The sequence below is a fragment of the Caproicibacter fermentans genome, from assembly GCF_009746625.1.
GTDB lineage: Bacteria > Bacillota > Clostridia > Oscillospirales > Acutalibacteraceae > Caproicibacter > Caproicibacter fermentans.
Map to the genome: position 1 here is coordinate 1 of NZ_VWXL01000084.1, position 55,420 is coordinate 55,420.

Here is a 55,420-nt window from a genome sequence, read left to right on the forward strand (position 1 = left end):
ATCCCACAGCATAAGCTGGTAAGGCCCCTTGAAGACTACAAGGTTGATAGGCTGCGTGTGTAAGCACGGTAACGTGTTCAGCTTGGCAGTACTAATAGGCCGAGGGCTTGACCATATTTTTGGTTCGACCCTTCATTTCCCTTTTTCTGCTTCCAGTTTTGTTCAGTTTTGAGGGTACCCTTTGTGCCCAGTGTCCGGAAATGGAAGACCTGCCGTTAAGGCAGGTCTTTTTCATTGTCATACGAAAATTTCAGGCATTGACGGGAATCAAAAAACTTTGGCAGGGAGCAAAAAACGCAAGCTGATTATTCTGATAATTCGGTTTCAGAGCAGCATAGGCGGCTTCCATGAAACGCGATGGGGACCGATTTTAGACGCGTAAGAAAGCCCCGGGCCTTGAGGCGCAGCCCCCTCCCGCCTCGGGTTAACTTATGCGTTGAACTGTATTCAATCGCCTCTTTTTATGTGCGGTAGGCAGGGGCTTAGGTCAGGATCAAGGATTCCGGAACGGGAGGGATGCGGCATGGAATTGCTTTACGGGACGGGAAATCAGGCCAAACTTGCTCTCATGAGACGCGCATTGGCTGATTTGGACCTGAAAATTGTCGGACTCAAAGAGCTCGGTGTATTGGTTCCGGAAATTGTAGAAACGGGTGACTCGCCGCTGGAGAACGCCCGCATAAAAGCGACGGCGTATTATAAGCTTTTTCACAGGCCGGTCTTTTCCTGCGACTCCGGACTCTATTTTGAAGGCCTGCCCGATGATCTGCAGCCGGGGGTTCATGTCAGAAGGGTGAACGGCATGCAGCTCAGCGACGACGAAATGATTGCGTATTACAGTGGCTTGGCGCTTCGCTACGGCAGAATCAGGGCAACGTACCGGAACGCGGTTTGCTTTGTATTCAATGAGTCGCATCTCTATGAAAGCATGGCGAAGCAGTTATCCGGAAAATCTTTTCTGATGACCTCACAGCCGCATCCAAAGCGGGTCAAGGGATTTCCGCTCGACAGCCTTTCAATAGACCCGGAGACCGGAAAGTATTTTTATGACCTTCCGGCGGAGCGGACCGACGATTCTATGTTGCGGAAAGGCTTCCATCAGTTCTTTGAATCCACGGCTTGCCGCTTTTGCAAAACGGGGAAACAGACGGGAAGAGACCTTGAATCTATCGTCAGCACGAGAGCAGGGAAAAGCCCTGAGAAGCATATAAACAAATAGTAATAAATAATAATATAAATACGAATCGTAATGCTATCCGGCGGCCGCCCCACTGAGACTTACTTTTTGGGTGCAGGAGCAGACAAAAAGAAAGCGGAGGCATCACGTCCCCGCTTTTTCATCTATTGAAAGGGATCCTGATTCAGGCGGAACCGGGAGATGCCTTTCTGCAAAATTGCCGCCCGACCGGACAACTCTGCGCTCGCTGAGGCCGAACTTTAATCAGGCGGGCGGCGTCATGCCGGTTCCCTCCTTACTAGGAATTTATGATCGATTCTAAGCTGATCTGAATTATTGCTCTTGTGGAATCGGAAATCATTGGGAGAAAACAGGAAAAAGTTATTCGGAAAAAATGCTAGATTTTGCATGTCTCATATTGGGTTTGAAAAAGATAAGAAAATACAGTATGATTAGGATAAGCAAACGGGAACGTTCTTGACAGCAGTCAAAAACCATTGTATTATTGTATTAATATAATATTTAGGAGGACTCTTTATGGTCGTTAGCTCCGGAATTAGTCTGATCGCAATGACAATGATGCTGTTTGTCAGCCTGCTCTTTGTGGCGGAGCACGTTTTATTCGGCCTTGCCGCTTATCACGACGCGCAGTCACAGGGGAATCCGGACGCGGTGATCTGGGGCCTTGCGGTCGGATTCCTCGGCATCATTCCGGGGATTATCTATCTCTGCGTGCGCGGCTCAGGCCGCAGGCTGGTCCGGTGCGCCAACTGCGGGTATCCGCACGACGCTTCCGATTTCTGCTGCCCGAAATGCGGAGAAAAAAATCCCGCGGCGGCTGAGGCGAACCCGTACGCTCAGGTGCTTGCGTCCCGGGCCAGAAAGGAAATGATCGGCGGAATCGCGGTGATTGCCGCGGGGATCCTGCTGATGATTCTGGTGATGCTGTTTTTCGGCGTCTTTATGATGCGGTACCGCGTGATTTTTTAAATAGAAGGAACAAGGGAAAACGAAGGAAATACAGGAGAAGCTATGCTTGAAATACAACATCTGACAAAAAAATACCGCAAGCTGCTTGCGAATGACGACTTGAGCTTTCGCGTGCAGGACGGAGAGGTCGCGGTTCTTGCCGGGCCGAACGGGGCGGGCAAATCGACCGCGATCAAGTGCATCGCCGGACTGCTGCGGTTTCAGGGCAGCGTAACGGTCTGCGGGCATCCCAATAAAAGCGTGGAGGCGAAACGGCTTTTCGGCTATATCCCGGAAATCCCGGCGCCGATGGAGTCCCTGACGGTGCGGGAGCATTTGGAGTTTATCGCGCGGGCCTACCGTGTGGAGGACTGGCAGAAAAAAGCCGACGTCCTCTTGGAGCGGTTGGAGCTGGAGGACAAGCAGAAAAAGCTGGGCGGCGAGCTTTCGAAAGGGATGCAGCAGAAGCTGAGTATCTGCTGCGCGCTGCTGCCGGAGCCGAAAGCCGTCCTGCTGGACGAGCCGCTGGTCGGGCTTGACCCGCACGCCATCAAGGAACTGCGGGAAATGATGGAAGAGCTGCGCGCACGCGGCTGTTCCGTGCTGGTCAGCACCCACATGCTCGACACCGTTCGGCAGGTTTGGGACCGGGCGCTGATTATGATGAACGGAAAAATCGCCGCGGAACGGACGCGCCGCGAAATGGAGACCGGCGGCGAAAGCCTGGAGCAGCTGTTCTTCTCGATTACGGAAGGGAAGGGGGAGGAACTTGGAAGCGATTCTGTACATAGCGCGTAAGCAGCTGAAAAATTCGGCTGTCAAGCTGGTGCGGCGGCCGGCGCGTCTGATCGCGGTTCTGGCCTCCGCGGCGCTGATTGTCTGGATGCTTCTGGACATGCCGTCGAATTCACAGGGGCGGCTTGACCCGGCAATTTTGCAAAGCGGCTTTCTCGTCTGGCTTCTCGCGCTGGGGACGATCACCGCGCTGGCCTCGCTGGAATCCGGCTCCTCGCTGTTCCGCCTGCCGGATGTGAACCTTCTTTTCGTGTCTCCGGTTTCGCCGAAAACGATTCTCGCTTACGGTCTTGTGCGGCAGACGGGCAAGACGTTCGCCGGTTTCGCCTTCCTGCTGTTTTACAGCGGGATGCTGATTGACAGCTTCGGGATCACCGCCGCGGACGTTGTCACGCTGATTCTGGGAACTGCGCTGTTTCTGGTCGTTGTGCAGGCGCTGTCGCTGCTGCTGTACTGCGTCGCGAACCGGGGGCCGTCCCAACGCGCGGCAATCAAGGCGGGAATTCTGGCGGTTCCGCTTCTGGCTGCGATGTATGTGCTGTTTCAGGCAAGGACGGGCCTGAGCCTGACGGCGGTTATCAAGGCGGCGGCGTCTCCGGTTCTGGACAATCTCCCCGTTGTCGGCTGGGCGAGGGGCGCCGTGTTTGCCGTGATGGCCGGAAATTTGAGCGCTGCGGCGCTATATGCCGCGCTGACCGCGATTTTCCTCGCGCTGGTGATTTTTTTCCTTTTGAAAATCGACGCGGATTATTACGAGGACGTTTTGAGCAACGCCGAAAAAACCTTTGAGCTGCGCCGCGCCGCGAAAGAAAAGCGCGGAATCAACGTCGGCAGGGGCAAAAAGGTCGGAAGTACCGGAATCGGCAATGGCTGGGGCGCAAGCGCGTTTTTCTACAAGCATCTCTGCGAGGCGAGAAGAAGCAGCCGGTTTGCGCTGGTCGGCGGTTCCACTCTGCTTCTCCTGCTGGTCAATCTCGGTGTGGCGGGAATCATGGCGCTGATCGGCAGCGGCAAGGCGGACCCCGCGACGGCGGACGCGATGCTTCTTTCCGGCTGCGGCCTGAGCGTTTATATCCTGTTTTTCCAGAACGCATCGGGAGACTGGTCCCGCGAACTGGAAAAACCGTATCTGTATCTGGTGCCGGAAGACCCGTTCCGCAAGCTGTTCTGGGCCGGCCTTTCCACGGTGATGAAGCCCGCCGTGGACGGATTCATCGTTTTTGCGGTTCTCTGCGCCGTTCTCCGCGCGAATCCTTTCTCGGCGCTGGCCTGCGCCCTGAGTTACGCGGCGTTCGGATTCCTGTTTACCGCGGGGGGCGTTCTGGGCAGGCGGGCCCTGGGCAGCGTGCCGAACCGCGGCGTCACCATGGTTCTGTATATGATGCTTTTACTCCTGGTCATGTCGCCCGGCATTGCCGGAACGCTGATTGCGGTCTTTGCCATGAAGGCGGCCTCATTCGCGGGCGCCGCGCCGCTTTTGGCGGCCCTGCCGCTCGTCGCATGGAATATCGCCGCGTCCCTTTGTATTTTTTACGGATGCCGGAATCTTCTGTCATCCTGGGAAAATTGATTTTCCGCGAGTCAGAGCATTTGATCGGTCCATTTGACCGGCTGATCCCCGTTTTTGTGCCGGCGGCTTAAAAAAAACGGAGTAATCTTCAATTTATGCTTGCATTTTGTCGCAGACCGTGGTATTATATCTAAGTCGCCAAAACACGAAAACAAGTTGGTACCGATTGCGATGAGGGTACACCCGTTCCCATTCCGAACACGGAAGTTAAGCTCATCTGCGCCGAAGATACTTGGCTGGTAACGGCCCGGGACAATAGGTGGCGCCAACATAAGAAGCAGTCACCCAATAGGGTGGCTGTTTTTTTTATCATGTTTGAATCAGGATCTTGTCTGACAAAAGCAGGGAAAGACAGGAAAACGGGGCACCGGCATGGTATGATAAAAACACGGACGGAGGAATCAGGATGGACTGGATTCAGGGAATGCGCGGCGCGATCGACTATATGGAAGAGCATCTGACAGAACCGGCGGACTTCACGCGAATCGCCCGGGAGGCGGGCTCCTCTCCCTTCCACTTCATGAGGATGTTCGAAATCCTGACCGGAATAACGGTGGGCGAATACCTGCGCCGGCGCAGGCTGACGCTTGCGGGTCAGGAATTGTCATTGTCCGGCGCGAAGGTGATCGATGTCGCGCTGCGGTACGGGTACTCCACGCCGGAGGCGTTTACCCGGGCGTTCCGGCGCTTTCACGGCATCTCCCCCTCGGCTGCGCGCGCGCCGGGGGCAAATCTCAGGTCCATCGGGAAGCTTTCGATCCAGATTACCTTGAAAGGGGACTGCGTTTTGAATTATAAGCTGATTGAGAAAGAAGCTTTCACCGTTGTCGGGAAAAAATTGAGGGTGTCCTGCAAGGACGGTGAAAATTACCGGGTGATCCCGCAGTTTTGCGCCAAATGCTCTCAGGACGGCACCTTTGACTATCTGCAGCCTTTGGCGGACAAAAGCATCGGCGCGCTCGGCATTTGCACAAATTTCAGCGAACAGACCGACGATTTCGACTATTACTGCGCCGCGGAGCACGACGGAAGCCAAATCCCCGACGGGATGGAAACGCTTGCGGTTCCGAAACGGACGTGGGCGGTGTTCGAATCCGTCGGCCCGATGCCGGGCGCGATTCAGGATGTGTGGAAGCGCATCTTTTCGGAATGGTTTCCCTCCAGCGGCTACGAGCACGCGGACGGGCCGGAGCTGGAGGTCTATGAAAAGGGCGACATGAATGCGCCGGATTATCACAGTGCGGTTTGGATTCCCGTCGTAAAAAAGGCATAGCTTTCATACGGTATTTCACAGAAGAGGGCGCCCGGGTTTTCCGGGCGCTTTTTTGGGATCAGGAGTGTTTCAACGGGTAAAAATGCGCTGTCTATATATATAGTATAGAAAGCGCGCGTTTCCATACGAAATGGAGGCTGTTTTGCCACTTGTATTTTGGCGCTTTAAAGTGTAAAATAGCATCAGAAGATACGGCAGGAAGGGGCACCAGAATTGATTATCGTAATGAAGAAAAACTGCACGCGGGATCATGTGGAAAACATTATTCAGCTGCTGAAGGAATACGGGCTGGGCGCGAATCTTTCCACAGGCAGCCAGACGACCATTATCGGCGTGCTGGGTGACAAGACGAAGCTGAGCGACGCAAATCTGGAATTGATGGACGGGGTCGAAAAATGCGTCCCGATCATGCATTCTTATAAACTCGCCAGCCGGGACATGGTCCCGGAGGGAAGAACCGTGCGGGTCGGCAATGTGACCTTCGGCGCAAAGAAAGTGGTGATGATCGCGGGCCCCTGCGCGGTGGAGAACCAGGAACAGATACTGAAAGCCGCCGAAGGCGTCAAGGCGGTCGGCGCAGCGCTCCTGCGCGGAGGCGCGTACAAGCCGAGAACATCCCCCTATTCGTTTCAGGGAACGGAGGAAGAGGGCCTGAAAATGCTTCGCCGGGCGGGGGATGAGACCGGCCTGCCGGTTGTCAGCGAAGTGACCGACCACGAGCAGCTGGCTTTCGCGGAACAGTACTGCGACATGTTCCAGATCGGCGCGCGCAATATGCAGAATTTCCGGCTTCTGCGGGAGGTGGGGCGCACCGGCGTCCCGGTGCTGCTCAAGCGCGGCATTGCCTCCACCGTCGAGGAATGGCTGGACGCCGCCGAGTACATTATGAGCGAGGGCAACTGCGGCGTCGTCCTGTGCGAGCGAGGCATCCGCACGTTCGAAACGGCGACCCGCAATACGCTTGATGTTTCCGCCGTTCCGGTCGTCAGGGAGCGCAGCAGCCTTCCTATTATAGTAGACCCGTCCCACGCGGCGGGGAAAGCCGCTTATGTGGAGCCGCTCGCGCTCGCGGGAGTCGCGGCGGGCGCCGACGGGTTAATTGTTGAGGTTCACCCGAACCCGAAGCAGGCGTTGAGCGACGCCGCCCAGCAGCTTACGGTGGACGCTTACGCGTCGCTGTTTCACAAAGCGGCGGAGGTGGCCCGCGCCGTGGGGCGCGAAATTTAATTGATTCGGGGATGCACGAAACCGCCGCGGAAATTTCCGCGGCGGATTTTTTATGGAATCATCCCACGGCGGCGACGGTGAGGTTCAGGCAAAATAAGCGGCAGTACGTTGATTCTTGCAATTATTGTTAACTAAAATAATTAATATGGTTGACAATTAAGGCGGAAATCCTTATACTATTAGAAAAGGAGAGATCTGAATGAAAAAGAAGACAACTTTCGAGCTGACTGCCTGCGCGATGTTCGCGGCGCTGACGGCCGTGCTCTCACAGTTTGCCGTGCCGGTCGGCCCCGTGCCGATCAATCTTGCGACGCTGTCCGTTTTTCTGGCGGGCGGCATCCTCGGCGCCGCCGGGGGACTGGTCAGCCAGACGGTTTACATTCTTCTTGGGGCTGCCGGGCTGCCGGTCTTTGCCGAATTCAGCGGGGGAATCGGAGTGATCGCCGGACCGACGGGCGGCTATATCATCGGGTACGCAGCGGCCGCGTGGGTGATCGGGACGATGGTGGGCAGGTTCGGGCGCGGGCCGGTTTCGCTCGCGGTTTCCATGGCGGCCGGGTCTGCGGTCTGCTACTTTCTTGGCACCGCGTGGTTCATGATCGTGACAAAACGCGCTCTCTGGGAATCCCTGACGCTTTGCGTGTTTCCGTTCCTGATTGGCGACGCGCTGAAAATCGCGGTTGCAGCCGCGGTTTCGGCCCAGCTCGGCAGGGTGTACGACCGGCTGAACCGCAGCGCCGGCGCGGCATGAGCGGGCCGCTTCCCCTCAGGCCTCACCATGCGCTCTGCCTGCGGTTTTTTGTCGGCAAAGGGTACGGCGACGATTTTGTTTCCGGGATGGCCGCGGTACAAAACAGGCTGCGGGAACATCCGGACGGCAGGGTTGTGCTGACCGGAGGAGCGGACCGCGTCTGCGCCCGCTGCCCGAACAACGCGGGCGGCGTCTGCGCATCCGCCGAAAAATCCTCGCGGTACGATGAAAAATGCCTTTCGGCTTTTGGATTGTCGCTTGGCCAGATCCTTACCTGGAGCGAGCTTGAGAAAATCGCGCAGCGCGTCGTCCTCTCCCCGGCGGCCCGCGCCGCAGTTTGCTCCGACTGCCGATGGGACTCCGTCTGCCGGGAACAACAGGAAAAAATCCGCGCTTCGCGCTGAGAAAAACAGCAATGCAGACGCCGCCGGTTCTTTCGGCGGCGTTTCTCTGTCTGGTTTGTCCGGAACGTCCCGAATTGTAAACTTAACACAGTGAATTAGTTAACAATTGTATGCCGGCGGAAAACAGCGGACAGGAAGAACAATTTGAAATGAAACCTGAGAAAACGAAAGATTTGGGGCATTATAAAGAGATAGAAAGAGTTTGGGCTTCCTATATTAAAATTTTGGACTTTTTATCTTGACACGGAACCGGGCGTGTGGTAAGATCAAATATGCAAATTCCCGCGCGGATTCAGCGCGCGGTTTTGATTCCCGCAACAATTGGGAATAAGAGGATGCCGATCAAATTTCAGGAGGTAACAACCATGTCCACCTATATGCCGAAAGCCGGCAGTGTTGAGCACAAGTGGTATGTCATCGACGCCGCCGGAAAGCCGCTTGGGCGCGTTGCCGCACAGGCTGCCGCTCTGCTTCGCGGCAAGCATAAAACAATTTTCGCACCGCATGTCGACTGCGGCGACCATGTCATTATCATCAACTGCCGCGAGTCGGTTCTGACCGGCGGCAAGCTGCACAAGAAGATCTACTATCAGCCAACGCTGTATGTCGGCCACATGAAGAAGGTAAAAGCATCTACCCTGATGGAAGAGAAGCCCTGCAAGGCAATGGAACTTGCCGTCAAGGGTATGATCCCGGACAATGCACTTGGCCGCGCCGCAATGGCAAGGCTTCGCCTGTTTGAGGGCGACCAGCACAGCCACGCCGCCCAGAAGCCGCAGACCTGGGAACTGTAAGGGGAGGATCAAACTATGTACGAAAAAGCACCTTATTTTTACGGAACCGGAAGAAGAAAAAGCAGTGTCGCGCGCGTCAGGGTTTACCAGGGCAGCGGTAAAATCACGATCAACGACCGTGACATTGACGAATATTTCGGCCTGGAGACGCTCAAGCTGATCGTTCGCCAGCCGCTTGTTCTGACCAAGACCGACGAAAAGTTCGACGTTGTCTGCCGCGTTGCCGGCGGCGGCGTAACCGGCCAGGCCGGCGCAATCCGTCACGGCATTGCCAGGGCTCTGCTGCAGTATGACACCGAAAACCTCCGCTCCATTCTGAAAAAGGCCGGGTTCCTGACCCGCGACCCGAGAATGAAGGAACGTAAGAAGTACGGTCTGAAAGCAGCCCGCCGCGCACCCCAGTTCTCAAAGAGATAATTTTATTGGAAAAGCATTCAGGGCTCGGCGCATCGGCGCCGGGCCTTTTTTGCAAAGGGTCGCTTTGTCCATGTCCGCGGCTTTGGCGCGGGAGGCTTTGCGAACGGTTGGAGGAAGGAGACAAACACGATGGAACTCTTGATTAGAACGGCGGGAAAAAGCGACTATGGCGCGGTTCATGAGCTGCTTTGCTGCCTTCATCGGCTTCACGTGTCCGCGCGGCCGGATGTTTTCGCGGAGGCGGACCCGATGACGGAAGAGGAGTATGCCTCGTTGCTGGAGAATGCGGGGAAATTCACCATCGTCGCTCAGGAAAAGGAAGGCGGGGTCGCGGGCTTCTGCTCCGTCACGCTGCGGAGCCCGTCGGAAAGGCCGGAGTTGAAAAAACGCACGGTGGCGTTTGTCAACGATCTGTGCGTCATGGAAAGGCTCAGGAACCGCGGAATCGGGAAGCGCCTGCTGGAAGAGGCAAGGAATATCTCCCGGCGGAAAGGAGCGGAAAGCATGGAGCTGACGGTTTGGTCCTTCAACCGGGCAGCGTACCGGCTTTATCGGGAAATGGGAATGTCTGAACGAAGCATCATACTGGAACAGCGGCTTTAAACAGGCCGTGTTTTCAGAAAGCGCGGCACCCGGGTTAATCCCCTGCAAAAGAAATATTGCAGGGGATTTTTTTATTTCAATCAAGAAGAAACAGATACAAACGCATGACAAAAAGTTACAAAATATAATAAAAACTGCAGTAAATCGAAAATCCAGGTGCCGCGCGCTTTTCGGAGTATTTGTGTACAAAGTGTGAACGAGAAAAAGCAATTTTGGTGCCGATCCCGCATAAAAAACAGGGCTGTAACAGTTGTAACAGGTTTGTAACCGGTCATTTTCTTACATGTTGCACAGAAATCGAGGTCGCTTTCAACCATCCACCACCGGTAATAATGTCAGATCAGGAACTAAAAACGGTTAACGTATGTGAAACTTGCACAAATTAAAACGCCGTGATGATTTGACATATGGGCAATCGGTGAATATAATATCTCGCATCGATAGAAATCCTCAGCACTGACAGCCGGCAAGTGGGGAAACATACCTGAAAAACATTCGCCGACTGAAGGGAAAGGGTGAATTTATGCGTAAGAAACTCGAGCCTGTTTTCCGTTTTTTTCAAAGGCTTGCAAAGACGATGAAAAACGCCTGTCATTCCGGGCTGCTTCGGCGGGCCGGCGCTTCTGTGTCGGGAGCGAAGGCGCGGATCTGCCGCTTTTTTATGGGCCTGTGGAAAAATCTGAATTCGGCGCGGAGGGCCGGGCTGTTTCGTCAGCTGGCCGCGACAGTGTGCGGACGGAAAGAAGTCGCGCTTCTGTTCCTTCGCGAAAGGATTTTGGACAGGGACTCGGCGCTGCGTTCCGCGCTGTTAAAACAGGGCGCGGCGCTTTTCCTGATGGTTCTTGTAACGGTCGGTTCGGTTGAAACGGTAATGGCTTCCACCCATCTTGCGACCGTCACATGCGACGGGGCCGCAAGCCGTGTGGAAATGACCTCCCCGGAAACGGACCAGATTCTTTTGAAGGCAGGGGTTCAGACCGGCCCCGACGACCTGATTTCGCGCAGCGACGACCCGGATCATGCCGGCGACGTCCTCATCACGGTGAAAACCGCGCGGAAAGTTAACGTTGAAGCGGACGGAACGGACAAAACGGTCACCGCGCATTACGGCGACACGGTGGGCGACGTGCTGGATCAGGCCGGCGTCAGCCTTGACTCCGACGACCTGGTGACTCCCGCCGAAAGCAAGCCGGTCGAAGACGGAACCGGCATTCAGGTAACGCGGATGGTGCGGGTCACGGTTGCCGTGGACGGCGCGAAGGTTTCCGCCACCGTCAAAGAGGGCAGCGTTTCCGACGCGGTCCGGCAGGCGGGCGTTTCGCTCGGTTCGGAAGACACGCTGAATGTTTCGCCGGACGAAACGGTCAATCAGGGAATGGAAATCGACGTTTCCCGCGTCACTTACAAAGAAGAGACCGAAACGCGTGAAGTTCCGTTCCAAAAGATCACGCAGAAGGATTCCTCTCTTGCCGCCGGGAAAACGAAGATTAAGACGGCGGGCAAAAACGGGAGCGCACAGGTGGTCCTGCGCCGGAAGCTGGTCGACGGCAAGGTCGCCGAAACGCAGACCGTGAGCACGTCCGTCGTGACAAAGCCGGTTGATCAGGTCACGCTGGTCGGCACAAAGAAGACCGCGGTGAGGGCGGTCGGGTCCAACGGGACTCTGACGGATAAAAGCGGAAAAACGATAAAATATAAAAAAGTTCTGACCGGAAAATGCTCCTGCTACACCGGGGGCGGCTGGACCTCCACGGGAGCCAAGGCCGCGTTCGGGCGCGTGGCGGTCAATCCGAACCTGATTCCCTACGGAACGAAGCTGTATATCGCCTCGCCGGACGGAAAGCTGGTTTACGGGTATGCCGTCGCCTCGGATACGGGCGGCGCCGCGATGCGCGGCATCATCATCGCCGATCTGTATTACGACAGCTACTCGCAGTGCATGAAGATCGGCACCAGAACCATGAATGTTTATGTCCTGTAAGCAAGGGATGGCGGAGCGGAGGCCGTTAAGGTCTCCGCTTTTTTGCGCCGCAGCGGGCCGGAATCCTGTTGACACCGGGGACGGGCCGGGTTATAGTGAGAGCGGAACAAAAATGAGGGAGGGAACCTTCTCATGGCTTATTTTTACGCCGCGCTGTGGGTGCTGGTCGGCGTGATCCTGATTTTCCGCATGGGAGGGGAAAACCGTGTGTTTTACCCCATCGGCGGATTTTTTCTGATCCTCGGCGCGTGGTGGGCGGCGGGCGCCTGCACCGGGCTGAATCTTTTTGCCGGCGCGTGGGGCTGGGCGCTGCGGGCAATCACCGCGGCGGCGCTCTGCCTTGCCTGTGTGGAATTCGCGCGCGAAATGAAAAAGACCCGCGAAAAGAACAAAAGGGAATAGAGCCGCGCAATTCCCGGTTTTTTACTGCCAAATTCACAGCCGCAGCATACAATAGAGTGCGGGGCCAATATATTGAAACCGCTTTATCATAGATTGTCTGCCGGAGCCCGGCTCCGGCAGACACCTGTGATAGCGCATCGGATTCAGTTGAAAAAAGCGGCGAAGTAAGGTACAATAGGAGCAAACAGGGGGCTGAGTTTATGCTGATTTCCTCTTCCATGCTGGCGTCGGACTTTTCAAAGCTGAGCGATGAAATTATCCGGATGGATATTTCCGGCGCCGACTGGATTCATCTTGACGTGATGGACGGGCATTTTGTCCCGAACCTGACCTTCGGGCCGCCGGTCATTGCCGCGATGCGGCCGTTTACGGACAAGCCGTTCGACGTGCATCTGATGATCGACGAGCCGCTGCGCTACGCGCCTGAATTTTTAAAGGCGGGCGCCGACCTCGTTACCTTTCACGCGGAGTCGTCCTCCGACCCGGACAAAACGATTGAATTGATCCTCTCCGGCGGGGCCAAACCCGCGATGGCGGTCAAGCCGGGCACGCCCGCGCGCGCGGTTTTTCCGTACCTCGACAGGCTTTTCATGGTGCTCGTCATGACGGTGGAGCCGGGGTTCGGCGGGCAGAAATTCATGCCCGACATGATGGAAAAGGTCAAAGAGCTGAAGCGGGCGAAGCCGGACCTGCTGGTGCAGGTGGACGGCGGAATCAATTCGGAAACGGTTGCCGAGGCCGCGCGGGCGGGCGTTGACGTCTGCGTCGCGGGGACCGGCATTTTCAAAGCGCCGGATGCCGCGCAGGCGATCCGGGAACTCAAGGCGGCGGCCGGAGCGGGCCGGGAATAACGGAGGTACGGTGCGATGCCGTGCGGTGTAAAACTGGAGCTTGAAAAGGAACCCTCGCTGAAGAACCGGATCATTACCATCCCGGCGCCGAAAAAGCTGTCGGCGCCGAAGATGTTCGCGCCTCTGCGCAAAAAGGCGGGTCCCGCGAAGATTCTGGGCGCGGCGCGTATGGCGGGAATTGTGGACGAGCTGGACGGCGAGCCGCTCGCGGAGAAGCTGGAGCGTTTTGCCGCGGCACAGACGGCGGAGCTGATTGCCGTCTGTTTTGACGAGGACCCGAAGACTTCCGCCGCCCAGGCGGTGCTGAGGGAAAATGCCGACCAGGTGCTGGCCGGGCTGGAGCTCGCGGCCCAGGCCTGCGGCGTCCGGAATCGGAAAATCGCGGCCGCGTCCCGCGAAGAGGTGAACCGCGTCCGCAAAGACTGCCCCGGCGCGGCGTTTCTGGTTGCGGGAGCCCGCTACCCCGCGGTCGCGCTGCTGCAAAGAAAACTGGCCGATCAGGGCGGGAAGGCGGGGCTGATCGGCGCGCAGGCCTGCGCCGCCCTCACGGCGGCGGCAGACCGCGGCCTGGCGCAAAGTGAAACGGTCGTCACGGTGGCGGGCGACGGCGCGTCGAACTGGGTCAACTGCCGCGTTCGCATCGGCACGCCGCTGCGGGATGTGCTTGCGGCGGGGAAGCCGGTTCCCGGTACGGCGGCGGTCGCGGTGGGGTCCTCGGTCAACGGCAGATGCGTCACCGACCTTTCGGAGCCGGTGACGGCGGTCACCCGCTGCGTCATCGCGATAAAACGCCTTCCGCGGCGTCCCGCGCTGCCCTGCGTGGGATGCGGGCGGTGCGAGCGCGCCTGCCCGCGCGGCATTATCCCGTGGCTGATTCTGCAGCAGCTGGAGACCGGGTCGCCGAACCCGTTCCGGCTGTTTAACGTCGAGCGCTGCATCCGGTGTCAGGCCTGCAGCATTGTCTGCCCGTCGCAGATTCCCCTTGCGGCGGCAGTGGAACGCGCGGAAAAAATCAAGGAAGGCAGGAGTGATCCATGACCCTGACAAACGCAGCCTCGCCCTATGTGAAAAGCGAATTTACCGTTTTTTCCATGATGAGCAGGATGCTGCTGGCCTTGCTGGCGCTGCTGATCATTCCCGTCGTCAATTACGGGCTCCGCCCGCTCGTGGTCGCCGGGGCGTCCATGCTGACCGCGCTGATCTGCCGGATCCTGTTTTGCCTGGTCCGCAGAAAGAGCATCTCCATTTCCGAGATTTCGGTTTTGGTAACGGGCCTGATGGTCCCGATGCTTTTGCCGCTGAATACGCCTCTCTGGCTGCCCTGCGCCGCCTCCGCTTTCGCCGTCCTGGTGGTCCGGGAACCGTTCGGCGGGTTTGGGCGCAACCCGTTCAACCCCGCCGCCGCCGGCGTCGCGTTTGCATCGCTTTGCTGGCCGAAGCAGGTGTTTTCTTACTTTGACCCCGCAGAGCAGGCGGCCTTTCCGCTGTTCGGCGCAGGATCGTTCAGCACGGCGCAGTCCCCCGCGGCGGTGCTGAAGCAGGGGTTCAAACCGGACATCCTGCCGCTGAACATGCTGTGGGGCAATTTTCCCGGCCCGCTCGGTTCCACGGCGGTTCTGGTCATTGGGGCCTGCGGCGTTCTTCTGTTCCTGTCAAGGTCGGCAAAACCGGAAACGACCGTCTGCTTTCTCGGCACGGCGGCGCTGATCGCGGCGATGTTTCCGCGCATTCTGTGCAGTCCGCTGACCTCCGTCAAATATGAGCTTTTGTCGGGGTCGCTGTTTTTTGTTTCCGTATTTATGGTGACCGATCCGGTCACCGCGCCGCGCACGTTTTCGGGGCGGTGCCTTTACGGGGCGTTTGCCGGCGCGGCGGCAATGGCGTTCCGCTGGTTCGGCGCGTATGAACAGGGCGCGTGCTTCGCGCTGCTGATTGCGAACGCGGCCGCGCCGCTGATGGATTCCGCCGTGTTCTGGTTCCGCGGGTGGGAGGGGAAGCCGTCATGAAGAATAACAGGCTGGTTCTGCGCGGAGCGGGCTCGATTTTTCTAAACGGCCTGCTGTTCCGCAACCCCGTGCTGATCGGGGCGCTCGGCATGTACCCGGTGGCCGCCGCGGCGTGGAGCCTGAAAAACGCGGCGGCGCTTTCCGTTCTGTTTTTCGCGGTGTCGCTTCCGACTTCGCTGGTGCTCTGCGCGCTGGGCATGCTGGTTCCGCGCTGGTTCCGCCCCGGGCTGGTCCTCCTGATATCCGCGGGGTTTTACATTCCGGCGGGGTACCTCGCCAACCTGCTGATGCCCGGCTCCGTTACGAGCCTCGGCATGGCCGCGGGCCTGATGATCTGCAACTCGGTTGTTTATTCCCGCGCGGAGGAATACGCGCCGGAGCATGTGGCCGTGGCGGCCGCTGCCGATTCGCTCGGCTGTTCCGCCGGGTTTTCCGCCGTCGCATTTCTTGTTTCGATGCTGCGTTCGGCCCTGCTCGGCACGTTCCGTCTGCCGGCGGGAATCGGGTTTGTCATAGGCCGCGCGGCGGACCTTCCGTTCGCGGGTTTTCTGGCAATCGGGTTTCTGGCGGCTTTGATCCAGTGGGTCAACCGGCTCAGGGCCGGCGGCGCCCGGCGGATCGGAAGGGGGAATCCGTGATGTTTTTCAGACTGGTGATGACCGCCCTTTTGGCGGTCGGCACGGAAAATCTCCTGTTTGCGGGCGGCAGCGGTTTCAGCCGCGCGCTGCGCTGTGCGCAAAGGCCGGATACCGTCGGGATTTACGCGCTGGCGGTTACCTGGTTTTCGCTTGCTTCCATGTTTGCCGGAGTCTGGCTCGCCCCCTTCCTTCCGGCCGCTTACGGGATAAGGGCGCCTCTGCGCTCCGCATGCCTTGCGGCGGCAGCGGCCGTCGCGTATCTTGCGACCTTTCTCCTGCTGCGGGCCCTGCTTCCGGCGCGGATTCTGAGCAGGATCGCGCCGGTCCTCGCGCCGGCGGCGGTCAACACGGTCGTCCTTGCCATGCCCTATGTGCAGTATCAGTTCGCGTTCGACCCGGCTCAGGCGGCGGGGTACGCGCTCGGGACCGGCGCGGCGTTTTATCTGGCTTCGGAGGTTTTGATGCACGCGGAGGCGAAATGCCGCAACCCGGATATTCCGGAGGCGTTCAGCGGCCTTCCCGCGTCGATTTTATACATCGGCATCCTGTCGATGGCGTTCGCCGGGTTTGCCGGGGGAAAGGTGTTTTGAAGATGAAAACCGATACCGTGGTACGGTTTTATGAAACCGTCGATCCCTCCCTGCTGAAATACGCCGTGATCGTTGCCCGCAGCGGAGGCAAATGGGTCTTGTGCCGCCACCGCGACCGGCATACCTGGGAAGTGCCCGGCGGTCACAGGGAGCCGGGGGAGGAAATTACGCAGGCCGCGCGCAGGGAGCTTTACGAGGAAACCGGCGCGGCCCGCTTTTCGCTTTCGCCGGTATGCGTGTACGGCGTTTCCGGCAGCATCAATCACGGAACGGAAAATTTCGGGATGCTTTTCTTCGCGGAGATCGAGGATTTCGGCCCGCTGCCGCCGTTTGAGATTGCGGAAACCGCCCTGAGGGACGAATTCCCCGCTCCGGACTGCCTGACCTACCCCGACATCCAGCCGCAGCTGTTCCGCCGCGTGCTGCGGCAGATCAAAGAAGGATAAAAAAGCACCCCGTTTTTTGATCAGGCTCGTCCTGTGCCCGTGCATCGCGGGGAGCTGGGTCTATTACTTCAATACGCTTGACGAGATCGACAAGATCCGGCTGGACGGAACCGGAAAAACGAAGGTCTGCGGCACGGAGAGCTTTGGGGATTTGTGCGGCGGCACGGAGATCACCGCGTCGTACAAGGACGGGGCCATCCTGTACCGGACGCAGCAGATGCGCTGCGTCGGGGACACCGGCTCGTATCCGGCGTATTATTTCAGCCTGGACACGGAAACCGGAACCGTAACGGAAGTCAAAAATTAAAAAACGCGGAATCTTCCGCCGCCTTGAGGCGAAAGATTCCGCGTTTCATTTTCAGGCAAATTTTGCCGGTTTGCCCTTGACATCAAAGGCGAAAGTGGTATCATGATCTTGTAAGGCACAAAAAGTGCAATGCGGAGACAGGTGTTGGCGCACCGGCCTCCTGCATACGGAGAAACAGCCTCCATACACAACTGAATCATCAGCGCATTGCGGTTTCTATTATACCGCCTGTTCGTCCGTTTGTACAGGGGGTGTTTTCCGGATTCGCTTGTGTTTTTGTCAGCGTTGTATATGGATGAGAATCCGTGTACGGCGTTTTTTTGTGCCTTGCGGCAGCCGGAACCCGGCGGGGCGGGAGCTCGGGCGTGCCACCGCCCTCCATCCGCCCGGGGGCCCGGATGTTTTCGGTGTTTGTGAAAAGGAGACAGACAGCGCGCCGTTTCAGCGCGCTGTCTGTCTCTTTCATCCCTTTAATATTTGACCGTTTTGACGAAGCTGTCGACTTCGTCTTTCTTTGCGATCGTGCCCTTGCAGTCGAGCAGGGTATTGTCCATGCGGATGATGGTATAATAAATTTCTCCGTTCTCCGCGGTGTATTTATTGTACGCGTCCGCGTCGACCGTGCTTTCCCCGCCGGTCACCGTCAGGCTTTTTTTCAGCGAAGCGTATTTCTGCTGCGCCGAGGAAGAATCCGTAAACACGGTAAACGCAAACTGCGTGTCGGAACCGCTTTTGGACGCGAGGAGCGATTTCGCGTCGGAACCGTAGGAAGTGTCCTGCGTTACCTGATAACCGGCGGCTTCGGCTTTCTTTTGAAAATCGTCGGCCGAAACCGGGGTGCGGGCGGAACAGGCCGAAAGAATCAGGGCGGCCGATAAAATCACGGCGGCAAGAAGTCCGGCAGTTTTTTTCACGGTGATACCTCCATCAAAGCCGTTCAGGCTGATTTTTAAATGAAAAAGATAAAGTTATTATAGACCGGTTTTCGGCGGTTTACAAGTCTGTTTTCCAAAACGGAGCCCCGCCGTTTCCTGCTATCAATTTCCAGAAACAACCTTGTTAAATCCTGCATAGTCAGCCCTTTCCTGCGGATAATAGGGATGTAAATCACCGCATAGGAGGTAAATAAAAATTGAAAGCCACAGGAATAGTCAGGAGAATCGACGACTTGGGTCGCGTTGTCATACCGAAGGAGATCCGCAGGACGCTGCGCATCCGCGAGGGAGACGCCCTTGAGATTTATACGGATTCGCAGGGAGGAGTCATTTTTAAAAAATATTCACCCGTCGGGGAGCTTTCCACGTTTGCCTTTCAGTATGCGGAAGTTCTGAACCGTACGGCGGGCCTGCCTATGTTGATTTGCGACCGGGACCATGTTGTGGCCGCCGCCGGGGTTTCCCGCAAGGAATACCTGGAGCGCAGGGTTACGCCGGAGCTGGAGGAGTGCATGCAGTCCCGCCGGACCTTTATCAACACCAGCGGCGAAAAGCTGCAGCCCATCGAGGGAATTGACCGCATGGCGAGCGTTGTCTGCCCGATTCTGGCTTCCAGCGACGTGACGGGCGCCGTGATTTTGCTGGAGGATGAAACGCAGGCCGCGCCGGATGAGACAAAGATGAAGCTGGTGCAGGTCGCGGCGGCTTTTCTCGGCAAGCAAATGGAGGAGTAGCGCAATCATTTTCGGAATTCTCTTGCAATTTTTTTCTTTGTGTGTTAAAATATCCAAGGAATATGAAAGATGGGATGAAAGAGTGGGGCGACCCGCTCTTTTGTTTGTATAGCGGGGTGAAGCACGATGGCCGGAAAAGGGAAAGAGGGCGGCGTTTCCGCCGCGGTCCGAAAGCTGGCGCTGCCCTACGCGCAGCAGCTGGGGCTTTCGGTCTGGGATGTGCGGTATGAAAAGGAAGGCGGCGCCTGGTACCTGAGGATTTTCATCGACAAGCCGGGCGGAGTCGGCATCGACGACTGCGAGGCAATGAGCCGCGCGGTGAACGGCCCTCTGGATGAACTGGACCCGATCCGGGAATCCTACTGCCTGGAGGTTTCGTCCCCCGGCATGAACCGGGAACTGCGGCGCGACGAGCATTTCGCGGCGTACCTCGGGTCCCGCGTGGCGGTCAGGCTGATCCGCCCCCTGCAGGACGGAACGAGGAATTTAACGGGGCTGCTTGCCGGTTATGAAGGCGGCGAGCTGAAAATAACGGCCGATTCCGGGGAAACGGTCGGTCTGCCCCTTCGGGACGCCGCGTGGGTGCGGCTTCTGGAGGAGGACGAATTGGAGGAGTATGAGGAAACATGAACAGCGAGATTTTTGACGCCCTGAACCTGCTGGAAAAAGAGCGCGGTATTTCGGTCGACTTTATGGTGGACCGCATCAAGAAGGCGATCGTCACCGCCTGCAAGAACAGCTACGGCAATGAGGACTGCGTGGTAAACGTCGACCAGGCCAAAGGCAATTTTGAGGTTTACCTGCGCAAGACCGTCGTTGAGGACATAACGGATAAGGGAAAAGAAATTACGCTGGAAAAGGCGAGGGGAATCGACCCGACGGCGGGACTGGGCGACAAGGTCGCCGTTCCGCTCGACACAAAGGATTTCGGGCGCATCGCCGCGCAGACGGCGCGGAATATCATCCGCCAGGGCATCCGGGACGGGGAGCGCGACCGCATGTTCCAGGAGTTTGAAAGCAAGCACCAGGAGCTGGTCAGCGCCGTGGTGGAGCAGGTCGACCCGCGCACCGGCGCCGCCACCCTGACCATCGGCAAGGCGGAGGCCGTGCTGCCGAAGTCGGAGCAGGTCGCGGGCGAGGTTCTGCGGGAAGGCGACCGCATCAAGGTGTACGTTGCCGACGTTAAGGAAACCGAGAAGGGCCCGCGTGCGATGATCAGCCGGATTCACCCGGACCTTGTCAAACGCCTGTTTGAAGCGGAGGTGCCGGAAATCTACGACGGCACGGTCGAGATCAAGGCCGTTTCGCGCGAGGCCGGGTCCCGCACGAAGATTGCCGTTTACAGCCACAACCCGGATGTCGACGCGGTCGGCTCCTGCATCGGCTCAAAGGGAATGCGCGTCAACCACATTGTGGCGGAGCTCGGCGGGGAAAAAATCGACATCGTCCAGTACAGCGACGACCCGAAGCAGTTCATCGCTTCCGCGCTGTCCCCGGCGAGCGTCGTGGACGTGGTCCCGGCGGCGGACGGCTCCCGCGCGTGCCGCGTCGCGGTTCCGGACGACCAGCTTTCGCTCGCCATCGGGAACAAGGGCCAGAACGCCCGCCTGGCGGCAAGGCTGACGGGCTGGAAAATCGACATTAAGCCGCAAAGCGGGTTCTATGAAGAACCGGCGGAAGAGCCCGCGGAAGAAGAACCCGCGGAAGAATAAAAGAACGATGCCGAAGGGGCGGATGGGCAATGCAGAAACGAAAAGTCCCGCTGCGCATGTGCGCGGGATGCGGGCAGATGAAACCGAAAAAGGAACTGATCCGGGTGGTGAAATCCCCCGAGGGGGAGATTTCGATGGACCTGACCGGCCGCAAGCCCGGGCGCGGCGCCTATGTCTGCAAAAGCATTGACTGTCTGAAGGCGGCGCGAAAGGCAAGACGGCTGGAAAAAGCCTTTTCGTGCCGGATCCCCGACGAGGTTTACGACCGTCTGGAGGAGGAACTGAGAGGGGATGGATAACAGGCTGCTTTCTTTGCTGGGAATTGCAAGACGGGCCGGGAAGCTCTGCCTGGGCAGCGACGCCGTACAGGAGACGGCGCTCAAGGGCGGATGCCCGCTGATCCTGTTTGCGTCGGATCTGTCCCCACGCACGGCGCGAACGGTTTTAGCGGCCGCGGCAAAGGGAAATGTGGAAACGGCGACGCTGCGTGAGAACATGGACGAAATCGGCTGCGCCATTGGAAAACGAACGGGGGTCATCGCGGTAAATGATAAGGGATTTGCAAAAAAGCTGCTCGCGCTGAACGCGGAAGATTGAGGAGGAATTCATACTATGATGATTAAATACAGGGTACACGAGGTGGCAAAGGACCTGGACGTCCCGAATAAGGACGTGATAGACGCTTTGCAGGAATACACCGGTGAAACAAAAAAACATATGACGGCTTTGACCGAGGACGAACTGGATCTCGTGTTTGAGTCCTTTACCCAGAAAAACAACACGAAAAGCCTGGACTCCTATTTCGCACAGGCCGGCCGCCACGAGCCGGTTGTGGAACCGGAACGGCCCGATGTGGCGGTTCGCACGCAGCCGGCGCAGAGCGCGCCGAAGCCGGCGTCCCCGTCGCCGTCGCCGTCGCCGGCGTCCGCGCCCCGTCCCGCCTCCTCCTCATCCGCTCCCCGCAGAAACGACGGAAAAAGGCCCGAAAACCGGGGGCCGTCTTCCGATCACCGCCAGCGCCAGGGTCAAAGGCCCGCGCAGCAGCAACAGCAGCGCCCCGGTCAGCAGCGTCCCGGCCAGCAGCAGCGTCCCGACCGGCAGCAGAACGCCGGGCAGAACCGCGGCGCCGCGCATCCGCAGCAGGGCCAGAGGCCGCAGCAGCAGCGCCGCCCCCAGCAAAACAGCATCCGGCTGGAAACCGGCGGAAATACCATTCAGCGCCCCACGGGCAGAATCGTGGATACGCATTCCACCCATGTGGAGCTGGATAAATACAACGAAAAGTACGACCGGCTCGCCTCCGAAAAGGTGAAGCCGAACGACAACGTGGTGAAAAAGCAGAAACTGACGCAGCGCAGCTCACAGTACCGCGGCAGGCCGCGCAACTCCCGCAAGGAGACCGAGTCGGAACGTCTGCGCCGCATCGCGATGGAGCGCAAGGCAAAGCCGATCACCGTGCAGATTCCGGAGCAGATCACGGTCGGCGAGCTTGCCACCCGCCTGAAAGCGACAGCGGCGGAAGTCATCAAGAAGCTGATGGGCATGGGCGTGTTCGCGGCGGTCAACGATGTGATCGACTTCGACACGGCGTCGCTTGCGGCGATCGAATTCCACGCCAAGGTGCAGAAGGAAGTCGTTGTCACCATTGAGGAGCGGATCATCGACGACAGCGAGGACAAAGACGACAATCTGGTGACGCGCGCCCCGGTGGTCGTGGTCATGGGCCACGTCGACCACGGCAAAACCTCCCTGCTTGACGCGATCCGTCACACCAGCGTGACGGAAACGGAGGCCGGCGGCATCACGCAGCACATCGGCGCCTATCAGGTCAAGGTCGGCGGGCGCGACGTCACGTTCCTCGACACCCCGGGCCACGAGGCGTTCACCACCATGCGCGCAAGGGGCGCCCAGGTGACGGACATCGCGGTTCTGGTCGTCGCGGCGGACGACGGCATCATGCCGCAGACGGTGGAGGCCATCAACCATGCGAAGGCCGCGAACGTTTCCATCATCGTCGCGATCAACAAAATGGATAAACCGGGCGCGAATCCTCAGGCGGTCATGGAAGGCCTGACGAAATACGAGCTGGTTCCGGAGGAATGGGGCGGCGATATTCCGTGCGTGCCGGTCTCCGCGGTGCAGAAAACCGGGATTAAAGAGCTTTTGGAAATGATCCTGCTGGTCGCGGATATGAAGGAACTGAAAGCCAACCCCGACCGCGCCGCAAGGGGAACCGTGGTGGAAGCCAGGCTCGACAAGGGCCGCGGCCCGGTGGCGACCATGCTGGTCCAGAACGGCACCCTGCGTCAGGGCGACATCCTTGTCGCGGGGACCACGGTGGGCCGCGTGCGCGCCATGACGGATGAAAACGGCCGGACGATCGAGTCCGCCGGACCAAGCGTCCCGGTGGAGATCACGGGCCTTGACGACGTGCCGACGGGCGGGGACATCTTCAACGCGGTTTCCGACGAACGGCTCGCAAGGGAGCTGGTCGAGCAGCGCCGCAGCGAACAGAAGGAAGAAAAATTCAACTCGCGCACCAAGGTGACGCTCGACAACCTGTTCGACCAGATGCAGCAGGGCGATATGAAGGAGCTTCACCTGATCGTCAAGGCGGACGTACAGGGTTCCGTCGAAGCGGTGTGCCAGTCGCTGGAAAAGCTGACCAACGAGGAAGTCCGCGTCAATGTGATCCACAGCGGCGTCGGCGCCATCAACGAGTCGGACGTCATGCTGGCGTCGGCCTCCAACGCGATCATCGTGGGCTTCAACGTCCGCCCCGATCCGGTGGCGGAAGAAAACGCGAAGCGCGACGGCGTGGATTTGAGGCTCTACCGCGTCATCTACGACTGCATCAACGAGATCGGCGACGCCATGAAGGGCATGCTCGCGCCGAAATTCCGCGAGGCCTCGCTCGGCAAGGCGGAGGTCCGCCAGGTCTACCGCATCAGCAGCGTCGGCACCATCGCCGGCTGCCACGTCACGACCGGCAAGATCCTCCGTACCGCGCAGATCCGGGTGGTTCGCGACGGGATTGTCCTGACCGAAGACAAGATCGCTTCTCTCAAGCGCTTCAAGGATGATGTGAAGGAAGTCGCCGAGGGCTACGACTGCGGCATCGGGCTGGAAAAATACAACGATATCAAGGAAGGCGACATTCTGGAAGCCTTCCAGATGGAAGAATACAAAGAATAGGCGAAACAGAGGCCCGCCGTGCAAGCGGCGGGTTTTTTACCAGGGAGGGACGTATTTATGGCCGGACACAAAATGGGACGTGTAACGGAGGATATCAAACGCGAGCTGACCGCGATTTTACGCGAGCTGAAGGATCCGCGGGTTCAGGGGCTGATCAGCATCGTCCGCGTCGATGTGACGAACGATCTGTCCTACTGCACGGTCTATATCAGCGCGATGGAGGGGATGGACCAGGCCAAAAAAGCGGTTGCGGGCCTGAAGTCCGCAGCCGGGTTCATCCGGCATGAGCTTGGCGGCCGCCTTTCCCTGCGCAAGATTCCGGAAATACTCTTTAAGCCCACGGATTCCATCGAGTACAGCGCGAATATTTCAAGGATCCTGAACGACCTGAAGGAGGACGAGCATGATCGGGGTTGAGGAAGCGGCCGCCCGCCTGCGAAAGGCGGAGCGGGTGCTGATTTTAAGCCATCAGTTCCCGGACGGCGACACCCTCGGCTGCGCCAGCGCGCTGTGCCGCGGGCTGCGGCGGATGGGCAAGCGCGCTGCGATTCGCTGCTCCGACCAAATCGGCCCGAAATACGACTTTTTGTTCCGGGGTTTGCCCGACGACGAGTTTGAGCCGGACCTTGTCGCGGCGGTGGATATCGCCGACGAAAAGCTGCTGGGCGAACCGCTCGAATCCGAATGGGGCGGAAAAATCGACCTGTGCATCGACCATCACCCCTCCAACACGCTTTACGCCGCCGAGACCTGCCTGAATCCGAAGGCGGCGGCGACCTGCGAGATCATTTTCGACCTTCTCCGGGAATTGAAGGCGGAGATTACCCCGGACATCGCCGCGCCGCTTTACACCGGCATCACGACGGACACCGGCTGCTTCAAGTATATCAACGTGACGCCGCGCACCTACCGTATCGCGGCCGATCTGGTGGAAACGGGCATCGACGCGCCGACGATCAACCGCGAGATGTTCGACACCAAAAGCCGCGCGAGGCTCGACATGGAGCGCAGGGTGCTCGATTCCATCGGGTACGACTGCGGCGGCAGGGTCGCGGTCATTGTCATCTCGCGGCAGATGGTGCGAGAATCCGGCGCGAGGGAGGACGACCTCGACGGCCTTGCGACCATCCCGCGCGGGATTGAGGGCGTGATTGTCGGCGTCACCCTCCGCGAGAAAGAGGACGGAGCCTGGAAGGTTTCGCTGCGCGCGCACGACCCCGCCAACGCCTCTGAAATCTGTGAAAAGTTCGGCGGCGGCGGGCATAAGGGAGCCGCCGGCTGCACGCTGAATCTGCCGCTTGCAGAAGCGAAGGAACAGATGCTCCGCGCGGTGCGGGAGTATCTGAAACCGCGGTTATGAACGGAATCCTGATTCTGGACAAGCCCGCCGGCTTTACCTCTTTCGACGCGGTCGCGGTGATGCGCGGGCTGACGCATGAAAAAAAGATCGGGCACACGGGCACGCTGGACCCGATGGCGACCGGCGTGCTGCCCCTGCTGCTCGGCTGCGCGACGCGCGCGAACGCTCTGCTGCCCGACACCGACAAGGAGTACGAGGCGGGTTTCCGGCTGGGAATTGCGACGGATACGCAGGACACGACCGGAAAAACGACCGCCGAAAGCGACCGGGGCGCGTCCCGCGAAGCGGTGGAGGCGGCGCTCGGGGCGTTCCGCGGCGAGATTCTGCAGGTGCCGCCGATGGTTTCGGCCATCAGTGTCGGCGGAAAACGCCTTTACGACCTTGCGGGGCAGGGAATCGAAGTGGAGCGCGAGCCGCGTCCGGTCACGATCCGTGAACTGGAGCTGCTGTCCTACGACGAGCCGTCGCGCAGCGGCACGCTGCGAATCGCCTGTTCCAAGGGAACCTATATCCGCACGCTCTGCGCGGATCTTGGGGAAGCGCTGCATACATACGGCGTGATGTCATCCCTCCGCCGGACGCGCGCGTCCGGTTTTACGCTGGCGGACAGCGTCACGCTGGACCGGGCAAAGGAACTGGCGGCCGGCGGACGGCTCGCCGAAAGGCTCTTGCCGGTGGAGTCGCTGTTTTCAGGGATGCCGGCGGTCTCCGTTTCACCGGCGCAGGCGGCCCGCTTTCAAAACGGCGGGGCGCTGGACCTCGAAAGAACGGCGCTGCGGCGCGCACTGCCGGCGGAGGACGCCGTTTTCCGCGTGCAGGGGCCGGACGGGGCCTTTCTCGGCCTGGGCCGGGCGTCGGCCGGCCAGCTGCGCGTGCTGCGCCTGTTTCGGCGCTGAATAAAGAGTTTCATTTTGGAGAAATATAAGCATGGATGTTTTTAGAACACTGATACCCTCCCGGGGGGAAAGCGCCGTGGCGCTGGGGAATTTCGACGGGCTGCACATCGGGCACCGGAAGGTGGTTTCCCTGGCCTGCGGCGGCGCGGCGGAAGGACTGCTGCCGACCGTGCTTACCTTCGCGGAAAATCCGCGGATGGATTTGGGCGGCGGCGCCGGGGGCCGGCTGCTTTCGCAGGAGGATAAAATCGCCCTGCTGAAGGAAATGGGCGTAAAGCAGCTGTATATTCTGGAATTCCACACGGTCAAGGATCTGACGGCGGAGGAATTCGTGGAGCAGGTTCTGGTCGGCTGCCTGAAGGCAAAAAAAGCCTGCTGCGGGTTTAACTTTACGTTTGGGCGCGGCGGCAGGGCCGACAGCGCGGCGCTTTCCTCCCTGTGCGGGGAGCGCGGCGTCGGCGTGTCGGTCGCGCAGGCCGTGCTGGTGGACGGAACGCCCGTCAGCTCCACGCGGATCCGCGGGCTGATCGAAAGCGGGCGCGTCGACGACGCGGCCCGGCTGCTGGGCCGCCCGTTCGGTTACCGGATGCCCGTCCGGCACGGAAGAAGGCTGGGGCATTCGCTCGGAACCCCGACCTTGAACCAGGAGCTGCCGGAGGGGTTTGTACGGCCGAAGTTCGGCGTTTACGCTTCTAGGGTTTCGGTCGGGGAGGAAAGCCATCTGGGCGTAACCAACGTGGGGGTCAGGCCGACGGTCGGCTCCGACCGGCCTCTTTCGGAAACCTGGATGCCGGAGTACCGGGGCGGCGAACTGTACGGAAGCTCCGTTCGCGTGGAGCTGCTCCGCTTTCTGCGCCCGGAACAGCGGTTTTCCACGCTGGAGGAGCTGCGGCGCGCCATAAAGCGCGACGGCGCACGGGCGGGGGAGTATTACCGCAGACCGCTGCATACGGCGGAGTGATTTTTTGATTTACAAATAAGTGACGCTGTGTTATAATAAAAAACCATGGAACCCCTTTCCCGGATCAGGGGAAACGCCCCGTGTGCGGGGATTTCACCGGCCCTGTTCTGAGAATGCGGGAAATTTATAAAAAGGTGGAACAGGAAATGCTGAAAGAAGAAAAGACCGAAATTATCAAGCAGTATGCGCTGCACGAGGGAGACACCGGCTCGCCGGAGGTTCAGATTGCGATTCTCACCAACAGAATCAACGCGCTGACCGAGCATCTGAAGGCCCACAAAAAGGATCACCATTCCCGCCGCGGACTTTTGAAAATGGTCGGCCAGAGAAGAAATATGCTCAATTACCTGATGAAGAGCGATATTACCCGGTATCGTGTCATCATTGAAAAATTGGGAATCCGCAAATAATTTAGAAATCCAGGGCAGGCGGTTCTTGTTACCGCCTGCCTTTAGGCTATTTATGAGATTTCTCCGGAAAGTGGCAAACACGGGAATTTAGCAGTGAAACGGACGCCCGGCGCGGTCGGCGGGGCGCCGGTTTTATTGCTAAATCAGCCGTACCCGCCCTCCGGAGCAGAAACGGAGGAGAATTCATTCATGTTTGAAAAATTCAAAGTGTACAAAACGGATTTTGCCGGCAGGCCGCTTGTGGTGGAAACCGGCAAGATGGCACAGCTTGCGAACGGCGAGTGCCTGGTGCGCTACGGCGAAACGGTGGTTCATGTGGCGGCCACGGCTTCCGCAAAGCCCCGCGACGGCGTGGACTTTTTCCCGCTTTCCGTCGATTTTGAGGAAAAGCTCTATTCCGTCGGCAGGATTCCGGGCTCTTACATCAAGCGCGAAGGCCGCCCGACCGACAAGGCGATTCTGACTTCCCGCGTGATCGACCGCCCGATCCGCCCGCTGTTCCCGAAGGACATGCGCAACGACGTTTCGGTCGTCTGCACCGTGATGAGCGTCGACCATGACTGCCAGCCGGAAATCGCCGCGATGGTCGGCACATCCATCGCCCTCAGCATTTCGGACATCCCGTGGAACGGCCCGATTTCCGGCGTTTCCGTCGGGTATGTGGACGGGGAGTTCGTCATCAACCCGAACAGCGAGCAGAGAAAGAGTTCCAAGATGGCCGTGACGGTCGCTTCGACCGCCGACCGCATTGCCATGATCGAGGCGGGCGCCGAGGAGATTCCGGACGACGTGATGTACAACGGGATTATGGCCGGGCACAAGGCGAACCAGGCGATCATCGAGTTTATCAATTCCATCAAGGCGGAAATCGGCAAGCCGAAATTCTCCTACCCCAGCAACGAACCGGACGAGGACATGCTCGAGGCGGTCAAGGACTTTGCGATCGACGACGTCCGCGCCGCGCTCGACACCGACGACAAGAACGTCCGCGACCAGCGGCTGCAGCCTGTCTATGAAAAGGTTCATGAAAGATTCGACCCGATCTACCCCGACCAGCAGGCGAAGATCGACGAGTGCATGTATAAGACGCAGAAATATGTGGTGCGACGCTGGCTTTTGGACGAGCAAAAGCGCGTCGACGGCCGTAAAATGGACGACATCCGCCCGCTTTCCGCGGAAGTCGGCCTTCTGCCCCGCGTTCACGGCTCCGGCATGTTTACCCGCGGCCAGACGCAGGTGCTCACCGTCGCTACGCTCGGCCCCATGAGCGACGAGCAGACGTTCGACAGCATCGACGAACAGGAAACGAAGCGTTATATCCACCAGTATAACATGCCGTCCTATTCCGTCGGCGAAACCAAGCCCAGCCGCGGTCCGGGCCGGCGCGAGATCGGCCACGGCGCCCTTGCCGAGCGCGCGCTGCTGCCGGTGATTCCGTCCGTCGACGAATTCCCGTATACCATGCGCCTTGTTTCGGAGGTCCTTTCGTCCAACGGCTCCACCTCGCAGGCATCCATCTGCGGCTCCACGCTGGCGCTGATGGACGCGGGCGTCCCGATCAAATCGCCGGTCGCGGGCATTTCCTGCGGACTGATTACCGAGGGCGACCGCTGGATGACCATGGTGGACATTCAGGGCGTTGAGGATTTCTTCGGCGACATGGACTTCAAGGTCGCCGGAACGCACGCGGGCATCACGGCGATCCAGATGGATTTGAAAATCAACGGCCTGACGCCGGACATGGTGAGAGAGGCTCTGTATAAGACCCATAAAGCCAGGGATTATATCATCGACGACGTGATGCTCAAAGCGATTCCGGAACCCCGCAAAGAGCTTTCCAAATACGCGCCGAAGATGCTTTCCATTTCGATTCCGCTCGAAAAGATCCGCGAGGTCATCGGTTCCGGCGGAAAGGTGATCCAGAAGATCTGCGCCGAATGCGACGTTAAGGTGGATGTGGAGGAAGACGGGCATGTGTATGTTTCCGGCATTGACCTCGACAACTGCAAGCGGGCGATCAGCATAATTGATACGATCGCGAACGACCCGGAGCCGGGTTCCATCTATAACGGAAAGGTAACCCGGCTGATGGATTTCGGCGCGTTTGTTGAAATCGCGCCCGGCAAGGAAGGCCTGGTGCATATCTCCCAGCTGGATGTCAAGCGGGTGGAAAAGGTGACGGACGTCGTCAATATCGGCGACGCGGTCATGGTCAAGGTGCTGAATATCGATGAAAAGGGAAGGCTGAATCTTTCCCGGCGCGACGCTTTGATCGAGGTGGAGGGTCTGGTTCCCGAAAATGATCCGGAGCCCCGCCCGTTCCGCAGGCCGGCCCCGCGGCGCGACGACCGCGGCCACTCCGGCTCGAAACCGAATTACGGAAAACCAAGGCAATAAAATTAAACGGATAAAAAGCGCAGTCAAAGGCTGCGCTTTTTATACTATTTCATGACAGTCATGCTTTTTTTATTCAGGTTCTTGAATTCCTTCAGCAGGATTTTGAGAATTTCCTCCTGGTTCATCGTCAGCCCGTCGATCTGTATCAGTTTTCGGTTTTCCAGCCCGAGAATGTAGTCGGCGGAAGCACCGTAAAGGATGGATAGTTTGACCAGAACTTCTAAGGATGGGGTTTTAATGTTATTTTCATAGCCACTGATCGTGGTTTTGGAAAGATTCAGGCGCTTTGCCACCTGAGTTTGGGTTAGATTTTTGCTTTCCCGCAGCTCGCGAAGACGATAGCCAAAATCAAAAATCATAATATCAGCTCCTTGACATGAGTTTACTCGATAATTGTACACTTTAAGAGAACAATTCAGTGTATCTATTAACCACAGAGTGAATTTTTGCTTAAATGTAATAAAAAATATTTTAGATTGATTGCGGGTTCCATATTGTGCAATGCCATTTTTGTAAAACCTGTTCAATCCAGTACAAAATTATGATATAATCGGAGCGAAAAGGAAGGGAGTGGAAAGCGGAGCCATGTCCTCTGTTACACAGGCAAAGCGGATCGTCGTTAAGGTTGGGACTTCCACGCTGACCTATGAAAACGGAAAGCTGAATCTGCGCAGGATTGAGCGCCTCTGCAAGGTTTTAAGCGACCTGCAGAACTCCGGAAGGGAAATGGTGCTGGTCACCAGCGGCGCGATCGGCGTCGGCGTCGGCAAACTCGGCCTGCGGGAACGCCCGCGGGAAACCGAAAAGCGGCAGGCGGTGGCGGCGGTCGGCCAGTGCGAGCTGATGTTCATCTATGATAAATTTTTCGGCGAGTATAACCGCACGGTCGCACAGGTCCTTTTGACCGGCGACGTGATAGCGAGCGAAAACACGCGCAAAAACACAGAAAATACATTTCAGGAACTGATCGGGATGGACATTATCCCGGTGGTCAATGAAAACGATACCGTGGTTGTGGATGAGCTGGTGGGAAACCAGATCGGCGACAACGACACGCTGTCGGCGATCGTGGCCCGGCTGATCGGAGCGGACCTTTTGATTCTTCTGACCGACATCGACGGGCTTTATGACGACAACCCGTCGGTAAATCCGAACGCAAGCCGAATTCCGGTTGTGCCGCAGGTGACGGACGAGATCCGCGCCTTGGCGGGCGGGGCGGGTTCCAGGCGCGGAACCGGCGGAATGCGCACCAAGGTGGACGCCGCCGATTTCGTCAATCAGGCGGGGATTCCCTGCTGCATTATGAGCGGCGCTTACCCCGAAAAGCTGTACGACCTGTTTGAGGGAGCGCAAATTGGGACAGTTTTCGGAAGAAAAAACGGTTAGAATAAAGGAAAGATCACAGAGCGCCGTCAGGCGCGAAGGAGAAGACAATGACTGCTTTGCAGGAAATGGGAAGAAGGGCGAAAGCCGCCGCCCGCGAGCTTGCCGCCGCCGGGGAGCTGAGGCAAAAGGCGCTTTTCGCCATGGCCGGGGCTGTGGAGGATTCCAAGCAGGAGATTCTTTCCGCCAACCGGCTGGATCTTGATCAGGCGGAGCGGGACGGGATGAGCGCGCCGCTGATGGACCGGCTGGCCCTGTCGCCGGACCGGGTCCGGGGCATGGCGGACGGCATTCGCTCGGTCGCGGCGCAGGCCGACCCGGTCGGGCAGGTGGTGTCAGGCTTTCTTCGCCCGAACGGGCTGAAAATCGAAAAGGTACGCGTCCCGATCGGCGTGATCGGCATGATTTACGAAGCCCGCCCGAATGTGACGGCGGACGCGGCGGCGCTTTGCCTGAAGGCCGGCAACGCGGTCATCCTCCGCGGCGGAAAAGAAGCCTTGCGCTCCAATGAAGCAATCGCCGGCGCAATGCGCGGCGCGCTGGAAGCCTGCGGCCTGAATCCCGACTGTGTTCAGCTGGTGGGCGACACCTCCCGCGCCTCCGCGGTGGAAATGATGCGGCTCACCGGGTATCTCGACGTTCTGATTCCGCGCGGCGGGCAGGGGCTGATCCGTTCGGTTGTGGAAAACTCGCGCGTCCCCGTCATCCAGACGGGCGCCGGGAACTGCCATGTGTACGTGGATAATTCCGCGGACGTCGGCATGGCGGCGGAGATTATCTTCAACGCCAAAACTTCCCGGCCCTCCGTCTGCAACGCGATCGAAACTATTCTGGTTCACCGGGAGATTGCACAGCGGGCGCTTCCGGCCATTCAAAAGAGGCTGGACGAAAAGCATGTGGAGCTGCGCGGGTGCGAACGAACCAGGGCGATTCTGGGAGACGGCGTCGTTCCCGCGACGGAGGACGACTGGGCCGCCGAGTATCTGGATTACATCCTCGCCGTTCGGGTGGTCGACAGTATGGACGAGGCGATCCGCCATATCGCCCGCTATTCGACCGGACACAGCGAGGTCATTGTGACCGACAGCTACGAAAACGCCAGACGGTTTACCGCAGCCGTGGATGCGGCCGCGGTTTACGTCAACGCTTCCACGCGGTTTACCGACGGGGGCGAGTTCGGGCTTGGGGCGGAGATCGGAATCTCCACCCAGAAGCTGCACGCCCGCGGCCCCATGGGCGCTTTTGAGCTGACTTCCTATAAATTTATTGTGACCGGCAGCGGGCAGATTCGTTAGAAAGAGGGTGGAATCCCATGGAAAAAAATAAGAAAGAGCAAGGTCCGGAATCCTACTCCGCGGATTACCGCTCATCCTTTGCGGGCGGAGAAAAAAAGGCTCCGCCGCCAAAGAAAAGCCGCCGGCCTCCTTCCGCGCACGGCACCGTGCCGGAACCCTCCCCCGCGCGGCGCGCCAGACTGGAAAACGACACGGAAATCGATGATTTTCTGCCGGAGAACGACACCATCGACGACGAACGGCTGCTGACCAAATGGGACGACGGCATGGGCGCGCAGACACCGGAAAAACCGAGGCCGAAACGGAGCGGCCGCAACCGTTACGGAATCTTTGTCGGATCGCTGGTTCTGATTCTGGCGCTGGTCGGCGTCGGATTTCTTGCGACGGAGATCGGAACCAAAATCCATTCCGCTTTGACGGACGACAGCAAGCTGCGCGCGTACGACCAGTTCCTGACGGTAGCCGTCGCGCAGGACCCGCAGCCGTTTTCCTCGCCGGAGGAGGCGGACCCGGATTTCGTGCTGAACGCTTCCCTGTGGCAGTGCATGACCAGCGACAGCGCGTCGGGCTACACCGATTACGACGACGCGGGCAGAACGCTTGTCCCGCTCGGCGATGTGGCGGACGCCTGCCACCAGCTGTTCGGGCCAAACTGCCAGCTGCAGCCGAAGAATCCCACGGAAGAAACCTTCTATGAATATGATTCCCAGAACGCGCAGTTCCATGTGGCCCTGTATTCGCTTGACAGCACTTATACCCCATATACCGAAGAGGCGAGGAAAAAGGACGACATGGTGCTTCTTCGGGTTGGGTACGTCGCGCCCAGCGACGAAACCCGGGCGCAGTCGTCGGGCCCGGCCTCTTCCAATGTGACGCCGAAACCCGTAAAACACATGGAATACGACCTGAAGATGGACCCAACGACGCAGCAGCAGTATATTTACGCGGTCAAGGCGCTGCCGGAGACATGAAAAAACCGGGCGGGGCTTCCCGTTTAGGCCCGTCGGCCCGGGGATCCCTGCCCGGGGAGTGATGCGCAGCGGTTATGTTGCAAGATACATCAGAGCGAAAATCAGTGCCGTATCCGCCTTTTCTTCCAGCAGAATCAGAAGAAGAACCCAGATCAGCGTGCGCTCGTTGTCTTTCAGAAGCGAGTCCAGCAGACCGGAGGCCAGGTGATCCGCCGGCTCCTCGGGGCCGGGCGGCGGCTGGGAGGGCGGCGGAACCGGACGGTCCTGTTCGCCCGCGGAAGGCCGTTCCTCATAAGGACGCGGCTGCGGCTCGGAAGGGCGGTTCCCGGCCGGACCGGGGGCCTCGAAGGGCGAAAGGTGCGCCCTTGCCTGCATTTCCCTTGCGCGGCGGACGGCATCCTCCTGAAGGCTCTGAAAGCTATATGAATCTCCGTTTCGGTTTCCTGGCATGGTTCACCTCATAAAAGCCCGCTGCCCCGGATGAGAGGAAGCATTCGGACAATCTGCATCAGCCGAATCGCCTCATCCAGTTTCTTTCTTTTATCCTCGTTTAAAAAGGGCCGCAGCGACCGCAAAAGCCGCGTGCTGTCGTCTTCCTGCCGGAATTTGGAGATCATGGGCGCAAGCTTCATGATCATCCGCATGGAATCCTGGTCCAGGCCGTCGGGCGTCCGGTTGTCCTGCACGGCGGGAAGCGGCGCCCCGCCCGACGGGGAAGAGGGCGGAGGCCCCGTCCCCCCGCCCAGCATACCCGCCAGATTCTTGATTTTCTCCATGCTTTCCGGGTTCTTTAAAATGTCATTCAGCATGGAGGAGAGGTCTTCCATTTATTTTCCTCCCTTGAATTGGCGGATCAGGTCCTGCGCCTCCCGGGAACTCAGAATTTTTTCACAGGCTTCTTTATCCGACAGAAGAGATTTTACCCGTTCCTGGTCCTGCGGACCCAGCTTGCTCATCAGGGTTTCCAAAAGCTGATTGTTGCCCGAATTGTTTTGCATAACATCACCCCGCAATATCTTTATGCGATGCCCGATTAATATATGCCCGTCCCGGCAGGGCGGTTCAGGAGGTCTTTTCATGCGAATTCTGGTTGTATCCGACACCCACAGGGACTCCTTTTCCCTTCGGGCGGCGATTCTGAAGCAGCCAAGGGCGGAGGTTGTCATTCACCTTGGGGACGGAGAGGAGGAGGCCGCCGACGCAAAGGACAGCTTTCGCGACCGGATGTTTCTGATGGTGCGCGGAAACTGCGACTGGGGCAGCACGCTGCCCGACGAAGGGTTTACCGCGCTTGGCGGAAAAAATATTTTCTATACCCATGGTTATACTTACAATGTAAAGTACGGCATTTACAATGTTGTTTCCGCGGCGCGCGGCCGAAAGGCGGATATTCTTCTGTTCGGCCACACGCACACGGCGCTGACCGAGTACCGGGACGGATTGTATATCATGAACCCGGGCTCTCTCTGCGGCAGCGCGGGGACCTATGGAATTCTGGACATTACCCCCGCGGGGATCGTGACCAATATTCTGAAGGTCTGACGGCTGCTCTGTAACAGAATATGCCGAATCAGAACGGAAAGGAACAAGGGATATGAGTGAATATGAAAGATGGCTGAAAAACGCGCTGGATGATCCGGACCTGACGGAGGAGCTGAAATCGATCCGCGACAAGCCGGAAGAAATCAACGACCGGTTTTACCGCGACCTGGAATTCGGCACCGGAGGCCTGCGCGGGGTGATTGGCGCGGGAACCAACCGCATGAACATCTATACGGTGCGCAAGGCGACGCAGGGGCTTGCGAATTACCTGAAAAAGCACTCGGAGCATCCCAGCGCGGCGATTGCCTATGACAGCAGGATCAAATCCGACCTGTTCGCGCGGGAAGCCGCGGCCGTGCTTGCCGCGAACGGAGTGACCGCGCATCTCTATCCGCAGCTTTCCCCGACCCCGACTCTTTCGTGGGCGGTTCGCACTCTTCACTGTGACGCGGGCATCTGCGTGACGGCGAGCCACAATCCCGCAAAATACAACGGATATAAGGTTTACGGCGACGACGGCTGCCAGATTGCCCTCAAAATGGCGGACGACGTGCTTGCCGAAATCGAAAAGCTCGACGTGTTCGGCGACGTAAAGCGCATGGATTATGACAAGGCGCAGAGCGAGGGCATGATCCGCCCGATTCCGGACGAGGTGACCGACCGGTTCCTCGACGAAGTGATGAAGCAGCGCGTCTTTCAGGAGCCCTGCGGCGGCCTGAAGGTTGTCTACACGCCGCTCAACGGCACCGGGCGCGTCTGCGTCACGCGTATTTTGAAAATGATCGGCGTGGGCGAAGTGACGGTTGTTCCGGAACAGGAGTTCCCCGACGGAAACTTTACCACCTGCCCGTTTCCGAATCCCGAAATCCGGGAGGCTCTGCAAAAAGGGCTGGAGCTGAGCGGGAAAGTGCGGCCCGACCTGCTGCTGGCAACCGACCCGGACTGCGACCGGTGCGGAATCGCGGTGAATCAGAACGGAAAATTCGTCCTGATGTCAGGCAACGAGGTCGGCGTCCTTCTGCTGGACTTCATCGCGCGCAGCCGGAAGGATCAGGGGACGATGCCGGAGCGTCCCGTCGCGGTGACGACCATCGTCAGCACGGATATGGCGGCGCCCGTTGCGGAAAAATACGGAATTGAGCTGCGGCGCGTTCTGACGGGCTTTAAGTACATCGGCGACCAGATTGCGCTTCTGGAACAGGACGGCGGCGCGGACCGCTACCTGTTCGGGTTTGAAGAAAGCTACGGCTACCTGTCCGGCGGCTATGTCCGCGACAAGGATGCGGTCGACGCGGGCATGCTGATCTGCCAAATGGCCCAGTATTACAAAAAGCGGGGCAAAACGCTGGTTGACGCGATGGAGGAGCTGTATCAAGCCTACGGCTACTTTGAAAACGCGCTGATGAATTTCGGCTTTGAGGGCGAGGACGGAATGATTCAAATGGGAAAGATCATGGACACCCTGCGAAAAAGAGCGCCCGCCGAAATCGCCGGCTGCAAAGTATCCGGCTGGAGCGACTACGAGGCGTCCGTGACGAGCGGCGGCGGGAAAATTGACCTGCCGAAGTCCAATGTCCTGGAATACCGGCTGGAAAACGGGGGCAAGGTCATCATCCGGCCCAGCGGGACCGAGCCGAAAATCAAGGCGTACCTTTCCGCGCGGGGAAAAACGAAAGAGGAATCCCTTGCGTTGATTGAAAAATTGCGCGGCGCGGTCCCGGCCCTGATGAAATAAAAAATCAGTCAGGAAATAATTGACAGAAACGGATTTATAGGGTAAACTAAAATTGCATATACAGAGCCCGAAAATGTTCGAAAACGGCGCGGTGCATTTGCAGTTCTCCAATACGGCAGGTCTGTATATCCAAAAAGGCTGTTGCAAAATGATCATTTTGCACAGCCTCTTGTTTCGTCATCAGCCGTCCGTTTTTTGGCCTGACCGGAAAGGACCGCTCTGCCATGCAAAGACCGAAACTGAAATTGCGTTACGGCCTTTTGGACAAATTGCTACAGTTCTTCTCCTTCCTTGCCGTAATCGGGCTGATTGCCCTGACGGTTTCCGCGTTGCCCGTTCTTCCCGCAACGATTCCGACCCATTTCGGCGCGAACGGAAATCCTGACGGCTGGGGCGGCAAAGGCTCGCTGAAGCTTTGGGGCGGAAGCGAATTTTTGACCGGTTGACAAACAGACGGAAAAAAGTGATAATAATAAGGACAGGCTTACCGGCGCTTTCGGCCCTGGCAGACCTTATTGTTATGAAAAGGCGGATTAAAATATGAAAAAAATATGGATTCTTGCGGCCGCGGCCGCTTTTATGATGACGGCAACGGCATGCGGAGCCGGCGATGTGGGCGGAGCTTCCTCAGGAGCTTCGTCGTCCCAGGCGTCCTCCTCCAGCAGCGGGCCCACCGTCGCGCAGTCGAGCGTTGAGGACAGCCTGAAGGGACTGGAGAAGTATCTGACCGGGAACGGGGTTCTTTCCGGCGACGCGGCTGAAATGCGCGCGGACGTCATCGGGGCGAAAGCCGGGGGAAGATATCAGTTTTCCTATAACGGGAAAAATAATGTTACCGTTGAGCTTTATGAATTCGACCCCAGCGGCCTGAACGGAGCCGCAAAACAGGTGCTGGACAGCGTGAAGTCGAGCGGGCAGTTTACCCTGATGGGGCAGAAAATTACCGCCGTCCTTTCGGACAGCGGCAAATACCTGATGATCTACCAGGACACGGTCGCAAAGGATGAGAACAAGGCTTATGCAGACAAGGTGACAAAGCTGTTTAAGGAATTTAAAAATTCATAACGGCAAGCAGAAAAAAGGGAACCGCGGCGCCGCCGCGGTTCCCTTTTTCTTATTTTGAGGCTCAGTCTTCAAATCTGCCGCAGCACTTTTTGTATTTCTTACCGCTGCCGCAGGGGCACGGGTCGTTGCGCCCCGGCTTCTTGCCTTTATGCATGGGCGTGTGGGACTGCCCGGCGGTGTCCGCCCCGGCGGCGCCGGTCGGCTTCGCGACCTGTTCGCGCTTCGGTTCCTCCTGCGTGCGAATCTGTACCGTCAGCATCATGCGCGCGGTATCCTCGCGGATGGTGGCGATCATATTGTCGAACATGTCGAAGCCCTCGAGACGGTACTCGACGACGGGATCCTTCTGGCCGTACGCGCGCAGCCGGATTCCCTTCTGGAGCTCCTCCATCGCATCGATGTGGTCCATCCACTGGGTGTCGACGTTTTTCAGCAGCACCACGCGTTCCAGCTCGCGCATGATTTTGCCACCGAACTGTTCCTCGCGCTTTTCATAGATTTCGTGCGCTTTCTCAATCAGATCGTGCGCCACGTCCTCCGGTTCCAGCCGGACCTTTTCCTCATCGGTGTAAACAAGGTCTTCCGGCCCGAGCAGCCAGCCCATGTAGCGGTCGCGCAAGCCGTTCAGATTGCGGTTTTCCGGCTCCGCGTCCTTCGGCATAAAGCGGGTGACCTGGTCCTCGATCGCCTGGTCGATCATTTTCAGAACCTGCTCTTTCAGGTTTTCTCCGTTTAAGACCTGATCGCGCTGACTGTAAATAATTTCACGCTGACGGTTCATGACGTCGTCGAATTGAAGAACGTTCTTGCGGATTCCGAAGTTGCGTCCCTCAATTTTGCGCTGGGCGCTTTCGATGGTGTTCGTCAGCATCTTATTTTCAATCGGAGTGTCCTCGTCCACCTTGAGGCGTTCCATCATCGCGTTGATTCGGTCCCCGCCGAACAGGCGCATCAGGTCGTCCTCCAGCGAGATATAAAACCGGCTCATGCCCGGGTCGCCCTGACGGCCGGAGCGGCCGCGCAGCTGATTGTCGATGCGGCGCGATTCATGGCGTTCCGTGCCGATGATGTAAAGGCCGCCGGCATTCTTGACTTCTTCGGCCTCTTCTTTCGTCTGTTCCTTGTATTTTTCAGAAAGCTGACGGAACGTTTCGCGCGCGTTCAGGACTTCTTCGTCGTCGGTTTCGGAGTGCGCGTCCGCCTCGCTGATGAGCTCTTCCGAAATACCCTGTTTGCGCATCTCGGCTTTTGCCATGTACTCCGGGTTGCCGCCCAGAACGATATCCGTGCCTCGGCCGGCCATGTTGGTCGCGATGGTCACGACGCCCTTGCGCCCGGCCTGCGCGACGATCTCGGCTTCCTTTTCATGGAACTTGGCGTTCAGAACCTCGTGCTTGATGCCCGTCTTGTGCAGCAGATGGCTCAGCTCTTCCGACTTTTCAATCGAAATCGTGCCGACCAGAACCGGCTGCCCTGTTTTGTGGTGTTCCGCGATGTCTTCGATGACCGCGTTGAATTTCGCTTTCTCCGTCTTATAGACCACGTCCGGCAGGTCCTTTCGGACCATCGGCTTGTTGGTCGGGATCTCGACCACGTCCAGCTTATAGATTTCGCTGAACTCGTCCTGCTCGGTCATGGCGGTTCCGGTCATGCCGGAAAGCTTGTCGTACATGCGGAAATAATTCTGGAACGTGATGGTCGCGAGCGTCTTGCTTTCGTGCGCGACCTTGACGCCCTCCTTGGCCTCGATGGCCTGGTGCAGGCCTTCGTTGTAGCGGCGGCCGTACATCAGGCGGCCGGTGAACTCGTCGACGATGATGACCTCGCCGTCCTTGACGACGTAATCGATGTCCTTGCGCATGACGCCGCGCGCCTTGACGGCCTGGTTGACATAATGCTGGATGGAAATATTGTCGGCGTCGGTCAGGTTGTCGATTTTAAAGAAAGCCTCCGCTTTTTTCACGCCGGACTGGGTCAGCGTGGCGGTCTTGGCCTTTTCATCCACAATGTAGTCCGCGTCCTGATAAAGCTCGTCGTTGTCTTCCTTTTCGTTTAATTCGGCAACCCGGACGCAGCTCAGCGATCTGGCAAAATGATCCGCGACGGTATACATCTCGGTAGACTTGTCCCCCTGGCCGGAGATGATCAGCGGCGTTCTCGCCTCGTCGATCAGGATGGAGTCGACCTCGTCGACGATGGAGAAATTGTGCCCGCGCTGTACCTTTTCCTCTTTGTAAATCACCATGTTGTCGCGCAGGTAGTCGAACCCGAACTCATTGTTCGTGCCGTAGGTGATATCAGCGTTATATGCCTGCTTGCGGGCCTGATTGTCCAGATCGTGCACGATCAGCCCGACGGAAAGACCAAGATAGCGGTAAATCTTGCCCATCCACTCCGAGTCGCGGCGCGCCAGGTAATCGTTGACCGTGACAATGTGGACTCCCTTTCCGGAAAGCGCGTTCAGGTAAGCGGCCAGCGTCGCCACCAGCGTTTTTCCTTCGCCTGTTTTCATTTCCGCGATTCTGCCCTGGTGCAGCACGATGCCGCCCAGAACCTGCACGGGAAAATGCCGCATACCCAGAACACGGTCCGCCGCTTCCCGGCAGACCGCAAATGCGTCGGGCAGAATCTCGTCGAGGGTTTCGCCCGCCGCGAGACGTTCCTTTAACGCGGGGGTCTGCGCCTTGAGTTCTTCGTCCGAAAGCGCCCTGTATTTTTCTTCAAGATCAAGCACCTGGTTGCACAGGGGCTGAATCCTTTTCAGTTCCCTTTTGGAATAGTTGCCGAAAAATACGGTTAAAACATTCTTCATCCAATTCACCTCAAAAGTATTGGCCGCCGCAAAAGCCGAAACCGGCTGATTTTTGTTATTCCTGTCTATTATAGCATAGCGGCGGCGAAAAGGGAAGCGGATTTAAGCGGCAAATAGGCTTGAAAGAGAAAGAAGCGGGAAGGCGGGGCGCGCGGCTCCCCCTGCCTTTCCGCAATTCAGGCCGACGGGCTTTTCCGGGCCGCCGGCGACGGCTTTCGCGGCTTTTGGAATTTTTTTCGAACCGTGCCGACGACCAGAATCAGCACCGGAAGAAGAACCTGAAACGGGAGGGCTACAATTGGATAAATGGTGATAAAGCGAAAGACCTCCGACGTGTTTGATTCAATCAGGCCCGAAAGAGTCAGGAGCAGCAGACTGACCGGCGCGACAAACGGCTCGCTGTCCCGGTACCCGAACAGCCGGATAACTCCTTCGCAGGAAGAGAAAGCAAGAACCGCGAATTTGATAAACCCGGCCAGCAGCAGATTGATGCCGATCAGCACCTCGATCCTTGTGAAAAATTCGCCCAGCTGAATCACACTGACGCATTCGTAGGAAGGAAATGTGGCGACGGAGCTGTAATATCCGAGGACAAGGATGTTGCGGACGACCGCCGCGAACAGAAAGCCGAACCCCAGTAAAACCCCTTTTACCATGGTGGGGAAAACCTTTTCAATCCGCCCCGAGACCCCGAACATGGGCAGGCAGGCCACAAGCTCGCCGTAGGGAAGGGTAAAAGCGGACATGAGCCCTTTCAGGAAATCGGACTGCTTTGATTGAAGGATCGGCCTCAGATTGCTGAAATCCATATCTCTGAACGAAAGCAGAAGCGTCAGGATAATCGTAAAGTATAAAAAGGGCAGTACGAACTTGCCGAGCCGGGTCAGCACATAGAGACGGTTGCTCAGCGTATAAACGGTAACGGCGACAATGGCCGTCGAAATGCCGACCAGCGGCGTTTGCGTCATATTCACAAGATGCACGAATTCGGAAAAAGTCCTGAGAACCTGCCCGCCCAAAAGGAGAAGATAAAAAAGGTAAAGAGCGCAGATTGTCAGACCGACCGGTCTGCCCATCGCCCGCAGCACGTTGCGGTAAAAATTTTGCCCGGGGTAGAGCCGAAGAATTCCCGCATAGACCCACGCGAGCGGAATCATCAGAGCCACGGCGATCAAAATCACAATCCAGGTATCCTGCTTCGCGCTGGTATAGCCGCTCGAAATCACCGAGCTGCCCATCAGAAACAGCGCGATCGTGCTCTGCATTTGCTTTTCTGAGATATCCGTTTTGTTCATGGCACATTCCTCATCATGAAGTTTGTTTCCTGCGATGCTCAAAAGGCTTTAGTTTTCCTGCGGCCTGGGCGGAGGCGATTCTTCGTTTTTCACATCCGGACTTTTTCCATGCTTTTGCGGCTTTGAAAACTTTTTCCGCACGACCCCTACGATCAGGACGAGAACCGGAAGGAACACCTGAAACGGCAGGGTATAAACGGACATATATTCCATCCAGCGGAACATTTCCAGGGTATTGCCGACCAAAAGACCCGAGAGGGTCAGAAAAAGCAGCGCACACGGCGAGACCAGCGGCTCGTAGTCCTGAAGGCCCAGTGTTTCGCTCAATGCGTCGCAGGCGGAGAACAAAAGAACGCAGCATTTGAAAAAGCCCGCGAGCAGAAGATTGATGCCGATCAAAACTTCGATCCGTGTAAAGAAATCCCCAAGCTGCACCAGACTGACGGATTCGAAAGACGGAAACTGATAGACGGAAACGGAATAGCCCAAAGTCAGAAAGTTGCGCAGGTTTGCCGAAATCAGAATCACAAATCCCAGAATGACTTCCTTTAGCATAGTGGGAAATATTTTTTCCTCACGGCTCAGCGCCCCGAACATGGGGGCGCAGACCAGGATTTCTCCGTACGGCACCGCCAGAGCGGAAAGGACTCCCTGAAAAAGGTCGGACGGTTTCGAATTCAGAATCGGCATGAGATTGCTCAGCTCCATATTCTGGTAGGAAAGAATAATAGTAATGGCGACGGTGATATACAGAAACGGAAGCATGAATTTGCTGATTCTTGCCAGAACATAAAGCCGGTTGCTGAGCATATAGACCAGAACGGCGACAATGACCGTGCTGATCGCGACGATCGGCGTCGACGTCATACCGGCAACATGGATAAACTCGGAAAAAATCCGCATCACTAGGGCGCCGAGATGAAACGTATAAAGAGTAAAAATCAGGCAGACCACGGTTCCGGCGGGCCGGCCCATCGCGCGCAGGATGTTTTGGTAGTAATTTCTGCCGGGGTACAGATTCAGAATCCGCGTGTGCACCCACATCAGGGGGATCGACAGGATCACCGCGATAATGATACAGATCCAGGTGTCCTGTTTCGCGGGGGAAGAACCGCTTTTTACAAGAGAGCTTCCGATCAGAAACATCGCGACGGTCGCTTCCATCTGTTTTGCCGAAACATCTGTTCTTTGCATGGCTTTCCCTTCGATTCAATGGATTTGATTCATAGTCCCTTTCCGGGTACAGGCTCAGAATTGGCCGAATGGGCCCAAAGAAGCGGTATTGTTAAAACCCCAGCAGTCGGAATACAAATCCAGGCTTCCCGCCTCGCGCCGGTGCAGCCGCGGTGGACGGAGCGCTTCCGGCCAGAAACAGCGCGGCGGCGCCCGACGTCCGTTTTCCGGCGATATCCGTTTTGCTCACAGCGCAGTCCTCATTTTACAAAGTTGGATAGAAATTTCATTAAAACAGACGAGATGCTGGGGATTTGAACGCCTGACGCAATCAAAATATTCAGAATCAGCACAGCCGCAAAGATAGGAATCTGAAGGACGTAATAGCAGAATTCCTTTTGAAGATAGGTTCTGCGCAGGGTGAGAAAAGCCAGGACCAGGAATAGGGGCAGAAAGACCATCAGATACGCCATGTCAGTCACCCACCTTCGGCAAACTCAGGCCCGTGTTATCGATTTTAACTTCCGCGTTAACCTTGACTTTCATGGCCTTGAAAATCTGATCCCAGTTTTTGTTGACCTGATCCCATTCCTTCGGCTTGCTCTGGTGTATTTTACTGCCGAAGCCGAAAATGTCGCTGTCAAAGCGCTGCTGTACATTCTTAACATTGCTTTCGATTTCGAATTCTAAAGTTTTTTCCGCGTATTTTTCCACCTGCGCCAGGCCGACCTTCGTCAGAAAATCCGTTTCACCGTCCTGTTCGGCATAGGCGGCCCGTATCTTTACATTGATTTCCACACTTGCCGACTGCCCGGATACGGACGGCTTTACGGTTGTTTTGCTGTCGATGATTTCGAGGGTGACGTTTGTCGACCCCGGGGTCGGCCCGGTCACCAGAAGCCCGCCCTTAATCTTGTCACGAACATAGTTATAGTATCTGTCCTGGTCCGGACTCAGCCAGCCGATCTGCTTGTCGCTTTTAAAAACGGCTCCCCCCGAAAGCTGGACCGTATCCCCGTCCATCGCCGGCTTTTTTTCAATCGCCGGCAAGACCAGCTCCAGTCCGTCCGAATTCAGGATGTTTGTGACTTCATAAAGCTGAAGGCTGGTCGGACTGCCGTAAAAGCCGGTGCTTTCTTCCAGGGTGCTGGCAATCTGAAAAGAAAGAAGCTGGACGGATTGCGGCTTCACCCGCAGGATCTCCTCCGCGGTTTTTTCCTTGGAGACCAGAAGGTCCTGGGTGAGCCTTGGCTCCGCGTCGCGTTTCATCCAGTCCAAAACGGGCCGGAGACCTTCTTTGGCGATGTCGCTGCCGACAATGATGATTTTACAGTGACTGAAATAAAGCTTTTTGTCTGATTCCCGCAGCGTGCTGCGGACCGCGTCGAAAATCGTGTTTCCGTCCGCATTCAGCAAAAGCGGTTCTATTTGCTGGCTTTTTCCCGAGCCGCTCATTTTTACGCACTCAAACGTCACATGGTATTTGTACCCGTTCTGCCCTTTGTCGATCGCCATTCCCGCCACAATGGAGTACGTTTCCATCTCGTGGTAATCCCAGCAGCCTGAAAAAATAAAAAGGATGATCGCCGCTTCCAAAATCACGATCATTGTTTTCAAAACTTTTTTCATTTGGGCTTCTCTCCTCCGCCGGACTGTCTGACCCGGTTTCCGCTCAGGAAACGGGGCCGCCTGACCATCGTCCACCACGGCGCGCGGACGTAGATGTCCTTATAGCTCTGAAGACCGCGGGTGTAAATATCCGACATGATCGGAACGCCGAAGGAAGTCATGCCGAACAGTCCCGTCAACAAAACCATAAGACCCAGAAGCACTCCGTAAAGCCCCAGGGTGCAGGCGCACAGCAAAAGGAAATAGCGATGGATGATGATATATCCCTTGAGCCGCACTATCATGAGCCCGCAGATGCCCGACATGGCCACGACGATGATGATCGGCGCGCTGACGATTTTGGCTTCCACGGCCGCCTGCCCGATGACCAGCGCGCCGACGATGCTCAGCGTCTGCGCCATCACGCCCGGCATTCGGGTTCCGGCCTCGCGGAGGATTTCAAAGACGATCAGCATCATGACCGTTTCCAGCGCCGTGGGGAACGGAACGCCCTGACGGGCGGCGAAAATGCTCAAAAGCAGCGGCGTTGGCAGCATCTCCTGATGAAACGTGACCATGGCGACATAGACCGCGGGCAGACACAGCGAGAGCACAAACGCAAAAATCCGAAGAATTCTGTCGACGGAGGAAAAGATATAATGAATATAATAGTCCTCGTCCGCCTGAAAATGCTCGATAAAAAGATGAGGAACGGTCAGCACCATCGGCGTTCCGTCCAAAAACAGGGCGACCCGGCCCTCCAGCAGCTTCGCGGCCACCACGTCGGGCCGCTCCGTGCTGCCGACGGTTTTGACCGCGGAAAAGGGAGAGTCCTTGATGTTTTCCGTGATGTAGTTGCTGTCGAGCGTGCCGTCAATGTTGATCTTTTCCAGGCGGCGCTCCAGCTCTGTCAGCACGTTGCGGTTTACGACGCTGTCCAGGTAGCAGATGCAGGCCTTGGTTTTTGTCCGTGTGCCGAATGTCAGGAATTTGAATTTCAGGTCCTGCGACCTGATTTTGCGCCGCACCATGGAAAGATTGGTCAGAATGGATTCGTTGAAGCCCTCCCGCGGGCCGCGGATGACGCGCTCGCCCTCCGGCTCGGCGATGGAACGCAGCGTAAAGCCCTTTGTGTTCAGAATCAGGGCCTGCGGGCATCCCTGTGCCAGAAGGATCGTGTCGCCGTAGACAATCCCTTGAATCAGTTCCTCCACCGCATCCGTTTTTTTTACGTCGTTGGAAAACATGGCCTGCAGCTGAATGGTGTCGAGCAGCGTCGCGTCTTCGTCCGGCTTGAAAACGAATTCCAGAAGCGGACGGATGACGTCCTGATTCATCAGCCGGTTGTTCACCATGCCGTCCGTATAGACGAGACAAAAACGCAGGGTTTCCTTTCCCCTGCTGTTTTCCAGATCCCTGAAAATCAGCGTGTCGTCGTTGCTGAACAGATTTTTCAGGTAAAGGACGTTCTGCTCCAGCTTGTCAGACGGGAGCTTAGCCCCCGCAAAGCTGTCTGAAGAGCCCATTGCCACTTCCCCTTTCCCTGGGTATTTGTCAGGCAAAATTTGCCGATGCGCTTATCGTTCCCGATGAAAAGTAGAATATTCACAGGTTTCGCCGTCCCGTATCAGTCAACAATAATCTATAATCATGGTAAAATTGAATCTTGCCCGCGGGGAAAACGCGCTCTAAAATAAAGACAGAAAAAGAAGCTGCTGCAGGAGGATTTTTATGAAATCAAACGATGCCAGAAAAGTATTGGGGGAGAAGAAATTCCATGAGACTTTGAAAGAGCGTTACGGCGTCGGGGAAGAGCGGGCCGAGACGTGCCGGCTCCGCCTGCTCCGCGCGGTGGAAAAATTTGAGGAGCTTTTTGGCGCGGACCGCGAAATCCGCGTTTACAGCGCGCCGGGCCGCACGGAAATCGGCGGCAACCACACGGACCATCAGGGGGGGCGCGTTCTCGCGGCCGGCGTCGATCTGGACGCCGTCGGCGTGGCAAGCGCCGGCGGCAATGGGATCACGGTGCATTCGGAGGGCTTTTCGCCGGACCGGCTGAACCCCGCCGAGCTGATGCCGAGGGCGGGGGAGGAAGGCTCTTCCGCGGCGCTGATTCGCGGTATCTGCGCGGGCATGGCGGCGCAGGGCCGCAAAATCGGCGGGTTTCGGGCCTACACGCAGTCGGACGTGCTGCCGGGTTCCGGCCTGTCGTCCTCCGCGGCGTTCGAGGTCCTGATCGGAAGAATAGCGGACGATCTTTTCGGCAGCGGCGACGCGGACCCGGTTCGGATTGCGCAGATCGGGCAGGACGCGGAAAACCGTTATTTCGGCAAGCCCTGCGGATTGATGGACCAGACGGCCTGCGCCGTCGGCGGCTTTGCGATGATCGACTTTCAGGACGCGAAGCAGCCCGCCGTGGAGAAAATTCCGTTCGACTTTTCCGGCTGCGGATACCGCCTGTGCATCATCGACACCAAGGGAAGCCACGCGGGACTGACGGCGGATTACGCCGCGATTCCGGAGGAAATGCGGCGGGTGGCCGCCTGCTTTGGAAAAACGCTGCTGTCGCAGGTTTTGGAAGAAGAATTTTACGCGGATCTTGCGCGGGTCCGCAGTCAAACGGGCGACCGCGCCGTGCTGCGGGCGATCCACTTTTTCGGCGACAACCGCCGCGTCGCCCGGCAGGCCGCCGCGCTGCGCGAAAACCGGTTCGCGGATTTTCTGGCCCTGGTGCGCGAAAGCGGGCGCTCTTCCTTTATGTATCTGCAAAACGTCTACTCTCCCTCCCGCGTGGAAGAGCAGGGCGTCGCGCTCGGCCTCGCGCTGTGCGAGCGCCTGCTTTCGGGCTGCGGCGGCGCGTGGCGGCTGCACGGCGGCGGCTTTGCCGGAACGGTGCAGGCCTATGTGCCGAAAAAAGAATTCGACGGATTCCGCCGCGAAGCGGAGGCCGTATTCGGCCCCGGCTCGTGCGTGCCGCTCGCGGTGCGCACGGCGGGCGCGATTCGGATTTTATAATGCAGAGAGAATCAAAGGGGAATGTAACATGGCGGAATTGAGATGGGACCCGTTTATAAAAGACTGGACAATGGTGGCGGGAAACCGGCAGGGCAGGCCGCAGATGCCGAAGGACTGGTGCCCGTTCTGCCCGTCTTCGGGCAACGTGCCGGAGTACGAGGTCATGAAGTACGACAACGATTTTCCCGCGCTTTCGACGTCTCCGGGCGAGCCGGACCCCGTCGGCACGGAGTTTTTCAAAACCGCACGGAATTACGGCAAGTGCGAGGTGATCCTCTATTCGCCGGAACACCGCGCGCGGATGACCGATCTTTCCGACGGGCATATGGAAAAACTGGTGAACCTGTGGTGCGAGCGCTTTGAGGCGCTGCGCGCCGACCCGAAGATCAAATACGTCTTTATCTTTGAGAACCGCGGCGAGGCGGTCGGCGTGACGATGCCGCACCCGCACGGGCAGATTTACGGGTATCCGTTCCTGCCGAAGAAGCTCGCACTTGAAACCGGCTCCGCAAAGGAGTATTATGAACAAAACGGACGCTGCCTTTTCTGTGATTTTTTACAGAAGGAGACGGAATTTGAAAAGCGCGTGATTTTTCAAAACGAGCATTTCACCGTTCTGCTTCCGTTTTTCAGCGCATATCCCTACGGCGTCTATCTTCTTTCAAACGCCCACCGGCAGTACATCACCGACTTTACGCCGGAAGAGCGGCGCGCGCTCGGCGTGACGGTGCGCTCAACGGTCGGGATGCTCGACGGTCTGTTCGGCTTCCGGTTCCCGTACATGATGTGCATGCACTCCGCGCCGGTCAATCTGGGCGACTATTCGAAGGATTTCCACTTCCACATTGAATTCTATCCGCCGATGCGCAGCGCGGAAAAAATCAAGTACAACGCTTCCAGCGAAACGGGGGCCTGGGCGGCCTGCAACCCGACCTGCCCGGAGGAAACGGCACAGGAGCTGCGGCAGGCCTATCGGAGGTATCTGACCGAAAAGGAGAGACAAAAATGAAGATTCTGATTACCGGCGGAGCCGGATACATCGGCTCGCACACCTGCATTGAGCTGCTGAAAAGCGGCTTTGACATCGTCGTGATGGACAATTACAGCAATTCCTCCCCCGAAGTGATCGGAAAGATCGAAACGCTCGCGGGCAAAAAATTTCCGGCCTACGAGTGCGACATGCTGGATTACGACGGGTTTGAGAAGATTTTTCAGGAAAACAAGATCGACGCGGTCATTCATTTCGCGGGCCTCAAGGCCGTCGGCGAGTCGGTGGAAAAACCGCTGGAATACTACCACAACAATCTGACCGGAACCCTGAACCTGTTCCGCCTGATGAAGCAGTACGGCGTGCACAAATTCGTGTTCAGTTCCTCCGCGACGGTCTACGGCATGAACAACCAAGCGCCGTTTACCGAGGAAATGCCGCTTTCCGCCACGAACCCCTACGGCTGGACGAAGTACATGATCGAGCAGATCACGCGAGACGCCTGCCGCGCGGACCCGGAAATGAAAGCCGCGCTGCTGCGCTACTTTAACCCGATCGGGGCGCATCCGAGCGGGCTCATCGGCGAAAACCCGAACGGCATCCCGAACAATCTGATGCCTTATATTATGAAGGTGGCCGTCGGCAAGCTGCCAATGCTTCATGTTTACGGCGACGATTACCCGACCCCGGACGGGACCGGCGTGCGCGACTACATCCATGTGTGCGACCTCGCGACCGGCCATGTGAAGGCGCTCGAAGCCCTCGGCTCGATTTCCGGCGCGCGGGCGTTCAACCTCGGCACCGGCACCGGCAGCTCCGTCCTCGACGTGGTTCACGCGTTCGAAAAAGCGAGCGGCGTGAAAATTCCGTACCAGATCGACCCGCGCCGCGCGGGCGACATCGCCACCTGCTACGCGGACGCTTCCCGCGCGAAAGCGGAGCTGCACTGGGAAGCGAAATATTCGCTTTCGGACATGTGCCGCGACAACTGGAATTTCATTCAGAAAAACTCATAACGGATCGCAGGAAAGCGGAGGCCGCGCAAACGCGCGGCCTCCGCTGAGTTTACATCTTATGAGAATCCTCAATTTTGAATCGAGATGACAATGACATGAGCCCCTGTTGCCTGGTTCCTCTTACCCCGGAACACCTTCCGGAACTGTACCGTTGGGTGCTTGAGGAAAAACATCATGAGTTTTTTTCCTGCCGGCCGGTACTCACGCCCGCTTCTTTTCAGGAATACCGGGGAAAGTGGCTTTCCCTTCTGGAAGATAAAAACGCGCGGCATTTCGTGTTTCTCTCCGGCGGCGAATTGATCGGGAAAATCGATCTGTTCGACTACAACCCGCGAAACCGAAGCGCCGAATTCGGGTATTACCTGCCGGAGCAGGACCGTTCCCGCGGTTTGGGAGCATCCTGCTGCGCGCCTTTTTGACCGCCGTGTTCGAGGACAGGGACCTCAACCTGAACAAGGTGTATGCCACCACCGCGTCCAATAATTTTCCCTCCGTCAGTCTGCTGCAAAAACACGGCTTTCACCTGGACGGCAGAATGCGGGAGCATTACCGAATCGGGGAAGCGTGGTTCGACCAGCTGATCTTCTCCCTTTTCAAAGCGGAGTGGGATGAATTTTGTCGAACAGGGCATTGACAAACGCTTCCGGCAGGGTTATGATAATTCCCGTATGAAACAATCCGGAATGGATCCAGGGAAGGGATGACAGATTTGACGGAAAAGGAAAAGATGCTTTCCGGGCTTCCCTATATCGGGGACCAGGCCCTTGCCCGGGAACACCGCCGGGCTGCGGACCTGCTTTACGATTTTAACCACACCCGTCCGTCGGAAGCGGAGAAACGGATCGGGCTGCTGCGGGAGCTGTTCGGCTCCGTGGGGGAGAGCTTTTGGGTGGAGCCGCCGTTCCGCTGCGACTACGGAGGCAATATCTCTGTCGGGGACCATTTCTACGCGAACTACAACTGCGTGTTCCTCGACTGCGCGAAAATCACGATCGGAAGCCACGCCTTCTTCGCGCCGGGGGTCAGCCTTTACACGGCGGGCCACCCCGTTCACCGGGAACCGCGCAACAGACTGGTGGAGTACGCGTTGCCCATCACCATCGGCGACAGCGTCTGGCTGGGCGGCGGAGTGCTCGTGTGCCCGGGCGTCACCGTCGGGGACGGGGCGGTCGTCGGCGCCGGCAGCGTCGTAACGCACGACATTCCGGCCAATGTGGTCGCAGCGGGGAATCCCTGCCGGGTTCTTCGCGCGATCACGGAGGAGGACCGCCGTTATTACTGCAAGCGCCGGCTTCTGCCGGACGGCGATCCCCGGTTTGCGGAGTTTTCCGCGGAGCCGGTTTAAATGTGATGATGGTTCGGCATCGCCGAAGGGTTTACGTGGATCATGCAGTGTTTGACCGCCGCGACGCTTCCCTCAATTTCATTGTGAATGCTTTCGGCGACCGCGTGGGAATGCTCAAATGTGGCGTTCCGGTCGATGGTGATTTCCAGATCGACGTAGATTTTAGACCCGTACTGCCGGGTTTTCAGCGCGTCGATCGCCAGCACATCCCGGTTGCTTTTTGCAATCCGTTCGATTTTCCCAACCGTTTCCGGCGGGCATGCGGCGTCGATCAGCTTCGCGCACGCGTCCGCGCAGATGTCCCAGGCCGCTTTGAAAATAAAGAGGGAAATCACCAGACAGGCGACCGAGTCGACGACCGGATACCCCAGACGGATTCCGGCGACGCCGATCAGGCTGCCGACGGAGGACATCGCGTCGGAGCGGTGGTGCCACGCGTCCGCCGCCATGGAGGAGGAACGGATTTTTTTCGCGCATTTGATGGTAAAGCGGTACATCCATTCCTTGGAACCGATTGAAACGGCGGCCGCGCCCATGGCGAACGCATTCATCAGCGAATTCTGCGGCGCCGCCGCCGCGGGGCGCAGCAGCTTTTGAACCCCGTCCCAGCCGATGCCGCCGCCGATGCCGAACAGCATCAGGCCCAGCAGGAACGCGATGAGACATTCGATTTTTTCATGGCCGTACGGGTGGCCGGAATCGGACGGTTTACTGGAGATGCGGATGCCGATCAAGACGATGAGCGTGCTGAAAATATCCGTCAGCGAATGCACCGCGTCGGAAAGCAGGCTCGCGGACGCGATTTTCAGACCGAACAGCCCTTTTAGGGCAAACAGAAACAGATTGACCAGCATGCTTTGAATCGAGATTCGATCTGCCATGCGGGATTCCTGCTGGGTCAAGTCGATCATCTCCCAAGTGCGAAAACGCATGATTTTTCATGCTGTTTCCATATTATGAAAGATGTTGTTTGGTTGACAGAAAAAGAAAGAGGGGCCTGAAATCTTTTTTCACAAAGATCAGGCCTCTCTTATGATTCTTTTTCCAAAATCGTTCCGCCGCCCAGCACCGTGTCCCCGTCGTAAAAGACGACGGCCTGTCCCGGCGCGACCGATTTCTGCGGCGACTCAAACTTCACGCGGACGCGCCCGTCCGGAAGCGGAGACAGCGCCGCGTTCGCGGGCGCCGCGGAATAGCGCACCTTGACCTGCGCCCGGGTTTCTTTTTCCAAGGCATCGAATGGAATCAGATTGATGTCCCCGGCCGTCAGGGCATGCGCGTAGCGCTCCTGTTCCCCGCCGAGCGTGACCGTGTTATGTTCCGCGTCGATCCCCGTTACGTACATCGGCTTTCCAAAGGAAATTCCAAGCCCCTTGCGCTGGCCGACCGTGTAGCGGGTCACGCCCCGGTGACGGCCGATGACGTTTCCCGTTTCATCGAGAAAGTCGCCCGGCTTTGCGGCGCGGCCGGTGTACCGTTCGAGGAAAGCGCCGTAATTGTTATCCTCCACAAAACAGATTTCCTGGCTGTCCCGCTTTTTCGCGACGGTCAGCCCGGCTTCCTCCGCCATTCTGCGGATTTCCGGCTTCGGATAGCTTCCGACGGGCAGCAGCGTATGGGCAAGCTGCCGCTGCGTCAGCATGTACAGCACGTAACTCTGATCCTTGGCGGCGGGCGATTTTTTCAGCAGCCACCGCCCCTGCGGCGTTTGTTCGATCAGCGCGTAGTGCCCGGTCGCAATGTAATCGAAGCCCAGCAGCTCGGCGCGGTCCAGCATCGCGCCGAATTTGATGTGCCGGTTGCACGCGACGCAGGGGTTCGGCGTTTTCCCGGCCTCGTACTGCGCCGCGAACGGAGCGATCACGTCCCGTTCGAACAGCTCCTTGAAATTCAGCACCATATGGTCGATTCCCAGCTTGTAGCAGACGCGGCGCGCGTCCTCAATATCCGCGAGCGAACAGCAGCCGCCCTCGCGCTCGGGCATCAGCCCGTCCGGGCTCAGGCGCAGCGTAACGCCGGTGACTTCGTACCCGGCTTTCTGCAAAAGCAGAGCGGCGACCGAACTGTCGACGCCGCCGCTCATTCCCAGCATGACTTTTGGCTTCATTTATAGGATCGGGTCGTCGGCTGCCGCTTCGTCCGTGCCGTCCGGTTCCCCGTCGGCGGCGCTGAAGGAACGGAAGAAATCATCCCCGTCGTCCGACGCGCATTCGGCGCAGGCACACTCGTCCCCGCAAACCTCCTCTTCGTCATTTACACCGGCCGGAACCATCATTTCATCCAGCTTCATGAAAGCTCGTTTCAGCCTGCGGTCGGAGTTGTCCACGGCGACGCAGAGAGGTTCGGTGCGTTCGTTTGAAGCGTCGCGCATATTTTCATAATAATATTTGCCCAGCTCGATGTAAGAGCGGGCCTCAATTTCCTTTTCATTGCGGATGACGATTTTCAGCCGGTTGATAATAGCGGCCCTGCGGTTTTTATCCACGACGAAATTGACCGCTTTCGTCACGGAATCGGTGATATTTTTAAACACTTCCATTCGGATACCTCCTGCCGCGAATGCGGTTTTTTACATGATTTAACCCTATTATACCTCAAAAGACGCTCCTGCAACAGTATTATTTCATGTATTCCATTTTTTATGTTAGTGTGATATAATAACAAAATACGCAAAGAATAAGGAGATAGCGGGAATGTCGACGCAAATAACCGAAGAGATCAGCTGCCCGCAGTGCGGCGCGGCTGTCAAAACGGAGCTGTGGCCGGGGGTCGATGCCGTCCGGAGCCCGGAACTGAAGGCGCGCGTACTGGACGAGACCATGTTTGACTGGAGCTGCCCCGAATGCGGCTACGCGGCCCGTTTTTTATATCCCTTCCTGTACCACGATCCGGAGCGGAAATTCATGGTGTACCTTTCGCCGACCGGAGACGGCTGCGAGGCGGTTCCGATGGAGTCGGAATTTCCCCAGCTGAAGGGCGTTGCCAAACGGCTGGTCACCACGCCGGAGTCGTTAAAGGAAAAGATCCTGATTTTTGAAGCGGGGCTGGACGACCGCGCGGTGGAACTGGTGAAATTCGCTCTTGCGGGCGTTCTGAATAAAAAGCACGGAAAAAAAACGGCGGCCGGTTATTTCTGTTACGCGGACGAAACGGAAAATGAAATCGGTTTTTCTTTTTTGTTTGAGGATGAAACGGAGCCCGTTCGAAGGAACACCAGAATGGACGCGTACCGTAAATCTCTGGAAATTGTGGAGGGCGCCGGTCCTTTCGGCGACGGGGGCTTTTTCCCGGTTGACGGGATTACGGCGCAGAAAATTTTGGACGAGTACCGCGAAAGCGAAGACTGACGGATTGGGGCGTAAAGGGAAAACATGTGCGGATTATGCGGATTTACAGGCGAAGTAATCGACCGCGACGCGGTCATTAAAAACATGACGGATGTGATTACGCACCGGGGGCCCGATTCCAGCGGAATCTACTCCGACGCCGATATTTCGATGGGATTCCGTCGGCTGAGCATTATTGACCTGGACCAGGGCAGCCAGCCGATTTACAACGAAGACAAATCGATGGTGCTCATGTTCAACGGCGAAATTTACAACTATCAGCAGCTCCGCGAAATTCTGATTGCGAAAGGCCACCGGTTCTACACAAAAACCGACAGCGAGGTTTTGCTGCACGGGTTTGAGGAATGGCGCGAGGACCTGCTGAACAAGCTGCGCGGCATGTTTGCGTTTGCCATTTGGAATAAAAACGAGAAAAGCCTGTTTTTGGCGCGGGACTTCTTCGGAATAAAGCCGATGCACTACACGCAGGTCGGCGGCAGCTTCGTCTACGGCTCCGAAATCAAAAGCATTCTGGAATTTCCGGGATTTGAGAAAAAACTGAATTTGAATGCCCTGAACAATTACATCAGCTTTGAGTATCCGGTTCCGCCGGAGACGTTTTTTGAAAACGTCTCTTGCCTGATGCCGGCCCACTACCTTTGGTACCGCAACGGCGAAGTGGAAATCAAGCGCTATTGGGAACCGAAATTCGAACCGGACGAAACCATGACGGAGGAGCAGGCCGTCGACGAAATCGACAAGGTTTTCGAGGATTCCGTCGCGGCGCACCGCATCAGCGACGTGGAGGTCGGGTGTTTCCTTTCCAGCGGCGTGGATTCCAGCTATGTCGCGACGTATTTCACCGGCCAGAAAACGTTTACGGTCGGCTTCGGCGAGGACGAAAAATACAACGAAATCGGCTACGCGAAGGATCTTTCCTCCCAAATCGGAGTCGAGCATCATTTTAAAACGATTTCTCCGGACGAATACTGGGGGAACATCCGCAAGGTCATGTACCATATGGATCAGCCTTTGGCGGACGCTTCCTGC

Annotated in this window: 62 protein-coding genes and 2 rRNA genes (1 of these 64 cut by a window edge); 49 read left to right on the top strand and 15 right to left on the bottom strand. The window is 57.7% G+C overall.

Annotation, left to right across the window (positions count from 1 at the left end; all coding sequences use genetic code 11):
* The 22 genes from CAFE_RS14250 to CAFE_RS14355 form a co-directional block, all read left to right on the top strand.
* Positions 1-115 (top strand): 23S ribosomal RNA (locus tag CAFE_RS14250); the annotation flags it as partial.
* A 408-nt stretch (positions 116-523) separates the two neighbouring features.
* Positions 524-1,219, top strand: a complete 696-nt coding sequence (locus CAFE_RS14255; RefSeq protein WP_066647071.1) for a non-canonical purine NTP pyrophosphatase — start codon at positions 524-526, stop codon at positions 1,217-1,219.
* A 495-nt stretch (positions 1,220-1,714) separates the two neighbouring features.
* Positions 1,715-2,167 carry a zinc ribbon domain-containing protein gene (locus CAFE_RS14260; protein ID WP_156990999.1) on the top strand — a complete coding sequence of 151 codons (453 nt, stop codon included), beginning with the start codon at positions 1,715-1,717 and terminating at the stop codon, positions 2,165-2,167.
* Between the two features lie 42 nt (positions 2,168-2,209).
* A complete protein-coding gene (locus CAFE_RS14265; protein WP_066647067.1) occupies positions 2,210-2,944 on the top strand; it encodes an ABC transporter ATP-binding protein in 735 nt (244 codons plus the stop codon).
* Positions 2,916-4,511 (top strand): putative ABC exporter domain-containing protein, encoded by a 1,596-nt coding sequence (locus tag CAFE_RS14270; RefSeq protein WP_156991000.1) that lies wholly within the window; start codon positions 2,916-2,918, stop codon positions 4,509-4,511. The genes CAFE_RS14265 and CAFE_RS14270 overlap by 29 nt, the downstream gene beginning before the upstream one ends.
* A 155-nt stretch (positions 4,512-4,666) precedes the next feature.
* Positions 4,667-4,782 (top strand): 5S ribosomal RNA (rrf, locus tag CAFE_RS14275).
* A 135-nt stretch (positions 4,783-4,917) separates the two neighbouring features.
* The gene (locus CAFE_RS14280) at positions 4,918-5,784 is read left to right on the top strand and encodes an AraC family transcriptional regulator (RefSeq protein ID WP_156991001.1); all 867 of its coding nucleotides are present in this window, start codon (positions 4,918-4,920) and stop codon (positions 5,782-5,784) included.
* Between the two features lie 213 nt (positions 5,785-5,997).
* The gene (gene aroF / locus CAFE_RS14285; protein WP_207708891.1) at positions 5,998-7,011 is read left to right on the top strand and encodes a 3-deoxy-7-phosphoheptulonate synthase; all 1,014 of its coding nucleotides are present in this window, start codon (positions 5,998-6,000) and stop codon (positions 7,009-7,011) included.
* A 199-nt stretch (positions 7,012-7,210) separates the two neighbouring features.
* Positions 7,211-7,762, top strand: coding sequence for a biotin transporter BioY (locus CAFE_RS14290; protein WP_066647056.1), 552 nt, complete (start codon positions 7,211-7,213; stop codon positions 7,760-7,762).
* Positions 7,759-8,166, top strand: a complete 408-nt coding sequence (locus tag CAFE_RS14295; RefSeq protein ID WP_156991002.1) for a DUF1284 domain-containing protein — start codon at positions 7,759-7,761, stop codon at positions 8,164-8,166. Before CAFE_RS14290 ends, CAFE_RS14295 begins: the two co-directional genes overlap by 4 nt.
* 365 nt (positions 8,167-8,531) lie before the next feature.
* Positions 8,532-8,960 carry a 50S ribosomal protein L13 gene (gene rplM / locus CAFE_RS14300; protein ID WP_156991003.1) on the top strand — a complete coding sequence of 143 codons (429 nt, stop codon included), beginning with the start codon at positions 8,532-8,534 and terminating at the stop codon, positions 8,958-8,960.
* A gap of 15 nt (positions 8,961-8,975) precedes the next feature.
* Positions 8,976-9,377 (top strand): 30S ribosomal protein S9, encoded by a 402-nt coding sequence (rpsI, locus tag CAFE_RS14305; protein ID WP_066647051.1) that lies wholly within the window; start codon positions 8,976-8,978, stop codon positions 9,375-9,377.
* A gap of 129 nt (positions 9,378-9,506) precedes the next feature.
* Entirely contained in the window at positions 9,507-9,980 is a 474-nt protein-coding gene (locus CAFE_RS14310) for a GNAT family N-acetyltransferase (protein WP_156991004.1), read from the top strand.
* A gap of 523 nt (positions 9,981-10,503) precedes the next feature.
* On the top strand, positions 10,504-11,961 hold the full coding sequence (locus CAFE_RS14315; protein ID WP_156991005.1) for a 3D domain-containing protein: 1,458 nt from the start codon (positions 10,504-10,506) through the stop codon (positions 11,959-11,961).
* A 132-nt stretch (positions 11,962-12,093) separates the two neighbouring features.
* Positions 12,094-12,363, top strand: coding sequence for a hypothetical protein (locus CAFE_RS14320; protein ID WP_066647047.1), 270 nt, complete (start codon positions 12,094-12,096; stop codon positions 12,361-12,363).
* Between the two features lie 200 nt (positions 12,364-12,563).
* Positions 12,564-13,214, top strand: a complete 651-nt coding sequence (rpe, locus tag CAFE_RS14325) for a ribulose-phosphate 3-epimerase (protein WP_156991006.1) — start codon at positions 12,564-12,566, stop codon at positions 13,212-13,214.
* 15 nt (positions 13,215-13,229) lie between these two features.
* Positions 13,230-14,252 (top strand): 4Fe-4S dicluster domain-containing protein, encoded by a 1,023-nt coding sequence (locus CAFE_RS14330; protein ID WP_066647042.1) that lies wholly within the window; start codon positions 13,230-13,232, stop codon positions 14,250-14,252.
* Positions 14,249-15,220: an RnfABCDGE type electron transport complex subunit D gene (locus CAFE_RS14335; protein ID WP_066647040.1), complete on the top strand. Its 972-nt coding sequence runs from the start codon at positions 14,249-14,251 to the stop codon at positions 15,218-15,220. Before CAFE_RS14330 ends, CAFE_RS14335 begins: the two co-directional genes overlap by 4 nt.
* Positions 15,217-15,858 (top strand): Rnf-Nqr domain containing protein, encoded by a 642-nt coding sequence (locus CAFE_RS14340; RefSeq protein ID WP_156991007.1) that lies wholly within the window; start codon positions 15,217-15,219, stop codon positions 15,856-15,858. Before CAFE_RS14335 ends, CAFE_RS14340 begins: the two co-directional genes overlap by 4 nt.
* The gene (locus CAFE_RS14345; protein WP_156991008.1) at positions 15,858-16,448 is read left to right on the top strand and encodes an Rnf-Nqr domain containing protein; all 591 of its coding nucleotides are present in this window, start codon (positions 15,858-15,860) and stop codon (positions 16,446-16,448) included. Before CAFE_RS14340 ends, CAFE_RS14345 begins: the two co-directional genes overlap by 1 nt.
* Before the next feature lie 2 nt (positions 16,449-16,450).
* A complete protein-coding gene (locus tag CAFE_RS14350; protein ID WP_156991077.1) occupies positions 16,451-16,894 on the top strand; it encodes an NUDIX hydrolase in 444 nt (147 codons plus the stop codon).
* Positions 16,895-16,910: 16 nt separating this feature from the next.
* The gene (locus CAFE_RS14355; RefSeq protein WP_156991009.1) at positions 16,911-17,201 is read left to right on the top strand and encodes a hypothetical protein; all 291 of its coding nucleotides are present in this window, start codon (positions 16,911-16,913) and stop codon (positions 17,199-17,201) included.
* A 470-nt stretch (positions 17,202-17,671) separates the two neighbouring features.
* Here the strand turns inward: CAFE_RS14355 and CAFE_RS14360 are convergent, their stop codons facing one another.
* Positions 17,672-18,115, bottom strand: coding sequence for a hypothetical protein (locus CAFE_RS14360; RefSeq protein WP_156991010.1), 444 nt, complete (start codon positions 18,113-18,115; stop codon positions 17,672-17,674).
* Between the two features lie 218 nt (positions 18,116-18,333).
* Here CAFE_RS14360 and CAFE_RS14365 point away from each other — a divergent pair, with 218 nt between their 5' ends.
* The 12 genes from CAFE_RS14365 to CAFE_RS14420 all read left to right on the top strand — a co-directional run bounded on the left by CAFE_RS14365 (position 18,334) and on the right by CAFE_RS14420 (position 29,801).
* Complete coding sequence (locus CAFE_RS14365; RefSeq protein ID WP_066647018.1) at positions 18,334-18,870, top strand: stage V sporulation T C-terminal domain-containing protein; 537 nt, start codon at positions 18,334-18,336, stop codon at positions 18,868-18,870.
* Positions 18,871-18,996: 126 nt separating this feature from the next.
* Positions 18,997-19,500: a ribosome maturation factor RimP gene (locus tag CAFE_RS14370; protein WP_066647015.1), complete on the top strand. Its 504-nt coding sequence runs from the start codon at positions 18,997-18,999 to the stop codon at positions 19,498-19,500.
* Positions 19,497-20,582: a transcription termination factor NusA gene (nusA, locus tag CAFE_RS14375; RefSeq protein WP_156991011.1), complete on the top strand. Its 1,086-nt coding sequence runs from the start codon at positions 19,497-19,499 to the stop codon at positions 20,580-20,582. Before CAFE_RS14370 ends, nusA begins: the two co-directional genes overlap by 4 nt.
* A gap of 29 nt (positions 20,583-20,611) precedes the next feature.
* The gene (gene rnpM, locus CAFE_RS14380; RefSeq protein WP_066647011.1) at positions 20,612-20,881 is read left to right on the top strand and encodes an RNase P modulator RnpM; all 270 of its coding nucleotides are present in this window, start codon (positions 20,612-20,614) and stop codon (positions 20,879-20,881) included.
* Positions 20,874-21,179, top strand: coding sequence for a L7Ae/L30e/S12e/Gadd45 family ribosomal protein (locus CAFE_RS14385; RefSeq protein ID WP_066647009.1), 306 nt, complete (start codon positions 20,874-20,876; stop codon positions 21,177-21,179). The genes rnpM and CAFE_RS14385 overlap by 8 nt, the downstream gene beginning before the upstream one ends.
* 15 nt (positions 21,180-21,194) lie before the next feature.
* Complete coding sequence (gene infB, locus CAFE_RS14390) at positions 21,195-23,777, top strand: translation initiation factor IF-2 (protein WP_066647007.1); 2,583 nt, start codon at positions 21,195-21,197, stop codon at positions 23,775-23,777.
* 57 nt (positions 23,778-23,834) lie between these two features.
* Complete coding sequence (rbfA, locus tag CAFE_RS14395) at positions 23,835-24,194, top strand: 30S ribosome-binding factor RbfA (RefSeq protein WP_066647005.1); 360 nt, start codon at positions 23,835-23,837, stop codon at positions 24,192-24,194.
* Positions 24,181-25,137: a DHH family phosphoesterase gene (locus CAFE_RS14400; protein WP_156991012.1), complete on the top strand. Its 957-nt coding sequence runs from the start codon at positions 24,181-24,183 to the stop codon at positions 25,135-25,137. The genes rbfA and CAFE_RS14400 overlap by 14 nt, the downstream gene beginning before the upstream one ends.
* On the top strand, positions 25,134-26,033 hold the full coding sequence (truB, locus tag CAFE_RS14405) for a tRNA pseudouridine(55) synthase TruB (protein ID WP_156991013.1): 900 nt from the start codon (positions 25,134-25,136) through the stop codon (positions 26,031-26,033). The genes CAFE_RS14400 and truB overlap by 4 nt, the downstream gene beginning before the upstream one ends.
* Positions 26,034-26,064: 31 nt before the next feature.
* Positions 26,065-26,994 carry a riboflavin biosynthesis protein RibF gene (gene ribF / locus CAFE_RS14410; protein WP_139104112.1) on the top strand — a complete coding sequence of 310 codons (930 nt, stop codon included), beginning with the start codon at positions 26,065-26,067 and terminating at the stop codon, positions 26,992-26,994.
* A 146-nt stretch (positions 26,995-27,140) separates the two neighbouring features.
* Complete coding sequence (gene rpsO / locus CAFE_RS14415) at positions 27,141-27,404, top strand: 30S ribosomal protein S15 (protein WP_066647119.1); 264 nt, start codon at positions 27,141-27,143, stop codon at positions 27,402-27,404.
* Positions 27,405-27,593: 189 nt separating this feature from the next.
* On the top strand, positions 27,594-29,801 hold the full coding sequence (locus CAFE_RS14420) for a polyribonucleotide nucleotidyltransferase (protein WP_083210154.1): 2,208 nt from the start codon (positions 27,594-27,596) through the stop codon (positions 29,799-29,801).
* A gap of 44 nt (positions 29,802-29,845) precedes the next feature.
* Here the strand turns inward: CAFE_RS14420 and CAFE_RS14425 are convergent, their stop codons facing one another.
* On the bottom strand, positions 29,846-30,160 hold the full coding sequence (locus CAFE_RS14425) for a helix-turn-helix domain-containing protein (protein ID WP_066646992.1): 315 nt from the start codon (positions 30,158-30,160) through the stop codon (positions 29,846-29,848).
* Positions 30,161-30,386: 226 nt separating this feature from the next.
* Here CAFE_RS14425 and proB point away from each other — a divergent pair, with 226 nt between their 5' ends.
* Genes proB through CAFE_RS14440 form a run of 3 tightly spaced genes read left to right on the top strand, consistent with a single transcriptional unit; the run spans position 30,387 to position 33,450 of the window.
* Complete coding sequence (proB, locus tag CAFE_RS14430; RefSeq protein ID WP_066646990.1) at positions 30,387-31,187, top strand: glutamate 5-kinase; 801 nt, start codon at positions 30,387-30,389, stop codon at positions 31,185-31,187.
* 47 nt (positions 31,188-31,234) lie between these two features.
* Positions 31,235-32,479 (top strand): glutamate-5-semialdehyde dehydrogenase, encoded by a 1,245-nt coding sequence (locus CAFE_RS14435; RefSeq protein WP_066646988.1) that lies wholly within the window; start codon positions 31,235-31,237, stop codon positions 32,477-32,479.
* A gap of 17 nt (positions 32,480-32,496) precedes the next feature.
* Positions 32,497-33,450, top strand: a complete 954-nt coding sequence (locus CAFE_RS14440; protein ID WP_066646984.1) for a hypothetical protein — start codon at positions 32,497-32,499, stop codon at positions 33,448-33,450.
* A gap of 72 nt (positions 33,451-33,522) precedes the next feature.
* Here the strand turns inward: CAFE_RS14440 and CAFE_RS14445 are convergent, their stop codons facing one another.
* Genes CAFE_RS14445 through CAFE_RS14455 form a run of 3 tightly spaced genes read right to left on the bottom strand, consistent with a single transcriptional unit; the run spans position 33,523 to position 34,448 of the window.
* Entirely contained in the window at positions 33,523-33,900 is a 378-nt protein-coding gene (locus CAFE_RS14445; protein WP_066646981.1) for a hypothetical protein, read from the bottom strand.
* Positions 33,901-33,908: 8 nt separating this feature from the next.
* On the bottom strand, positions 33,909-34,277 hold the full coding sequence (locus CAFE_RS14450) for a hypothetical protein (protein WP_066646977.1): 369 nt from the start codon (positions 34,275-34,277) through the stop codon (positions 33,909-33,911).
* Positions 34,278-34,448, bottom strand: a complete 171-nt coding sequence (locus CAFE_RS14455) for a hypothetical protein (RefSeq protein WP_156991014.1) — start codon at positions 34,446-34,448, stop codon at positions 34,278-34,280.
* A gap of 79 nt (positions 34,449-34,527) precedes the next feature.
* Here CAFE_RS14455 and CAFE_RS14460 point away from each other — a divergent pair, with 79 nt between their 5' ends.
* From CAFE_RS14460 to CAFE_RS14475, 4 genes are all read left to right on the top strand, one after another.
* On the top strand, positions 34,528-34,992 hold the full coding sequence (locus CAFE_RS14460) for a metallophosphoesterase family protein (RefSeq protein ID WP_066646974.1): 465 nt from the start codon (positions 34,528-34,530) through the stop codon (positions 34,990-34,992).
* A 52-nt stretch (positions 34,993-35,044) separates the two neighbouring features.
* The gene (locus CAFE_RS14465) at positions 35,045-36,727 is read left to right on the top strand and encodes a phospho-sugar mutase (protein ID WP_066646971.1); all 1,683 of its coding nucleotides are present in this window, start codon (positions 35,045-35,047) and stop codon (positions 36,725-36,727) included.
* Positions 36,728-36,951: 224 nt separating this feature from the next.
* The gene (locus CAFE_RS14470; RefSeq protein WP_066646955.1) at positions 36,952-37,173 is read left to right on the top strand and encodes a DUF1648 domain-containing protein; all 222 of its coding nucleotides are present in this window, start codon (positions 36,952-36,954) and stop codon (positions 37,171-37,173) included.
* 94 nt (positions 37,174-37,267) lie between these two features.
* Entirely contained in the window at positions 37,268-37,792 is a 525-nt protein-coding gene (locus CAFE_RS14475; RefSeq protein WP_156991015.1) for a hypothetical protein, read from the top strand.
* Between the two features lie 61 nt (positions 37,793-37,853).
* Here CAFE_RS14475 and secA read toward each other — a convergent pair whose 3' ends face one another.
* From secA to CAFE_RS14510, 7 genes are all read right to left on the bottom strand, one after another.
* On the bottom strand, positions 37,854-40,604 hold the full coding sequence (secA, locus tag CAFE_RS14480; RefSeq protein ID WP_066646947.1) for a preprotein translocase subunit SecA: 2,751 nt from the start codon (positions 40,602-40,604) through the stop codon (positions 37,854-37,856).
* 176 nt (positions 40,605-40,780) lie between these two features.
* Positions 40,781-41,899: a GerAB/ArcD/ProY family transporter gene (locus tag CAFE_RS14485; protein WP_139104111.1), complete on the bottom strand. Its 1,119-nt coding sequence runs from the start codon at positions 41,897-41,899 to the stop codon at positions 40,781-40,783.
* A 48-nt stretch (positions 41,900-41,947) separates the two neighbouring features.
* On the bottom strand, positions 41,948-43,093 hold the full coding sequence (locus CAFE_RS14490; protein WP_156991016.1) for a GerAB/ArcD/ProY family transporter: 1,146 nt from the start codon (positions 43,091-43,093) through the stop codon (positions 41,948-41,950).
* A 91-nt stretch (positions 43,094-43,184) separates the two neighbouring features.
* The gene (locus tag CAFE_RS14495; RefSeq protein WP_156991017.1) at positions 43,185-43,322 is read right to left on the bottom strand and encodes a hypothetical protein; all 138 of its coding nucleotides are present in this window, start codon (positions 43,320-43,322) and stop codon (positions 43,185-43,187) included.
* 10 nt (positions 43,323-43,332) lie between these two features.
* Positions 43,333-43,545 carry a hypothetical protein gene (locus CAFE_RS14500; RefSeq protein ID WP_156991018.1) on the bottom strand — a complete coding sequence of 71 codons (213 nt, stop codon included), beginning with the start codon at positions 43,543-43,545 and terminating at the stop codon, positions 43,333-43,335.
* Position 43,546: 1 nt separating this feature from the next.
* Entirely contained in the window at positions 43,547-44,701 is a 1,155-nt protein-coding gene (locus tag CAFE_RS14505) for a Ger(x)C family spore germination protein (protein WP_156991019.1), read from the bottom strand.
* Positions 44,698-46,206, bottom strand: coding sequence for a spore germination protein (locus CAFE_RS14510; RefSeq protein ID WP_156991020.1), 1,509 nt, complete (start codon positions 46,204-46,206; stop codon positions 44,698-44,700). Before CAFE_RS14510 ends, CAFE_RS14505 begins: the two co-directional genes overlap by 4 nt.
* Positions 46,207-46,411: 205 nt before the next feature.
* On the opposite strand from CAFE_RS14510, the gene CAFE_RS14515 reads away from it, so the two are divergent.
* From CAFE_RS14515 to CAFE_RS14535, 6 genes are all read left to right on the top strand, one after another.
* Positions 46,412-47,695: a galactokinase gene (locus CAFE_RS14515; RefSeq protein ID WP_066646932.1), complete on the top strand. Its 1,284-nt coding sequence runs from the start codon at positions 46,412-46,414 to the stop codon at positions 47,693-47,695.
* Positions 47,696-47,723: 28 nt separating this feature from the next.
* A complete protein-coding gene (gene galT / locus CAFE_RS14520) occupies positions 47,724-48,704 on the top strand; it encodes a galactose-1-phosphate uridylyltransferase (RefSeq protein ID WP_066646929.1) in 981 nt (326 codons plus the stop codon).
* A complete protein-coding gene (galE, locus tag CAFE_RS14525) occupies positions 48,701-49,699 on the top strand; it encodes a UDP-glucose 4-epimerase GalE (protein WP_066646927.1) in 999 nt (332 codons plus the stop codon). The genes galT and galE overlap by 4 nt, the downstream gene beginning before the upstream one ends.
* A 74-nt stretch (positions 49,700-49,773) precedes the next feature.
* Positions 49,774-50,118, top strand: a complete 345-nt coding sequence (locus CAFE_RS20155) for a GNAT family N-acetyltransferase (RefSeq protein ID WP_233452827.1) — start codon at positions 49,774-49,776, stop codon at positions 50,116-50,118.
* A gap of 5 nt (positions 50,119-50,123) precedes the next feature.
* Positions 50,124-50,333 carry a GNAT family N-acetyltransferase gene (locus tag CAFE_RS20160; protein ID WP_330594040.1) on the top strand — a complete coding sequence of 70 codons (210 nt, stop codon included), beginning with the start codon at positions 50,124-50,126 and terminating at the stop codon, positions 50,331-50,333.
* A gap of 75 nt (positions 50,334-50,408) precedes the next feature.
* Positions 50,409-51,044 carry a sugar O-acetyltransferase gene (locus CAFE_RS14535; RefSeq protein ID WP_207708892.1) on the top strand — a complete coding sequence of 212 codons (636 nt, stop codon included), beginning with the start codon at positions 50,409-50,411 and terminating at the stop codon, positions 51,042-51,044.
* Here the strand turns inward: CAFE_RS14535 and CAFE_RS14540 are convergent.
* The 3 genes from CAFE_RS14540 to CAFE_RS14550 all read right to left on the bottom strand — a co-directional run bounded on the left by CAFE_RS14540 (position 51,041) and on the right by CAFE_RS14550 (position 53,583).
* Positions 51,041-51,925 (bottom strand): cation diffusion facilitator family transporter, encoded by an 885-nt coding sequence (locus CAFE_RS14540; protein WP_166525149.1) that lies wholly within the window; start codon positions 51,923-51,925, stop codon positions 51,041-51,043. The two genes, CAFE_RS14535 and CAFE_RS14540, sit on opposite strands and share 4 nt — an antisense overlap.
* A 149-nt stretch (positions 51,926-52,074) precedes the next feature.
* A complete protein-coding gene (gene mnmA, locus CAFE_RS14545) occupies positions 52,075-53,151 on the bottom strand; it encodes a tRNA 2-thiouridine(34) synthase MnmA (RefSeq protein ID WP_156991022.1) in 1,077 nt (358 codons plus the stop codon).
* A complete protein-coding gene (locus CAFE_RS14550) occupies positions 53,152-53,583 on the bottom strand; it encodes a hypothetical protein (protein WP_156991023.1) in 432 nt (143 codons plus the stop codon). It lies immediately after the preceding gene.
* 154 nt (positions 53,584-53,737) lie between these two features.
* On the opposite strand from CAFE_RS14550, the gene CAFE_RS14555 reads away from it, so the two are divergent.
* Both CAFE_RS14555 and asnB read left to right on the top strand, forming a co-directional pair.
* Positions 53,738-54,391, top strand: a complete 654-nt coding sequence (locus CAFE_RS14555; protein ID WP_156991024.1) for a CpXC domain-containing protein — start codon at positions 53,738-53,740, stop codon at positions 54,389-54,391.
* 24 nt (positions 54,392-54,415) lie between these two features.
* A protein-coding gene (asnB, locus tag CAFE_RS14560) for an asparagine synthase (glutamine-hydrolyzing) (protein ID WP_066646911.1) crosses the window boundary here: on the top strand, positions 54,416-55,420 show its 5' portion. The gene runs 861 nt beyond the window's last position; the window shows 1,005 of its 1,866 coding nt (coding positions 1-1,005); its start codon is at positions 54,416-54,418; its stop codon lies beyond the right edge, outside the window.

Coding starts and splice junctions, on each gene's coding strand:
- CAFE_RS14255 (WP_066647071.1), top strand. CDS start 524: ATGGAATTGCTTTACGGGACGGGAAATCAGGCCAAACTTGCTCTCATG.
- CAFE_RS14260 (WP_156990999.1), top strand. CDS start 1,715: ATGGTCGTTAGCTCCGGAATTAGTCTGATCGCAATGACAATGATGCTG.
- CAFE_RS14265 (WP_066647067.1), top strand. CDS start 2,210: ATGCTTGAAATACAACATCTGACAAAAAAATACCGCAAGCTGCTTGCG.
- CAFE_RS14280 (WP_156991001.1), top strand. CDS start 4,918: ATGGACTGGATTCAGGGAATGCGCGGCGCGATCGACTATATGGAAGAG.
- CAFE_RS14290 (WP_066647056.1), top strand. CDS start 7,211: ATGAAAAAGAAGACAACTTTCGAGCTGACTGCCTGCGCGATGTTCGCG.
- CAFE_RS14295 (WP_156991002.1), top strand. CDS start 7,759: ATGAGCGGGCCGCTTCCCCTCAGGCCTCACCATGCGCTCTGCCTGCGG.
- rplM (WP_156991003.1), top strand. CDS start 8,532: ATGTCCACCTATATGCCGAAAGCCGGCAGTGTTGAGCACAAGTGGTAT.
- rpsI (WP_066647051.1), top strand. CDS start 8,976: ATGTACGAAAAAGCACCTTATTTTTACGGAACCGGAAGAAGAAAAAGC.
- CAFE_RS14310 (WP_156991004.1), top strand. CDS start 9,507: ATGGAACTCTTGATTAGAACGGCGGGAAAAAGCGACTATGGCGCGGTT.
- CAFE_RS14315 (WP_156991005.1), top strand. CDS start 10,504: ATGCGTAAGAAACTCGAGCCTGTTTTCCGTTTTTTTCAAAGGCTTGCA.
- CAFE_RS14320 (WP_066647047.1), top strand. CDS start 12,094: ATGGCTTATTTTTACGCCGCGCTGTGGGTGCTGGTCGGCGTGATCCTG.
- rpe (WP_156991006.1), top strand. CDS start 12,564: ATGCTGATTTCCTCTTCCATGCTGGCGTCGGACTTTTCAAAGCTGAGC.
- CAFE_RS14330 (WP_066647042.1), top strand. CDS start 13,230: ATGCCGTGCGGTGTAAAACTGGAGCTTGAAAAGGAACCCTCGCTGAAG.
- CAFE_RS14335 (WP_066647040.1), top strand. CDS start 14,249: ATGACCCTGACAAACGCAGCCTCGCCCTATGTGAAAAGCGAATTTACC.
- CAFE_RS14340 (WP_156991007.1), top strand. CDS start 15,217: ATGAAGAATAACAGGCTGGTTCTGCGCGGAGCGGGCTCGATTTTTCTA.
- CAFE_RS14345 (WP_156991008.1), top strand. CDS start 15,858: ATGTTTTTCAGACTGGTGATGACCGCCCTTTTGGCGGTCGGCACGGAA.
- CAFE_RS14350 (WP_156991077.1), top strand. CDS start 16,451: ATGAAAACCGATACCGTGGTACGGTTTTATGAAACCGTCGATCCCTCC.
- CAFE_RS14370 (WP_066647015.1), top strand. CDS start 18,997: ATGGCCGGAAAAGGGAAAGAGGGCGGCGTTTCCGCCGCGGTCCGAAAG.
- nusA (WP_156991011.1), top strand. CDS start 19,497: ATGAACAGCGAGATTTTTGACGCCCTGAACCTGCTGGAAAAAGAGCGC.
- rnpM (WP_066647011.1), top strand. CDS start 20,612: ATGCAGAAACGAAAAGTCCCGCTGCGCATGTGCGCGGGATGCGGGCAG.
- CAFE_RS14385 (WP_066647009.1), top strand. CDS start 20,874: ATGGATAACAGGCTGCTTTCTTTGCTGGGAATTGCAAGACGGGCCGGG.
- infB (WP_066647007.1), top strand. CDS start 21,195: ATGATGATTAAATACAGGGTACACGAGGTGGCAAAGGACCTGGACGTC.
- rbfA (WP_066647005.1), top strand. CDS start 23,835: ATGGCCGGACACAAAATGGGACGTGTAACGGAGGATATCAAACGCGAG.
- CAFE_RS14400 (WP_156991012.1), top strand. CDS start 24,181: ATGATCGGGGTTGAGGAAGCGGCCGCCCGCCTGCGAAAGGCGGAGCGG.
- truB (WP_156991013.1), top strand. CDS start 25,134: ATGAACGGAATCCTGATTCTGGACAAGCCCGCCGGCTTTACCTCTTTC.
- ribF (WP_139104112.1), top strand. CDS start 26,065: ATGGATGTTTTTAGAACACTGATACCCTCCCGGGGGGAAAGCGCCGTG.
- rpsO (WP_066647119.1), top strand. CDS start 27,141: ATGCTGAAAGAAGAAAAGACCGAAATTATCAAGCAGTATGCGCTGCAC.
- CAFE_RS14420 (WP_083210154.1), top strand. CDS start 27,594: ATGTTTGAAAAATTCAAAGTGTACAAAACGGATTTTGCCGGCAGGCCG.
- CAFE_RS14425 (WP_066646992.1), bottom strand. CDS start 30,160: ATGATTTTTGATTTTGGCTATCGTCTTCGCGAGCTGCGGGAAAGCAAA.
- proB (WP_066646990.1), top strand. CDS start 30,387: ATGTCCTCTGTTACACAGGCAAAGCGGATCGTCGTTAAGGTTGGGACT.
- CAFE_RS14435 (WP_066646988.1), top strand. CDS start 31,235: ATGACTGCTTTGCAGGAAATGGGAAGAAGGGCGAAAGCCGCCGCCCGC.
- CAFE_RS14440 (WP_066646984.1), top strand. CDS start 32,497: ATGGAAAAAAATAAGAAAGAGCAAGGTCCGGAATCCTACTCCGCGGAT.
- CAFE_RS14445 (WP_066646981.1), bottom strand. CDS start 33,900: ATGCCAGGAAACCGAAACGGAGATTCATATAGCTTTCAGAGCCTTCAG.
- CAFE_RS14450 (WP_066646977.1), bottom strand. CDS start 34,277: ATGGAAGACCTCTCCTCCATGCTGAATGACATTTTAAAGAACCCGGAA.
- CAFE_RS14455 (WP_156991014.1), bottom strand. CDS start 34,448: ATGCAAAACAATTCGGGCAACAATCAGCTTTTGGAAACCCTGATGAGC.
- CAFE_RS14460 (WP_066646974.1), top strand. CDS start 34,528: ATGCGAATTCTGGTTGTATCCGACACCCACAGGGACTCCTTTTCCCTT.
- CAFE_RS14465 (WP_066646971.1), top strand. CDS start 35,045: ATGAGTGAATATGAAAGATGGCTGAAAAACGCGCTGGATGATCCGGAC.
- CAFE_RS14470 (WP_066646955.1), top strand. CDS start 36,952: ATGCAAAGACCGAAACTGAAATTGCGTTACGGCCTTTTGGACAAATTG.
- CAFE_RS14475 (WP_156991015.1), top strand. CDS start 37,268: ATGAAAAAAATATGGATTCTTGCGGCCGCGGCCGCTTTTATGATGACG.
- secA (WP_066646947.1), bottom strand. CDS start 40,604: ATGAAGAATGTTTTAACCGTATTTTTCGGCAACTATTCCAAAAGGGAA.
- CAFE_RS14485 (WP_139104111.1), bottom strand. CDS start 41,899: ATGAACAAAACGGATATCTCAGAAAAGCAAATGCAGAGCACGATCGCG.
- CAFE_RS14490 (WP_156991016.1), bottom strand. CDS start 43,093: ATGCAAAGAACAGATGTTTCGGCAAAACAGATGGAAGCGACCGTCGCG.
- CAFE_RS14500 (WP_156991018.1), bottom strand. CDS start 43,545: ATGGCGTATCTGATGGTCTTTCTGCCCCTATTCCTGGTCCTGGCTTTT.
- CAFE_RS14505 (WP_156991019.1), bottom strand. CDS start 44,701: ATGAAAAAAGTTTTGAAAACAATGATCGTGATTTTGGAAGCGGCGATC.
- CAFE_RS14510 (WP_156991020.1), bottom strand. CDS start 46,206: ATGGGCTCTTCAGACAGCTTTGCGGGGGCTAAGCTCCCGTCTGACAAG.
- CAFE_RS14515 (WP_066646932.1), top strand. CDS start 46,412: ATGAAATCAAACGATGCCAGAAAAGTATTGGGGGAGAAGAAATTCCAT.
- galT (WP_066646929.1), top strand. CDS start 47,724: ATGGCGGAATTGAGATGGGACCCGTTTATAAAAGACTGGACAATGGTG.
- galE (WP_066646927.1), top strand. CDS start 48,701: ATGAAGATTCTGATTACCGGCGGAGCCGGATACATCGGCTCGCACACC.
- CAFE_RS14540 (WP_166525149.1), bottom strand. CDS start 51,925: ATGGCAGATCGAATCTCGATTCAAAGCATGCTGGTCAATCTGTTTCTG.
- mnmA (WP_156991022.1), bottom strand. CDS start 53,151: ATGAAGCCAAAAGTCATGCTGGGAATGAGCGGCGGCGTCGACAGTTCG.
- CAFE_RS14550 (WP_156991023.1), bottom strand. CDS start 53,583: ATGGAAGTGTTTAAAAATATCACCGATTCCGTGACGAAAGCGGTCAAT.
- CAFE_RS14555 (WP_156991024.1), top strand. CDS start 53,738: ATGTCGACGCAAATAACCGAAGAGATCAGCTGCCCGCAGTGCGGCGCG.